The 57,671-nt window shown below is 55.4% G+C and carries 53 protein-coding genes and 1 pseudogene (2 of these 54 only partly in view); 36 read left to right on the top strand and 18 right to left on the bottom strand.

The genetic code is table 11. The annotated features are described in order from the left end of the window. The 5 genes from rbsA to budA form a co-directional block, all read right to left on the bottom strand. Positions 1–453: the 5' portion of a ribose ABC transporter ATP-binding protein RbsA gene (gene rbsA / locus MKZ79_RS16775; protein ID WP_336143718.1), read on the bottom strand. 1,059 nt of this gene lie to the left of the window's left edge; the window shows 453 of its 1,512 coding nt (coding positions 1–453); the start codon lies at positions 451–453; its stop codon lies beyond the left edge, outside the window. A 7-nt stretch (positions 454–460) separates the two neighbouring features. Then, positions 461–880 carry a D-ribose pyranase gene (rbsD, locus tag MKZ79_RS16770; RefSeq protein WP_336143716.1) on the bottom strand — a complete coding sequence of 140 codons (420 nt, stop codon included), beginning with the start codon at positions 878–880 and terminating at the stop codon, positions 461–463. A 184-nt stretch (positions 881–1,064) separates the two neighbouring features. Further along, entirely contained in the window at positions 1,065–1,838 is a 774-nt protein-coding gene (locus MKZ79_RS16765) for a (S)-acetoin forming diacetyl reductase (protein WP_336143714.1), read from the bottom strand. 18 nt (positions 1,839–1,856) lie between these two features. Further along, entirely contained in the window at positions 1,857–3,536 is a 1,680-nt protein-coding gene (alsS, locus tag MKZ79_RS16760; RefSeq protein WP_336143712.1) for an acetolactate synthase AlsS, read from the bottom strand. Positions 3,537–3,551: 15 nt separating this feature from the next. Further along, entirely contained in the window at positions 3,552–4,334 is a 783-nt protein-coding gene (gene budA, locus MKZ79_RS16755; protein WP_336143711.1) for an acetolactate decarboxylase, read from the bottom strand. A 105-nt stretch (positions 4,335–4,439) separates the two neighbouring features. Between budA and MKZ79_RS16750 the strand changes: the two genes are divergently transcribed. The 3 genes from MKZ79_RS16750 (at position 4,440) to MKZ79_RS16740 (ending at position 8,317) form a co-directional block, all read left to right on the top strand. Beyond that, positions 4,440–5,315, top strand: a complete 876-nt coding sequence (locus MKZ79_RS16750) for a LysR family transcriptional regulator (RefSeq protein ID WP_336143710.1) — start codon at positions 4,440–4,442, stop codon at positions 5,313–5,315. A 188-nt stretch (positions 5,316–5,503) separates the two neighbouring features. Next, positions 5,504–6,883, top strand: a complete 1,380-nt coding sequence (locus tag MKZ79_RS16745) for a nucleobase:cation symporter-2 family protein (protein ID WP_336143709.1) — start codon at positions 5,504–5,506, stop codon at positions 6,881–6,883. 81 nt (positions 6,884–6,964) lie between these two features. Continuing rightward, complete coding sequence (locus MKZ79_RS16740; RefSeq protein WP_336143708.1) at positions 6,965–8,317, top strand: 8-oxoguanine deaminase; 1,353 nt, start codon at positions 6,965–6,967, stop codon at positions 8,315–8,317. Between the two features lie 34 nt (positions 8,318–8,351). On the opposite strand, the gene MKZ79_RS16735 is transcribed toward MKZ79_RS16740, so the two are convergent. Continuing rightward, positions 8,352–8,747: a YgiW/YdeI family stress tolerance OB fold protein gene (locus MKZ79_RS16735; protein WP_336143707.1), complete on the bottom strand. Its 396-nt coding sequence runs from the start codon at positions 8,745–8,747 to the stop codon at positions 8,352–8,354. A gap of 217 nt (positions 8,748–8,964) precedes the next feature. On the opposite strand from MKZ79_RS16735, the gene qseB reads away from it, so the two are divergent. Together qseB and qseC are read left to right on the top strand one after the other, a co-directional pair. Then, positions 8,965–9,624, top strand: a complete 660-nt coding sequence (gene qseB, locus MKZ79_RS16730; protein WP_336143706.1) for a quorum sensing response regulator transcription factor QseB — start codon at positions 8,965–8,967, stop codon at positions 9,622–9,624. Beyond that, the gene (qseC, locus tag MKZ79_RS16725; RefSeq protein ID WP_336143705.1) at positions 9,624–10,967 is read left to right on the top strand and encodes a quorum sensing histidine kinase QseC; all 1,344 of its coding nucleotides are present in this window, start codon (positions 9,624–9,626) and stop codon (positions 10,965–10,967) included. The genes qseB and qseC overlap by 1 nt, the downstream gene beginning before the upstream one ends. A gap of 207 nt (positions 10,968–11,174) precedes the next feature. Here the strand turns inward: qseC and MKZ79_RS16720 are convergent, their stop codons facing one another. From MKZ79_RS16720 to kup, 3 genes are all read right to left on the bottom strand, one after another. Further along, the gene (locus tag MKZ79_RS16720) at positions 11,175–12,728 is read right to left on the bottom strand and encodes a UbiD family decarboxylase (RefSeq protein WP_336143704.1); all 1,554 of its coding nucleotides are present in this window, start codon (positions 12,726–12,728) and stop codon (positions 11,175–11,177) included. Further along, positions 12,725–13,132, bottom strand: a complete 408-nt coding sequence (locus tag MKZ79_RS16715; protein ID WP_336143703.1) for an SRPBCC family protein — start codon at positions 13,130–13,132, stop codon at positions 12,725–12,727. Before MKZ79_RS16715 ends, MKZ79_RS16720 begins: the two co-directional genes overlap by 4 nt. A gap of 170 nt (positions 13,133–13,302) precedes the next feature. Continuing rightward, positions 13,303–15,171: a low affinity potassium transporter Kup gene (gene kup / locus MKZ79_RS16710; RefSeq protein WP_336143702.1), complete on the bottom strand. Its 1,869-nt coding sequence runs from the start codon at positions 15,169–15,171 to the stop codon at positions 13,303–13,305. A gap of 252 nt (positions 15,172–15,423) precedes the next feature. Here kup and ravA point away from each other — a divergent pair, with 252 nt between their 5' ends. From ravA to MKZ79_RS16630, 16 genes are all read left to right on the top strand, one after another. Continuing rightward, a complete protein-coding gene (gene ravA / locus MKZ79_RS16705) occupies positions 15,424–16,920 on the top strand; it encodes an ATPase RavA (RefSeq protein WP_336143734.1) in 1,497 nt (498 codons plus the stop codon). Beyond that, complete coding sequence (gene viaA / locus MKZ79_RS16700) at positions 16,917–18,380, top strand: ATPase RavA stimulator ViaA (protein WP_336143701.1); 1,464 nt, start codon at positions 16,917–16,919, stop codon at positions 18,378–18,380. Before ravA ends, viaA begins: the two co-directional genes overlap by 4 nt. Positions 18,381–18,462: 82 nt before the next feature. Further along, positions 18,463–20,595, top strand: coding sequence for a 5-histidylcysteine sulfoxide synthase (ovoA, locus tag MKZ79_RS16695; protein WP_336143700.1), 2,133 nt, complete (start codon positions 18,463–18,465; stop codon positions 20,593–20,595). Between the two features lie 137 nt (positions 20,596–20,732). Then, positions 20,733–21,194 carry a transcriptional regulator AsnC gene (asnC, locus tag MKZ79_RS16690; RefSeq protein WP_336143698.1) on the top strand — a complete coding sequence of 154 codons (462 nt, stop codon included), beginning with the start codon at positions 20,733–20,735 and terminating at the stop codon, positions 21,192–21,194. 256 nt (positions 21,195–21,450) lie between these two features. Next, positions 21,451–21,894 carry an FMN-binding protein MioC gene (gene mioC, locus MKZ79_RS16685; protein WP_336143697.1) on the top strand — a complete coding sequence of 148 codons (444 nt, stop codon included), beginning with the start codon at positions 21,451–21,453 and terminating at the stop codon, positions 21,892–21,894. Positions 21,895–22,354: 460 nt separating this feature from the next. Continuing rightward, positions 22,355–24,244, top strand: a complete 1,890-nt coding sequence (gene mnmG / locus MKZ79_RS16680; protein ID WP_336143696.1) for a tRNA uridine-5-carboxymethylaminomethyl(34) synthesis enzyme MnmG — start codon at positions 22,355–22,357, stop codon at positions 24,242–24,244. A gap of 50 nt (positions 24,245–24,294) precedes the next feature. Next, entirely contained in the window at positions 24,295–24,912 is a 618-nt protein-coding gene (rsmG, locus tag MKZ79_RS16675) for a 16S rRNA (guanine(527)-N(7))-methyltransferase RsmG (RefSeq protein WP_336143695.1), read from the top strand. Between the two features lie 833 nt (positions 24,913–25,745). After that, a complete protein-coding gene (atpI, locus tag MKZ79_RS16670) occupies positions 25,746–26,126 on the top strand; it encodes a F0F1 ATP synthase subunit I (protein WP_336143694.1) in 381 nt (126 codons plus the stop codon). 8 nt (positions 26,127–26,134) lie between these two features. Then, positions 26,135–26,950 (top strand): F0F1 ATP synthase subunit A, encoded by an 816-nt coding sequence (gene atpB, locus MKZ79_RS16665; protein WP_336143692.1) that lies wholly within the window; start codon positions 26,135–26,137, stop codon positions 26,948–26,950. Between the two features lie 50 nt (positions 26,951–27,000). Continuing rightward, positions 27,001–27,240 carry a F0F1 ATP synthase subunit C gene (atpE, locus tag MKZ79_RS16660; RefSeq protein ID WP_003849523.1) on the top strand — a complete coding sequence of 80 codons (240 nt, stop codon included), beginning with the start codon at positions 27,001–27,003 and terminating at the stop codon, positions 27,238–27,240. A 94-nt stretch (positions 27,241–27,334) separates the two neighbouring features. Next, positions 27,335–27,805, top strand: coding sequence for a F0F1 ATP synthase subunit B (gene atpF / locus MKZ79_RS16655; RefSeq protein ID WP_336143691.1), 471 nt, complete (start codon positions 27,335–27,337; stop codon positions 27,803–27,805). Positions 27,806–27,819: 14 nt separating this feature from the next. Beyond that, positions 27,820–28,353, top strand: coding sequence for a F0F1 ATP synthase subunit delta (gene atpH, locus MKZ79_RS16650; protein WP_336143690.1), 534 nt, complete (start codon positions 27,820–27,822; stop codon positions 28,351–28,353). 14 nt (positions 28,354–28,367) lie between these two features. Then, positions 28,368–29,909 carry a F0F1 ATP synthase subunit alpha gene (gene atpA, locus MKZ79_RS16645; RefSeq protein WP_336143689.1) on the top strand — a complete coding sequence of 514 codons (1,542 nt, stop codon included), beginning with the start codon at positions 28,368–28,370 and terminating at the stop codon, positions 29,907–29,909. A 54-nt stretch (positions 29,910–29,963) separates the two neighbouring features. After that, positions 29,964–30,833 (top strand): F0F1 ATP synthase subunit gamma, encoded by an 870-nt coding sequence (gene atpG, locus MKZ79_RS16640; RefSeq protein ID WP_336143688.1) that lies wholly within the window; start codon positions 29,964–29,966, stop codon positions 30,831–30,833. Positions 30,834–30,988: 155 nt separating this feature from the next. Beyond that, on the top strand, positions 30,989–32,371 hold the full coding sequence (gene atpD, locus MKZ79_RS16635) for a F0F1 ATP synthase subunit beta (protein ID WP_125289176.1): 1,383 nt from the start codon (positions 30,989–30,991) through the stop codon (positions 32,369–32,371). A 21-nt stretch (positions 32,372–32,392) separates the two neighbouring features. Continuing rightward, positions 32,393–32,812: a F0F1 ATP synthase subunit epsilon gene (locus MKZ79_RS16630; protein WP_336143687.1), complete on the top strand. Its 420-nt coding sequence runs from the start codon at positions 32,393–32,395 to the stop codon at positions 32,810–32,812. A 142-nt stretch (positions 32,813–32,954) separates the two neighbouring features. Here MKZ79_RS16630 and MKZ79_RS16625 read toward each other — a convergent pair whose 3' ends face one another. Beyond that, positions 32,955–33,398, bottom strand: coding sequence for a winged helix-turn-helix domain-containing protein (locus tag MKZ79_RS16625; protein ID WP_336143686.1), 444 nt, complete (start codon positions 33,396–33,398; stop codon positions 32,955–32,957). Positions 33,399–33,961: 563 nt separating this feature from the next. Here MKZ79_RS16625 and MKZ79_RS16620 point away from each other — a divergent pair. The 5 genes from MKZ79_RS16620 to glmS all read left to right on the top strand — a co-directional run bounded on the left by MKZ79_RS16620 (position 33,962) and on the right by glmS (position 40,501). Further along, a complete protein-coding gene (locus MKZ79_RS16620) occupies positions 33,962–36,043 on the top strand; it encodes a glycosyl hydrolase family 18 protein (protein ID WP_336143685.1) in 2,082 nt (693 codons plus the stop codon). Between the two features lie 57 nt (positions 36,044–36,100). Next, on the top strand, positions 36,101–36,619 hold the full coding sequence (locus tag MKZ79_RS16615) for a lysozyme (RefSeq protein WP_336143684.1): 519 nt from the start codon (positions 36,101–36,103) through the stop codon (positions 36,617–36,619). Then, a complete protein-coding gene (locus MKZ79_RS16610) occupies positions 36,616–36,948 on the top strand; it encodes a phage holin family protein (RefSeq protein WP_336143683.1) in 333 nt (110 codons plus the stop codon). The genes MKZ79_RS16615 and MKZ79_RS16610 overlap by 4 nt, the downstream gene beginning before the upstream one ends. A 189-nt stretch (positions 36,949–37,137) precedes the next feature. Then, positions 37,138–38,508, top strand: coding sequence for a bifunctional UDP-N-acetylglucosamine diphosphorylase/glucosamine-1-phosphate N-acetyltransferase GlmU (glmU, locus tag MKZ79_RS16605; protein ID WP_336143682.1), 1,371 nt, complete (start codon positions 37,138–37,140; stop codon positions 38,506–38,508). 160 nt (positions 38,509–38,668) lie between these two features. After that, positions 38,669–40,501, top strand: a complete 1,833-nt coding sequence (gene glmS, locus MKZ79_RS16600) for a glutamine--fructose-6-phosphate transaminase (isomerizing) (RefSeq protein ID WP_336143680.1) — start codon at positions 38,669–38,671, stop codon at positions 40,499–40,501. A 96-nt stretch (positions 40,502–40,597) separates the two neighbouring features. Here glmS and MKZ79_RS16595 read toward each other — a convergent pair whose 3' ends face one another. From MKZ79_RS16595 to MKZ79_RS16585, 3 genes and pseudogenes are all read right to left on the bottom strand, one after another. Then, positions 40,598–41,059, bottom strand: a complete 462-nt coding sequence (locus MKZ79_RS16595; RefSeq protein WP_336143679.1) for a DUF943 family protein — start codon at positions 41,057–41,059, stop codon at positions 40,598–40,600. After that, positions 41,056–41,888: pseudogene (locus MKZ79_RS16590) on the bottom strand (YPO3983 family protein). The gene MKZ79_RS16595 and the pseudogene MKZ79_RS16590 overlap by 4 nt, the downstream one beginning before the upstream one ends. 335 nt (positions 41,889–42,223) lie before the next feature. Further along, complete coding sequence (locus MKZ79_RS16585) at positions 42,224–42,640, bottom strand: hypothetical protein (protein WP_336143678.1); 417 nt, start codon at positions 42,638–42,640, stop codon at positions 42,224–42,226. Between the two features lie 597 nt (positions 42,641–43,237). On the opposite strand from MKZ79_RS16585, the gene pstS reads away from it, so the two are divergent. From pstS to phoU, 5 genes are all read left to right on the top strand, one after another. Next, on the top strand, positions 43,238–44,278 hold the full coding sequence (gene pstS / locus MKZ79_RS16580) for a phosphate ABC transporter substrate-binding protein PstS (protein ID WP_336143677.1): 1,041 nt from the start codon (positions 43,238–43,240) through the stop codon (positions 44,276–44,278). Between the two features lie 68 nt (positions 44,279–44,346). Continuing rightward, positions 44,347–45,309, top strand: a complete 963-nt coding sequence (gene pstC / locus MKZ79_RS16575) for a phosphate ABC transporter permease PstC (protein WP_336143675.1) — start codon at positions 44,347–44,349, stop codon at positions 45,307–45,309. Then, positions 45,306–46,193, top strand: a complete 888-nt coding sequence (gene pstA / locus MKZ79_RS16570; RefSeq protein ID WP_336143674.1) for a phosphate ABC transporter permease PstA — start codon at positions 45,306–45,308, stop codon at positions 46,191–46,193. Before pstC ends, pstA begins: the two co-directional genes overlap by 4 nt. Positions 46,194–46,235: 42 nt before the next feature. Next, the gene (gene pstB / locus MKZ79_RS16565; RefSeq protein ID WP_336143673.1) at positions 46,236–47,006 is read left to right on the top strand and encodes a phosphate ABC transporter ATP-binding protein PstB; all 771 of its coding nucleotides are present in this window, start codon (positions 46,236–46,238) and stop codon (positions 47,004–47,006) included. Between the two features lie 16 nt (positions 47,007–47,022). Next, positions 47,023–47,754, top strand: a complete 732-nt coding sequence (gene phoU / locus MKZ79_RS16560) for a phosphate signaling complex protein PhoU (protein WP_253456809.1) — start codon at positions 47,023–47,025, stop codon at positions 47,752–47,754. 62 nt (positions 47,755–47,816) lie between these two features. Here the strand turns inward: phoU and MKZ79_RS16555 are convergent, their stop codons facing one another. From MKZ79_RS16555 to tssD, 3 genes are read right to left on the bottom strand one after another with little or no spacing between them, the layout of a single operon-like run. Then, on the bottom strand, positions 47,817–48,254 hold the full coding sequence (locus MKZ79_RS16555; protein ID WP_336143672.1) for a hypothetical protein: 438 nt from the start codon (positions 48,252–48,254) through the stop codon (positions 47,817–47,819). After that, positions 48,251–48,613 (bottom strand): tlde1 domain-containing protein, encoded by a 363-nt coding sequence (locus MKZ79_RS16550; RefSeq protein ID WP_336143671.1) that lies wholly within the window; start codon positions 48,611–48,613, stop codon positions 48,251–48,253. Before MKZ79_RS16550 ends, MKZ79_RS16555 begins: the two co-directional genes overlap by 4 nt. 12 nt (positions 48,614–48,625) lie before the next feature. Next, complete coding sequence (gene tssD / locus MKZ79_RS16545) at positions 48,626–49,117, bottom strand: type VI secretion system tube protein TssD (RefSeq protein WP_336143670.1); 492 nt, start codon at positions 49,115–49,117, stop codon at positions 48,626–48,628. 270 nt (positions 49,118–49,387) lie between these two features. On the opposite strand from tssD, the gene MKZ79_RS16540 reads away from it, so the two are divergent. Next, the gene (locus MKZ79_RS16540; protein WP_336143668.1) at positions 49,388–49,927 is read left to right on the top strand and encodes an AAA family ATPase; all 540 of its coding nucleotides are present in this window, start codon (positions 49,388–49,390) and stop codon (positions 49,925–49,927) included. Between the two features lie 112 nt (positions 49,928–50,039). Then, complete coding sequence (locus MKZ79_RS16535) at positions 50,040–51,230, top strand: MFS transporter (RefSeq protein ID WP_336143733.1); 1,191 nt, start codon at positions 50,040–50,042, stop codon at positions 51,228–51,230. 39 nt (positions 51,231–51,269) lie between these two features. Here the strand turns inward: MKZ79_RS16535 and yieH are convergent, their stop codons facing one another. Further along, entirely contained in the window at positions 51,270–51,932 is a 663-nt protein-coding gene (gene yieH, locus MKZ79_RS16530) for a 6-phosphogluconate phosphatase (RefSeq protein WP_336143666.1), read from the bottom strand. Positions 51,933–52,137: 205 nt separating this feature from the next. On the opposite strand from yieH, the gene MKZ79_RS16525 reads away from it, so the two are divergent. After that, a complete protein-coding gene (locus MKZ79_RS16525) occupies positions 52,138–53,451 on the top strand; it encodes an NCS2 family permease (RefSeq protein WP_336143665.1) in 1,314 nt (437 codons plus the stop codon). A 27-nt stretch (positions 53,452–53,478) separates the two neighbouring features. On the opposite strand, the gene MKZ79_RS16520 is transcribed toward MKZ79_RS16525, so the two are convergent. Then, entirely contained in the window at positions 53,479–54,210 is a 732-nt protein-coding gene (locus MKZ79_RS16520) for a 4'-phosphopantetheinyl transferase family protein (protein ID WP_336143664.1), read from the bottom strand. 397 nt (positions 54,211–54,607) lie between these two features. On the opposite strand from MKZ79_RS16520, the gene MKZ79_RS16515 reads away from it, so the two are divergent. Then, positions 54,608–55,894: an HlyD family secretion protein gene (locus tag MKZ79_RS16515; protein ID WP_336143663.1), complete on the top strand. Its 1,287-nt coding sequence runs from the start codon at positions 54,608–54,610 to the stop codon at positions 55,892–55,894. Further along, positions 55,887–57,671, top strand: the 5' portion of a protein-coding gene (locus tag MKZ79_RS16510) for a peptidase domain-containing ABC transporter (RefSeq protein WP_336143662.1). It continues 312 nt past the right edge of the window; only the first 1,785 of its 2,097 coding nucleotides appear in the window; it begins with the start codon at positions 55,887–55,889; its stop codon lies beyond the right edge, outside the window. Before MKZ79_RS16515 ends, MKZ79_RS16510 begins: the two co-directional genes overlap by 8 nt.

The raw sequence follows: 57,671 nt of genomic DNA, 5'->3' as shown, positions 1-57,671 counted from the left end.
CTCAACCATCTGCTGGTCGCCGATCGACAGATCGCCCACCAGCCTGTGGCTGCTGAAGCGCAGGTTCAGACGTTGCAAAAGCTTGTCCGCTTCCTCGTAGAGCTTCTTCCAGCGGATACCGCCGAAGGCGTTGATAAATTCACGTCCCAGAAAGATATTTTCCGCCACGCTAAGCTGCGGGATCAGATTCAGCTCCTGGTGAATAATCCCGATGCCCGCTTCCTGCGACGCTTTCGGGCCGCTGAAATTGACCTCTTCGCCCAGCCATTTAATGGTGCCACCGTCGCGGGCATAGATGCCGGTCATCACCTTCATCATGGTGGATTTTCCGGCGCCGTTCTCCCCTACCAGCGCCATCACGCGGCCGGGATAAACCGCCAGCGAGGCGCCGGAAAGCGCCTTCACGCCGGGAAAGGATTTTTCAATGCCTTGAAGTTGCAGTAAAGGTTGCATGGCGGCCTCAGAAGGTCACGCCGGCGCCGAGGATAATGTTCGCGTAGGGCGAACACTCCCCGCTGCGGATCACCGCATGGCTGCGCTGCGTTAGCTGTTTAAACTGTTGGTGTGGCACATACTGAACGGCAATGGTGTTTCCCTGGCGTTGTTGCAGTAAGTCGAGCAGGGCGAAAAGGTCGTCGTGAAGCTGTGGATTATGAGACTTAATCTCTTCCGCGATGATGGCGCTCTCAACCTGCATCTCTTGTGTGACAGTGTCGACCACCTGCATAAAGCCGGGAATGCCCTGAGTTAACGCCAGATCGATACGCTCTGGCCCTGAAGGAATGGGCAGCCCCGCATCGCCGATGGTCAGGGTGTCGGTATGGCCCAGGCGGGAAACCAGGGAAGAAATTGCAGAATTCAGTAAGGCGCCTTTTTTCATCTTTCACTCCATAGCGAAACGTTTCGCTGATCGGGAGTGTAAAAAAACGGCGGCGGAAAACAATGGATATAATACGGAACTGTGATCGCCATCGAAACGTTTCGTTAACCGTATCTAACAAAACAGCAACGGCAATCGGTCATCAAAATCAGCCGCCCGCGGGCGCGAACGGCTGGCGGCTAAATCAGTTAAAGACCATCCCGCCGTCAATCAGCAGCGACTGCCCGGTCATATAGTCCGAGTCCGGCCCGGCCAGGAAAGAGACGCAGGCGGAAACGTCTTCCGGTTCGGAAAGGCGACCAAGCGTGATGCGTTTGGCGAACTCCGCCGTACCGTAACCCAGCGGCTTGCCTGCCGCTTCCGATACCTGACGGTCGATCTCATCCCACATTGGCGTTTTAACAATGCCGGGACAGTAGGCGTTGACGGTAATGCCCAGCGGCGCCAGATCGCGGGCGGCGGTCTGCGTCAGGCCGCGCACGGCGAACTTGCTGGAGCTGTAGATCGCCAGTTCAGGATTGCCGACGTGGCCCGCCTGCGAACAGGCGTTAATAATTTTGCCACCGTGGCCTTCGGCTTTAAACGCCTGAATCGCCGCCTGCATTCCCCAAATCACGCCTTTTACGTTGATATCGTAAACTTTGTCGACCATTTCCGCGGTGATCTCTTCAATCGGCGTGGTCGGCGCGATGCCCGCGTTATTGACGATAACGTCAAATCCGCCCAGCTCTTTGCGCGCCTGCTCTACCGCTGCGATAACCTGGTCGCGCTTTGAGACGTCGACAGTTACCGCTATGGCTTTGCCGCCCGCGCTGGCGATCTCGTCAGCTACCTGTCGCGCCGTCTGCGCGTTAAAGTCGGCCACCGCTACGGCGAAACCGTCTTTCGCCAGACGCAGCGCGATCGCTTTGCCGATCCCCTGTCCGCTACCCGTGACTAAAGCTACTTTCGTTTTCATCTTATCTCCTTGAACGCTTTACAGTATCTGGCTGAGATGCAGCTGGCCCATCAGCATCGGATTGTCGGCGTAATCCACCGGCACGGCGACCACGGCAGGCCCGTTAACATCCATCGCCTTACGCAGCGTCGGCTCCAGATCGGCCGCGCTTTCCACGGCGAAACCGGCGGCGCCGAAGGCCTGCGCATAGGCTTTAAAATCGACCGGCCCAAACTTCACGCCGGAAACGCGCTGGTATTTCTTCTCTTCCTGCATCGCCACCATGTTGTAGGCCTCGTCGACCCAGATGATATGCAGGATATTGGCTTTCAGCCTGACGGCGGTTTCCAGTTCCATACTGGATTGCAAAAAGCCGCCGTCGCCGGAAACCGACACCACCTTACGGCTCGGATCCACCAGCCATGCGCCGATAGCCCAAGGCAGCGCCACGCCCATCGTTTGCTGGCCGTTGGAGATCATGATCTGACGGGCGCGGAAGCTGTAGAGATAGCGCGCAATCCAGATATGGAAACTGCCCATATCCACGGTCAGCGTCACGTCGCTGTTGATGATGTCCTGCATGGCGCGCACGATACGCAGCGGATGTAGGGCGAACTGATTGAGGTTTTGTCCCTGCGAGGAGAGTAACCGACGCTGCTGCTGGCGATCGTCCAGGATAGCCGCCGCTTCCGCGCTGAGCTGTAAGGGCGTGTCGATACGCGCGGTCAGCTTATCGAGCGTGGCGGCGATATCGCCCACCAGTTCCGCGTCGGGCAGGTAGAAGTTATCCATATCGGAAGGCAGCACGTCGATATGCACCAGCGTAGCGGCGCCGCTGTTCCACATTGCCGGTTCATACTCAACCGGGCTATAGCCGATAGTGATAATCAGATCCGCTTCACGCAGCAGGCGATCGCCCGCCTGGTTATTGAATAATCCGACGCGCCCCGCAAAGCGCGAGAAGTGTTCCTGCCTGACCGCGCCAGCCGCCTGATAGGTGCTGGTAACCGGAATGCGGCTGCGCTCCAGCAACCGATGGATAGCATCGCTGTTTTCCGGCTGGCTGGCCATCAGGCCCAGCAGCAGCACCGGGTTTTTCGCTTTGGCAATTTGCGTAGCCACTGCGGCAATAGCGGCGTCCGGCGCCGCGCCGAGCAGCAGCTGACCTTTGCTGGTCAATAGCTGGCCGCGAGCGGGCTGATCGACGATATCCTGCGGCAGGCTGACGAAGGCGCCGCCGCCACGACCATGCTCGGCGTGGCGAAAGGCGTTGGAAACCACTTCCGCCAGCGCGTTGGAATCGGTGACCTCCACGGCATATTTGGTGACCGGACGGAACATCGACACGGTGTCCATGCTCTGGTGAACCTGTTTAGCGCTGTCGGCTCTTTTCACCTGTCCGCCCAGCGCCACAACAGGATCGCCTTCGCTGGTGGCGGTCGCCATACCGGTAATAAGGTTCGAGCAGCCTGGCCCGGAAGTCACCAGCGCGACGCCCGCGTTGCCGGTAAGCCGACCTACCGCCGCAGCCATAAAGGCCGCATTGGCTTCGTGGCGCACCGGAATGGTCTGGATGGTGGAATCCACCAGCGAATCAAACATTTTGTCGATCTTCGCGCCGGGAATGCCGAAGACCTGTTTCACGCCCTGCGCTTCCAGCTGTGCCACGACCAAATCGGCGCCGTGCTGCCAGAGTGCGGTTTCGGTTGGGTTTTTCATCTCAATTCCTCAGGATTAGCTTTCAACGGAGCGAATGGCGGAATCCAGATTTTCCGGATTCAGATTGGCCTGCAGAAAATCGCTGTCGCCTGGCAGATCGATCACCAGCCGGCTGATTTCGCCGAAGGTCAGCTCGCCTTCTTCCAGCTGGTAATCCAGCAGATGGCCGCCGCCCTGGCGATCGTCGGTAATAAAATGTTCGTGATAGCCCGCCACGTTGATGCCCTGCATATATTGCGGCGTGCGGAAACCAATCAGCACGCCGTTACGCTGGCTGAATTGAAAGGTCGGCTGCTGGCCGAGCACCTCTGGCATCGAGCGGTAAGGCCGATGCTGACAGGGCACGGTGCGGGTAGAGGCAGCGGTAAAATGACCGTTTATACGCAGCGCGCAAAACTGGTTATCTGAGGTGACCTGGCTGTCGATCAGGTCGTGAATAGCCTGACGACTGGCTGGCGCGGAAAAACGATGCCGATACTGCGGCTGAAAGAAAGTCATGACCGCAAAAGGCGTTTTCTGCTGCGGATCGGCTTCCCGCGCGCTGCCGTCGGAGCGCAGCTGATAGACTTCGCTGTCGAAAGCGATCAGTTCGCCATCAAGCTGGTTAAAGGTGCCCAGGCCAAAATCGCCTTTCTTCAGCAGGTCGGCTACGGTTACGTCGCCTTCATAGACGCCACTCAGCAGCGCGCTCATCAAAGAGGTCTGATAGATAACGCTTTCTGGTCTGTGCTGACGGAGCGCGCTGACGGTGGAAACCAGCTGTTGCTCACATAAACAGTCGGTTACAGAATGTTTCATGAGATGCCTCTATGCTTAAACAGTTCAGGATTACTAATTGAATGTTGACTCGATTCAGTCCTGGATTCCAATATAGAAAGCCCATCACTTTGAGACGTATTTGATATGGAACTCCGCCATCTGCGTTATTTTGTCGCGGTCGCGCAAACGCATCACTTTACGCGCGCCGCAGAAATGCTGGGGATCTCACAGCCACCGCTCAGCCAGCAGATCCTGCGTCTGGAGCGCGAGATAGGTACGCCGTTGCTGAAAAGGCTGACGCGCGGCGTGGAGCTGACGGAAGCGGGCGAAGCCTTTTATCAGGATGCCTGTCAGATTCTGGAGCTGACCGGCCATGCGCTGGAGAAAGCCAAAGGCATCGCTCGCGGAGTAACAGGCAAGCTTTCGCTGGGCGTCGCCAGCTCGGTCGCCTTTCATCCGGCCACTTTTGCCTTAATGAAAGATTTTCAGGCGCGCTATCCGGCCATGAAGCTGCTAACGCGCGAGCAGAATATGGCATCGCTGATGCACGATTTGCAGGAAGGATTACTGGACGCGGCTTTTGTGCGTCTGCCTTGTGAAAGCAGCAGAGCCTTCAATCTGAAGGTGATAGCCAGCGAAAAGATGCTGGTGGCGCTGCCCGCCAGCCACGCGCTGGCCGCGCAGCCGCAGGTTTCGCTGTCGCAGCTGGCTCAGGATACGCTGATTATGTTCCCGCGCGAGGTGGCGCCAAGCCTGTATGAACTGGTGATCAGCGCCTGCCTGCGCGCCGGTTTCCAGCCGCATACCGGCCAGCAGTCGCCGCAGATCTCCTCATCTATCGGCATGGTCGCCGCCGGTTTCGGTTTCGCTATCGTGCCCGCGTCGCTGTGCTGTATAGCTCATGCTGGCGTGGTGTTCCGTCCCATTGACGAGGCAACGTTGAATACCGATATCGCGCTGGCCTGGCGTCGTTTTGACCGTTCGCCCGCCGTTATGCACCTGTCGACAATGACCAGCTAATCAAAAGCAGTGCATCACCCGGCCTGAATGCACCAAATTTGTACAAGTTGTTTGCGATGAAACTTTCGTAACAGTGCGCTTAATAAATAAAGGTAGTTTTTTCATTGGGTAAAAGTAAACGCGCGAAATCTATCCAGCCTGGCTTGTTTCATGCATAACCTGAGTTCCACGATCCCCGGAGCTATGTTATGTCTGCAAACGAACCTTCCGATCTGATTTACGGGCTGGAGGAGAAACCAGCCGCCGCAGTGGCTTTCTTTACCGCGCTGCAACACGTGCTGGCAAGCCTGGTCGGCATCATTACGCCGCCTCTGATTGTCGGTACGGCGCTGGGCCTGAACGCCTGGCTGCCCTGGCTGATTAGCATGTCGCTGTTCGTTTCCGGGCTGGGCACCTTTCTGCAGGCGCGGCGCATCATGCAGGTCGGTGCCGGCATGATCTGCCTGCAGGGCACCAGCTTCGCTTTTCTTAGCGTGATTCTGGCGGCAGGCTTCCATGTGAAACAACAGGGCGGCACGTCGGAAGAGGTGATGGCGACCATTTTCGGCCTGACTACGGTAGCAGCCTTTATTCCTGTGGTGGTCAGCCGTTTTATCAGTCAGCTCAGGCGCGCGATCACGCCGCTGATCAGCGGCACGGTTATCTGTCTGATTGGCATCAGCCTGATTAAGGTCAGCATCACAGACTGGGGCGGCGGACACGGCGCGACGGATTTCGGCGCCACTTCTAATTTGCTGTTGGGCCTGCTGACGCTGGGCACGATAGTCTTGCTCAGCCATACCCGCAGCCGCTGGCTTCGGCTTTCTGCGGTCATCGTCGGTATCGTGGCGGGCTGCATTGCCGCCGCGCTGGCCGGCAAGCTAAGCTGGCACCCCTACTCCACTGAATGGATCGCTGTTCCACAGCCGTGGCGCTTTGGCTTTCGCTTCGATTTCTCTCTTTTCCTGCCCGTCGCGCTGATTTCGCTAATCAGCATTCTGGAAGCCGTCGGCGATATCACCGCCAACTGTCTGCTGTCGCGTCAGCCTGTACAGGGGGAAAGCTATCTGCAGCGTCTGCGCGGCGGCATCCTGGCCGACGGCGTAAGCTGTTTCCTGGCGGGCCTGTTTTCCGCGCTGCCGAATACGACTTTCGCCCAAAACAACGGCGTGATCCAAATGACCGGCGTCGCCAGCCGCTACGTGGGCATGTGGATCGGCGGGCTGCTGCTGCTTATTGGTCTGTTTCCCGCTTTTGGCGGCGTGATCCAACAGATCCCGGCGCCGGTGCTCGGCGGCGCCACGCTGGTGATGTTTGGCAGCGTGCTGGCTGCCGGGATCCGCATCATGACTCAGTCGCCGCTTTCGCGCCGCGATATGATGATTATCGCCGTCTCCTTCGGCATCGGCCTGGGCGTTGAAGCGCAGCCTGAGTTTTTACGCCATTTACCGCCAATCTTCAGCAGCCTGTTCGGCTCCGCTATCACCGCTGGCGGCCTGGTGGCTATCGCGTTAAACCTGCTGCTGCCGGCCGATCCTGCGCGGAAAAGTCAGGCGGAAGCGGAAAGCGTGCTGCTCGCGGAAAAATAACCGACGCGCGAGCGTCCCCTGGATCAGCAGACAGGGCATAACTGAGCTGGCTTAACTTTATCTTTAAAGGAGAAGCTGGCTATGGCCGCTCAACGTATCTGGATTAAAAATCCGCTGGCTGTTTTTACCCCGGAAGGGATCGATGGACAAGGCGGGCTGGTTATCGAAAACCAGCAGATAGTGGAAGTGCTGGCCGCCGGTCAGTCGCCCTCAGCGCCCTGCGATGAAACCAAAGACGCCGCTCAGCATGTGGTGCTGCCGGGATTGATCAACACCCATCATCATTTCTATCAGACGCTGACCCGCGCCTGGGCGCCGGTCGTCAACCAGCCGCTGTTTCCGTGGCTGAAAAGGCTCTATCCGGTCTGGGCCAGGCTGCGTCCGGAAGCGCTGGCGCTGGCCAGCCAGGTAGCGATGGCGGAGCTGCTGCTTTCCGGCTGCACAACCGCCAGCGATCACCACTACCTCTTTCCCGATGGTATGGAAGAGGCCATTGATATTCAGGTCGAAGTGGTAAAGCAGCTGGGTATGCGGGCGCTGTTAACACGCGGCTCAATGAGCCTGGGCGAAGAACAGGGCGGACTGCCGCCGCAGCAAACCGTACAGAGTGGCGAAGCGATTCTGGAAGACAGTTTGCGCCTGATCCGCCGCTATCACCAACGAGGCGCGGGCGCGCAGATCCAGATCGCGCTGGCGCCCTGCTCGCCGTTTTCCGTAACGGAAGAGATAATGACAGAGAGCGCGCGGCTGGCGGCGCAGGAAGATGTTCGCCTGCATACGCATCTGGCGGAAACGCTGAATGAAGAGCAGTTTTGCCTGGACCGTTTCGGCCTGCGAACCGTGGACTATCTGGAAAAGGTTGGCTGGCTTGGCCCGAGAACCTGGCTGGCGCACGGTATTCATTTCAACGCGGATGAAATCCATCGTCTTGGCGCGGCAGGCACGGGTATTTGCCACTGTCCCGTTTCTAATATGCGTCTGGCTTCCGGTATCTGTCCGACGCTGGATCTGGAAGCGGCTGGCGCGCCGGTAGGCCTGGGCGTGGACGGCTCCGCTTCCAATGACGCTTCTAACCTGATGTATGAAACCCGCCAGGCGCTTTACCTGCAGCGGCTGCGCTATGGCGCCGAACGCATTACGCCGCAGAAGGTATTGGGTTGGGCGACGCGGGGTTCGGCCCAGCTGCTGGGACGCAGCGATATTGGCGAACTGCGTCCGGGGATGCAGGCCGACCTGGCGATGTTCCGGCTGGATGAGCTACGCTTCAGCGGCAGCCACGATCCCATTGCTGCGCTGATCCTGTGCGGCGCGGAGCGCGCGGATTACGTGATGATTGCCGGCAAATGGCGGGTTGTCGCGGGCGCTATCCCGGATATGGATCTCGACTCGTTAATTGCCCGACATCGCGCGGCGGCCAGCGCCCTGATCGGCTGATGCTTTACTGCGGGCGCTCGCCCGCAGATAGCGCTTAGTTGCCGAGCTTACGGACTTTTTTCACATCCAGCTCGACCGAGTTAAAATCCTTATCCAGTTCGCCCTGAAGCTCGACTTTATCTTTTGGCGTGATGTTCTGGCCTTCCCAGCGCTTATGGTCGATATCCACTTTCATGGTGCCGGTCTCATCGCGGAAAATGTAGTCGTCATCGCTGATGCGTTTTTCAATGGTGCCGCGCATCGTTACCCAGGCGTCATCCGGCATATCCTGCGCCTGTTTTACCGTGACAACGGCTTCCTGCCCGCTGAAACCGCCCTGCTGGGTTTTAGCTGCCGGCGCGGCCGGGTCGTTGAAACCGCCCGTCTGAGCAGCGAAAACAGGGCCAGAAACCAGTGCAGCGATAGCTAATAAAGCAGCCGTTTTTTTCATCATAGTCACCTTTATTCCGTGGAGTAGTGCAGCCTTTGCTGCGCGATTACTGTTCTTCGGCTGTAAGTTAAGCAAAAATTTCTTAACAGGATCTTAAGAAACATCATGAAATGGCCACTTTGCGAGCCGTGCCGAAAAACGGCTATCTTCGCCAATTTTTACCTGTACAGCATTCATCTTCTTTCGTATAAAGCCGTGAATTACAGAGGATGCCGTAATGAAAATTCTGGTCATTGAGGACGATCGCCTGATTGGCGATGGCATTAAAGCAGGACTGAGCAAGCTGGGCTTCAGCGTCGACTGGTTTACCGAAGGCAAAGAGGGACAGGCCGCGCTTTACGCCGTTGCCTATGATGCGGTGGTCCTGGATTTGAGCCTGCCCGGTATCGACGGCCTGGCGATCCTGCGCGACTGGCGCCAGCAGGGGCGGGACGAGCCGGTGCTGATCCTGACCGCGCGGGATGCGCTGGAGCAGCGAGTGGCCGGACTACAGCAGGGCGCTGACGACTATCTTTGCAAGCCCTTTGCGCTGGCCGAGGTCGCTGCCAGGCTACAGGCGCTGATCCGTCGTCGCCACGGCCATCTGCAACCCGTCCTGACCCATGGCGCGGTAGCGATGGAGCCTGGCTCGCATACGGCGACGCTGAACGGCGAACCGCTGGCGCTGAAGTCGCGCGAGCTGGCGCTGCTGGAGCTGTTTCTGCTCAACGCCGGCCGGGTACTGACCCGCTCGCAGCTGGAGGAGAAGCTCTACGGCTGGGATGACGATGTCTCCAGCAACGCGGTCGAGGTCCATATCCATCATCTGCGCAAAAAGCTGGGCAGCCAGTTTATTCGCACCGTTCACGGCGTCGGTTACACGCTGGGAGATCCCTGATGCGCCGTTTAAGCCTGCGCCTGCGCCTGATGCTGGGCTTTCTGCTGCTGACGCTAATCTGTTGGGGCGCAGCCAGCCTCGGTTCATGGTGGCAGACACGCCATAATATCAATCAGCTGTTCGATACCCAGCAGATGCTGTTCGCCAAAAGACTGGCGACCATGAACCCTGAACAGTTAAGCCATGAACCGCTGACGCTGCCGAAGACTAAAAAGCTGCTGAAGCATCATCGCGGCGAACAGGAGGACGACGCGCTGGCCTTCGCCGTGTTCACTGCGGATGGGCGCATGGTGATTAACGATGGCGACAACGGCAAGGATTTCCTTTTCAGCTACAAACGTGATGGTTTTACCAACGGCAGGCTGAAAGATGACGATGATTTGTGGCGCATGGTCTGGCTGCCCACGCCGGATAAAAAATATGTGGTGGTGGTAGGTCAGGAATGGGAATACCGCGAGGATATGACCCGCGATATCGTCCAGACCAATCTGATCCCGTGGCTGATCGCGCTGCCGATCATGCTGCTGCTGCTGCTGTGGCTGGTGACGCACGAGCTGGCGCCGCTAAAAAGAATCGCCAGCCAGCTGCGTCATCGCGCGCCGGACGACGGAACGCCGCTGGTGGAAAAACGCGTACCGAACGAAGTGAAACCGTTGCTGACGGAGCTGAATTCGCTGTTTGCGCGAATCGGCGAGATGCTGCTGCGTGAACGGCGGTTCACTTCCGACGCCGCCCATGAGTTGAGAAGCCCGCTGGCGGCGCTCAAGGTGCAGGCAGAGGTCGCGCAGCTGGCCCACGACGATGAAACGGCGCGGCGCCACGCGTTAGGGAATCTGGATCTCGGCATCGATCGCGCTACCCGTCTGGTGGATCAGCTGCTTACGCTTTCAAAACTCGACAGCGAAGAGGATCTGGCGACCGAACAGCTGGATTTACGCCAGCTGCTGCAGCAGGTGGTGGCCGAACACTTTCCGCAGGCGCAGGCGGCCGGAATGGAGATCGAGCTGGAGGCGCCTTCTCCTGTGATCCGCAGCGGCAATGCTTTGCTGCTGTCGCTGCTGGTGCGTAACCTGCTGGAGAACGCCCTGCGCTATGGTCGCGCCGGCGGCAAAGTCGTGCTGAGCCTTCACGATAAGGCGCTTACCGTGCTGGACGACGGGCCTGGCGTCGATGAAGAGGCGCTGCAAAGGCTGGGACAGCGTTTTTACCGTCCGCCAGGCCAGGAGAAATCGGGCAGCGGCCTGGGGCTTTCCATCGTTAACCGTATCGCGCGGCTGCATGGTATGCAGATGCATTACGGCAACCGGAACCACGGCGGCTTCGAGGTAAAACTGGCGTGGTGACCGGAATCGATAGCCGGGCAGGATAATGCGCGACGGCGGCCAGTGACAAAGGAGAAAGCAGATGGCCGGTAGCAAAAAGGGATCATGCAGCGGACGCCAGCAAGTACGAAGCCTGGCGAACAGGCCAGGCTCGTTGCTGCGCCAGCTTATGCGAAGCGGCGGCCTGGCAAAAGCGGTCAGAAGCGCGCCGCACTGAAAAGCGTCAGGTCATTCTGCCGGGCGTCCGAAGAGCGACGGCGCCCAAAGGCTGGGATCGACCTCTTTAAACTGCGCGCGGACAAAATGCTCTTTCAGATGCCAGGGCACCGTGCAGTCAAAAATGGTTTTACAAGTTGTGCCTTTTGCTGCCAGCTTCGGGTTGTACTCCGGCGTCTGTGACGGATCCAGCACGTGTCCCGTTACGCCTGGTACAAAAACCGTATCGGTATCGCCCTGATAGCGGGTCTGCATCGCCCATAGCACATCGTCGCTGTCGAACAGGTCGACATCCTCATCCACCAGGATGACGTTTTTCAACTCGCGATAGACCGCCAGCGCAATCAGCGCAGCCTGCCGGGCATTGCCATCATCGGCGGCGCTGCGTTTCGCCAGCTGCAGGATTGCCAGAAATTTGCCGCCGCCCGCGCTGTGCGCATAGACGTTTTTCAGCAGACCCGGAAGCGCATCCTGCATCGCGTTATAGATACTGGCTTCGGTAGGGATGCCGGCCAGGCTGACATGCTCTTCGCCCGGGCCGACCAGCGTTTGCAGGATAGGGTTTTTACGGGTGGTGATAGCGGTTACTTTAATCACCGGCAAAGAGGGATTCGCATCGCCCGTATAGCCTGGGAATTCCGGCATTGCCTTGCCTGTCCCGCTGTTTTGATCTTCCGCCACGCGCACGTCGGGCAGGATAACGCCTTCAATAACGATCTCCGCTTTGGCGATCGCTTTTTGCGGCACGGTCTGGCATTCCACCAGCTCAACCGGCTTGCCGCGCAGGCCGCCAGCCACACAAAGCTCGTTAAACCCAAAAGGCGTAGTAGGCGCTTCGAACTCTGCGCCAATATAGATAGCCGGATCCAGTCCCATATTAATGGAAATAGCCAGCGGTTCGCCGCGCGCTTCAGCTTTGCGACGGAAAGCGTCGATATGGCGTCCCGGTGCGAAGAAAATCGACAGCTCATCCTTGCTCTGCACGCACAGGCGATGAATAGTCACATCCACGTTTTCCCGGTCGTCAGGATCGCTGCTTAACGCCAGTCCCATACAGAAATAGGGGCCGGCATCATCCGGCGTATTGGTCGGCGCGGGCAGCAGCTTGCGCAAATCGAAGCCCTCATCTTCTGCGCGGTAAACCACTTCCTGACAGGGCGCTGGCTTATCGCCAATCTCTACCGGCGGGATTACCGCAACGCGGGCTTTTCCCATCTGTATGCTCAGCTCGCGCTTCGGCGCGCCCAGCAGATAACTGACGCGATCGCGGCTGGCCAGCAGGCCCACCAGCACTCTTGAGTCAGGAAATCCCTTGATATTATTGAAGGTCATCGCCGGGCCGATGCGCGTTGGGCGCATTACCGTGCCGCCAGCGCCGATATGGCGATAAACGCCTGCCAGCTCAGCATTGGGATCGACTTCGCGATCGGTTTCCAGATAGTGACCGGGGATCGTTTTCAGCAGTTCGATAGCGGAGCGCAGATCGTCTACCGGCGGCACTTTCCAGCCTAAAGGATGAGGATCGCCGGGGTTTATGACTTCATAATGGGGATGATTTTTTTTCATCGTTCAACCTCCCTGTTCTCCACCACGGTTTTCAGGTTATGCAGCACGCCAGCCCAGTGCGTGTTGCAAAGCGGCAGATGGGGAGCGTCCTGCTGCCATTCACCGTCGCTCAGCGTAACCAGCGTGCCGCCATTTTTATCCTTAAGGGAAATTTGTAACGTTTTTCCTGCTGAATTGCCCGGCCCGTTGATGCAGGTCTGACTCAATTCGCGATTAGCTTCGAGCGTGTCGGTTCGCCAGCCGAAATCCAGTCCGTTTTCCGTTTGCAGATGCAACTCGGCGCCAGGCGCGATCGCGCCGCGCACGCTGCCCTTGTGCCAGACGGCCATTTGCCCAATGTCAGTCAGGGCCAGATAAACTTTTTCGCGGGGCGCGTTTACTTCAATCGCATGATGTAACCTCATTGTAACTTCTCCCTTTTGTTCGGTTTCCTGCAGCCGAAAGCTGCATGCCTTGTACAGCTTTTAAGCAATAGCACAAGAACGCGTCTCATTTCTCAGAGGGAATCAGGAGAATGTAAGCTGATATGTTCGGCGGGAAAGAGAAAGGCCGACGGATGTCGGCCTTTAAGAGGTTAAATCTCGACCTGAGTGCCTAATTCGATAACCCGGTTTGGCGGGATCTCAAACTGGTCTGGCGCGCGCAGGGCGTTGCGTTGCAGGGTCATAAAAAGCTTGCCGCGCAGCCGCAGATACCATGGACGTTTGCCGATAATCAGGGACTCGTGCGACATAAAGAACGAGGTTTCCATCATCCGGCAGTTCAGTCCTTCCAGGCCACAGCGATGAAAGATTTCTTCCATATTCGGCGTTTCACGCCAGCCATAGCTCGCCACCACGCGCCAGAAAGTTGGCGACAGCTGTTCAATAGAGACGCGGCGCACGTTGTGTACGTAAGGCGCATCCTCCGTCCGCAGGGTCAGCAGCACCACTCTTTCATGCAGTACTTTGTTATGTTTAAGATTATGCAGCATAGCGAACGGAATGACGTTCAGCGCGCGCGACATATAGACGGCGGTACCAGGCACGCGTACCGGCGGCGATTTCTCCAGCGAGGCGATCATCGCCTCCAGCGAGTTGCCGTGCTCGTGCATACGGCGCAGCAGGCGGAATCGTTCGCTTTTCCAGGTGGTCATAATCACCAGCATTACCAGCGCCAGGCTCAGCGGCAGCCAGCCGCCGGAGAAAACCTTCACCAGGTTGGCCGAAAAGAGCGAGAGGTCGATACAGAGCATGCAAAGCAGAATAAACAGCACCAGATAGCGATTCCAGTGCCAGTTCTTGATTGCCACCGTGGTGCAAAGAATAGCGGTCAGCACCATAGTGCCGGTGACGGCAATGCCGTAGGCGGCGGCCAGGTTGCTGGAATGCTTAAAGCCGACGATCACAATCACCACGGAGAAAAACAGTATCCAGTTGATCACCGGAATATAGATCTGCCCCGATTCCTCTTCTGAAGTATGGACGATGCGCATCGGCGGCAGATAGCCGAGACGAACCGCCTGGCGAGTCAGCGAGAAGACGCCGGAAATAACCGCCTGGGAAGCGATAACCGTCGCCAGCGTCGCCAGGATCAGCATCGGAATAAGCGCCCAGTCCGGCGCCAGCAGGAAGAACGGGTTTTTAATCGCTTCAGGATGTTTCAACAGCAGCGCGCCCTGACCAAAGTAGTTCAGTACCAGCGACGGCAGCACCGCAATAAACCAGGCCAGCCGGATAGGCAGCTTGCCGAAGTGTCCCATATCCGCATAGAGCGCTTCCACGCCGGTGATCGCCAGCACCACCGCGCCCAGCGCAAAGAAAGATACGGTTTTGTATTCAAAAAAGAAGTGCATCGCCCACCAGGGGTTCAGCGCGTGCAGCACATCAGGGTTGGACATAATGCCGCGAGCGCCCAGTACGGCCAGAATGATAAACCACAGCAGCATTACCGGCGCGAAGAGCTTGCCGACAATCCCGGTACCGTGCTTTTGAATCACAAACAGCAGCGTCAGTACGGCAATCGCCAGCGGCACTATATAGGCGTCGAGATTGGGCGCGGCGATCTCCAGCCCTTCGATAGCGGAAAGTACCGAAACGGCAGGCGTAATCACCACCTCGCCGTAGAAGAAGCTGCCGCCGATCAATCCCATAATCACCAGTATCGCCGTGGCTCTGGCGCCGGTATTGCGCCCCGCCAGCGACATCAGCGTCAGGATACCGCCTTCGCCAGCGTTATCCGCCCGCATCACGTAGCTGATATATTTTAGCGATACGACCAGCACCAGCAGCCAGAAAATCAGAGAAAGAAAGCCGAATACGGCATCGCGCTCAACGCCAAAACCAAACTGGCCGGAGAGGCACTCTCTGAGGGTATAGAGAGGACTGGTGCCGATATCACCATACACGACGCCGATTGCCGCAAGAGTTACGGCGCCCAGGGACTGTTTTTTGTCAGAACTCATAGAAGGATCTTTTGTTGGAGCTGATTGCTGGACTGCGTCCGGCTCAAGCCATCAAAAAACGCACAGTATGCACGAATCATTCTGAATGCCTATCCTTAATTAAAGTGTGGAAAGCGACTTCAATGGCCTGTGTCACCCTTTGACAAGAAAAAAGCTGACGCGTATCAACTCTTTCAAGCATCATAACCAGTAGTGTTTGCGCTCGCCAGTTCCCATAATGGCCAGAACGTAGAAAAGGATGAATGTTTGATGATGTCCCAACCTCACCGCCTGGCGGAAAGAATCGCACGCCTCAGCAACGCCCTGGAAAAGGGACTTTATGAAAGACATCATGCTATTCGCCTTTGTTTGCTGGCGGCGTTGAGCGGCGAAAGCGTCTTCCTGCTTGGGCCGCCGGGCATCGCCAAAAGCCTGATCGCCCGCCGCCTGAAATACGCCTTCCAACACGCCCGCGCTTTTGAATATTTGATGACCCGCTTCTCCACGCCGGAAGAAGTTTTCGGCCCGCTTTCCATTCAGGCGCTGAAAGATGAAGGACGCTACCAGCGACTGACTAAAGGCTATCTGCCCGATGCCGAAATCGTGTTCCTGGATGAAATCTGGAAAGCCGGCCCGGCCATTCTGAACACGCTGCTGACCGCCATCAACGAGCGCCGCTTCCGCAACGGCGACTGCGAAGAGCAGATTCCGATGCGGCTGCTGATCACCGCCTCCAACGAACTGCCCGAAGCCGACAGCGGGCTGGAAGCGCTCTATGACCGTATGCTGATCCGCCTGTGGCTGGACAACGTGCATGAGAAGCAGAACTTCAAGAGCATGTTGACGCACCAGCAGGATGAAAACAGCAATCCCGTGACGGAATCGCTCTGCATCACCGATGAAGAGTATAGCGAATGGCAGAAAGGTATCACGCAGGTCGCGCTGCCGGATGAGGTGTTTGAGCTGATTTTTCTGCTGCGCCAGCAGCTGGAGAGCCTGCCGGAAGCGCCCTATATATCCGATCGACGCTGGAAAAAAGCGATCCACCTGCTGCAGGCCTGCGCCTTTTACAGCGGGCGCAAAGCGATCGCGCCGGTGGATCTGATCCTGCTGAAAGATTGCCTCTGGCATGACGTGGCGTCCATGAAGCTGCTGGACAGAGAAATCGACAACCTGATCACCCAGCAGGCCTGGCAACAGCAGCCGATGCTGATCAAGCTGCAGCAGATCGCCACGCGCCGGCTGAGCCTGCAGCAGGAAAAAAGCGTGGAGCAGGCGATAAAGCTGGAAAAGCATGGCGGCATGTTCGTACGCAAGCCGCACTATGAGCTGCCCGCCGCGCTCTCTGCAGAGACGCTGACGCTGCTGCTGCAAAAGCCGCTGGTGCTGCACGATATGCAGGTCAACCATATCGTTATAGGTCGCGAAACGCTGCAGCACTGGCTGCAGAAAGGCGGCGAGGCGCGCGGCAAGCTTAACGGCATCGGTTTTGCCCAGGCACTGGATCTGCATGTCGACGGCAATGATTGCCTGACGCTGCGCGACGTCAGCCTACAGCCCTCGCGGCTGATGCTGCCGGGCCAGCCGCTGAACAACGAGCTGCCGCAGGAAATTATCGACGCCCTCGACGAGGTGGAAGCGCAGCTGCACGCCCAGCGCACGCTATTCAGCCAGCATCATCGCTGCCTGTTTATCAGCGACGACTGGCTCGCCAGGATCGAAGAGAGTCTGCAGCAGGTCGCCGACCAGCTGAAACAGGTGCGCCGTTGATATCGTTAGACACGCTCAGCGCGTTTCTGGCGGTCAGCGAAGGCGAGCTGATCGAAGAGCTGGTGGTAGCGCTGCTGGCCAGCCCGCAGCTCGCTCTTTTTTTCGAAAAGTTTCCCGGCATGAAGAAGGCGCTGCTGCACGATCTGCCGCGCTGGAAGAGTGAAATTCTGGCGCAGCTGAAGCAAACGGCAGTGCCGGAGGATCTGGCCGGAGAGTTTAACCTCTTCCGCCAGTGCCAGCTGCTCGGTCACGGGGATTTTTGCCTCAAGCTGCCGGAAATCCTGCTTTATCTGGATAGCCATCGTTCGCCTTTTGCGGAAAAAGCCCGCGAGCTGGTGGCGCATATCGACATCGGCCAGAGCATGAGCGAGCCGCAGCAGACGCTGTTTTTACAGCGCTGGCGCCTGAGCCTGACGCTGCAAACCCTGTCGCTGAACCAGCAGCTGCTCGACAGCGAGCGCGAAAAGCTGCTGGCGGAGCTGCAGCAAAGGCTGGCGATGAGCGGCCAGCTGGCGCCGGTGCTGTCGGACGACAGTGAAGCCGCTGCCAGCCGCCTGTGGGATTTGAGCAAAAGCCCGCTGCAGCGCGGCGACTATCAGCTGATCGTCGACTATGGCGATTTCCTGACGCAGCAGCCGATGCTGCAAAAACTGGCGGAGCAGCTGGGCCGCAGCCGCGAGGCGAAAGCGGTGCTGAGCGAAGAAGCGCCGCTGGAAGCGTTTCACCAGTTAGTGAGAGAGCCGGAAAGCGTGCCGGAAGAAGTCAGTGGCATTCACCAGAGCGACGACGTGCTGCGCCTGCTGCCGCCGGAGCTGGCGGCGCTGGGCATCAGCGAGCTGGAGCTGGAATTTTATCGCCGGCTGGTGGAGAAACGGCTGCTGACCTATCGGCTGCAGGGCGAAGCCTGGCACGACAAGGTTTCGCTGCGGCCGGTTAGCCACCAGCAGCATGACGAACAGCCGCGCGGGCCTTTTATTGTCTGCGTGGATACCTCTGGTTCAATGGGCGGCTTCAACGAACGCTGCGCCAAAGCCTTTTGCCTGGCGCTGCTGAAGGTGGCGCTGGCGGATAACCGCCGCTGCTACGTTATGCTGTTCGCCCATGAAGTCGTGGGCTATGAGCTGACCGCAGACGACGGCATCGCCCAGGCGATCCGCTTTCTCAGCCAGCGCTTTCGCGGCGGCACCGATCTGGCGGCCTGCCTGCAGGCGGTGCTGAAACGGCTGGCGATGCCGCAGTGGAACGATGCCGATGCGGTGATTCTTTCCGATTTTATCGCTCAGCGGCTGCCGGAAGAGCTGGTAAAGATCATTAAAAAACACCAAATCACTCAGCAACAGCGTTTTCACGCTGTTGCGCTGTCCGATCATGGAAAACCGGGCATTATGCGCATCTTCGACCATATCTGGCGCTTTGACACTGGTCTGAAAAGCCGCCTGCTACGTCGCTGGCGTCGCTAAATTTCGCTCTGTCGCTATCTGGTAACACTCTGCTGCTATAGTCATAGGTACGCTTTTTGCCTACGGTTCTCAGGAGTATTACGTGGCACAACATCACCAGGCTTCAACTTTACCTGCACCAACGCGCACGCTGCTGCTTAACGGCAGCGATGCAGAACAAAAAAGGCAGGAACTGCTCAGTTATTTCCAACAAACGTGGACGCTTTATGAAAGTCTGTTCGACTCTCTTGCCGACGAACAGGCTTACTACGCCAAAGCAAACCCGCTGCGCCATCCGCTGGTGTTCTATTTCGGCCATACCGCGACTTTTTATATCAATAAGCTGATGGCAGCTGGCCTGATCGAAAACCGTATCGACGATCATATCGAAGCGATGATGGCGATCGGCGTGGACGAGATGAGCTGGGACGATCTGGACGCCACGCACTATCAGTGGCCGACGCTGGCGGAGCTGCGCGACTATCGCGGCAGAGTGCGTTCAGTTGTCGAAAACTTTATAAAGAGTATGCCGCTAACGCTGCCTATCGGCTGGGAAAGCCCGGCCTGGGCGATCCTGATGGGTATTGAGCACGAGCGTATCCATCTGGAAACCTCCAGCGTATTGATCCGCCAGCTGCCGATTGAGTGGGTTCAGCCGCAGCCTGGCTGGCCAGCCTGTCCGGACGCGCGCCACGATCGTCAGGACGTGCCGCAGAACAAACTCATCGCCGTTGAAGGCGCGCGGGTCACGCAGGGCAAAACCGACGATACCTACGGCTGGGATAACGAATACGGCACGCTGACGACAGAGGTGAAGCCTTTTAAAGCCAGCCAGATGCTGGCCAGCAACGCGGAGTTTTTTGAATTCGTTGCGGCGGGCGGCTATCAGGACGATCGCTGGTGGGATGAAGAAGGCTTAGGCTGGCGTAATTTCGCGCAGGCCACGATGCCGACTTTCTGGCTCGGTTCGCCGCAAGATCCGGCTAATTTGCGCCTGCGTCTGATGACCGAAGAGGTCGCCATGCCCTGGGACTGGCCGGTCGAGGTTAACCAGCTGGAAGCGGCGGCGTTCTGCCGCTGGAAAGCCGATGAAACCGGTCAGTCGATTCAGCTGCCCAGCGAAGCTGAATGGCTGCTGCTGCGTGAGCGGGTCGAAGGCGATCGCTGGCTGAAAGCGCCAGGCAACCTTAATCTCGCCTGGTGGGCTTCTTCCTGCCCGGTAGATCGCTTTGCTCAGGACGACTTTTTCGATCTGGTCGGCAACGTCTGGCAGTGGACCACCACGCCAATCAACGGGCTGGAAGGCTTTAAAGTGCATCCGCTCTACGATGATTTCTCTACGCCGACGTTCGACGGTAAACACGCGCTGATCAAAGGCGGTAGCTGGATCTCCACCGGCAACGAGGCGATCAAATCTTCCCGCTACGCTTTCCGCCGCCACTTTTTCCAGCACGCGGGCTTCCGCTACGTGGTTTCCACGCATCAGGAAAAGATGTCGCTGAATCCTTATGAAACCGACAGCATGGTGTCGCAGTATCTCGATTTTCAGTATGGCCCGAGCTACTTCGGTACCGAAAACTACGCCAAAGCGCTGGTGGATATCGCCTGCACAATGACGGAAAAACGCGGTCGCGCGCTGGATATCGGCTGCGCAACGGGCCGCGCCAGTTTTGAGCTTGCCCGCTATTTCGATGAAGTGGTCGGCATGGATTACTCCGCGCGCTTTATCGATGTGGCGCTGCAGCTGACCAGCGGGCAGGATTTCCGCTACGTCACTCAGGAAGAGGGCGAGCTGGTGGAGTATCGCCAGGTGCGGCTGAAGGATTTCGGGCTGGATGTTGAACAGGCTAAGCGCATCCAGTTTGTGCAGGGCGACGCCTGTAACCTCAAGCCGCAGCAAGCGGGTTACGATCTGGTGCTGGCCTCTAACCTGATTGACCGACTGCGTCAGCCAAAGCGTTTTCTGCAGGATATCGCCAAAATGATCAACTCCGGCGGCGTGCTGCTGCTCTCTTCGCCTTACACCTGGCTGGAAGAGTACACGCCAAAAGAGAACTGGCTGGGCGGCATCCGCGAGAACGGCGAGGCGCTGACCACCTATCAGGCGCTCCAGCGTCTGCTGGCCGCCGATTTCGAAGAGATTGCCGCGCCGCAGGATGTGCCTTTTGTGATCCGCGAGACGGCGCGCAAATATCAGCATACGCTGGCGCAGCTGACGATATGGCGTAAGCGTTAAAGCGTAGCGGTTCAACGCGACCCGATTCTTTATACCTGGCGGATAGCGCAAGCTATCCGCTATTTTGTTGCCTGCATTTTAGATTTCCTGCACATTATCCCGTTATAAATTGAACAATACTCAATTCAGGAGCCTGTATGGCCGATAATATGCAACCGGACGATCTCGATCGCGGTATCCTCAACGCGCTGTTAGCCAACGCGCGCACCGCCTATGCCGAACTGGCCAAGCAGTTTAACGTTAGTCCCGGCACCATCCATGTTCGCGTAGAGAAGATGAAGCAGGCAGGCATTATCAAAGGCACGCGCGTAGAGATAGATCCTCGCCAGCTTGGCTACGACGTCTGCTGTTTTATCGGCATCATCCTGAAGAGCGCCAGAGACTATCCTTCCGCGCTGGCGAAGCTGGATGCGCTGGATGAAGTGGTCGAAGCCTGGTACACCACCGGGCATTACAGCATCTTTATTAAGGTGATGTGCCGCTCGATTGATGCCCTACAACAGGTGTTGATCAACAAGATCCAGACCATTGACGAGATCCAGTCCACCGAAACCTTAATTTCCCTGCAAAACCCGATCATGCGTACGATCAAACCCTGATCTGTGCACAAAAATATCCACAGCTAATTTTTTCCTTTTTTTCTTCGTCATATGCGTCGTCGGCGGCGCAGTCAGTTTCGGTTCGGCCAGCGCACAGCGCCCGCAGCGTACTTAAGTACGTGAGGACCGCGAGCACTGCCCGAAGCGAAAATGGCAAATAAGCCAGGCGCCCCAAATAAAAACCCTATTTTTCCACAGGTAGATCCCTGCTTGATCACAACGTACAATACCCGCCTTTAGCAAACAGGGATCTCACATGGCGGACGTAACTTTAATCAGCGGCAGCACCTTAGGCAGCGCGGAATACGTAGCTGAGCATCTGGCTGAAAAACTGGAGGATGCCGGTTTCTCCACCGAGCTGTTGCACGGCCCGGAGCTGAAAGAGCTTTCTTTAACGGGGATCTGGCTGGTGGTGACCTCCACCCACGGCGCAGGCGACCTGCCGGACAATCTGCAGCCGCTGTTTGACGAAATAGAAGAACAGCAGCCCGATTTGAGCCAGCTTCGCTACGGTGCCGTTGGCATCGGCAATCGCGAGTACGATCTTTTCTGCGGCGCGATCGACAAAATGGACAAGCTGTTAACAGCTCGAGGCGCTACAAGGATTGGCGATCGTTTAGATATCGACATGCTGGAACATGAAATTCCGGAGGATCCCGCAGAGGTCTGGGTTGAGCACTGGAAAACGCTGATCGGCTGACGATCCCGTCGTCGGATCGCCCGATTGGCTCTTCCGACGGCTTAAAAACGACCCTGGTTTTGTAAATTTTTCCCGGATCTGCTGATTTATTTAGCGATCAACTGTGGATAACTACACAGATCCAGCGGTAATAACCGGTGGTTATCCAAATAACAACCTGACTACTTGCCTGTGCCTGTGCATAACATGCCTTTTTGATCCCAGCTTATACGGCGCAGGATCACCGATCTTTCACAGCAAACGATCCCTAGTAAGCTGATGATCCTGGTAAGGAAAAAAGGCTTATCCACAGAGATCGACGATCCTAATAGAAGATCCAATAAGGAGATCTTTAAATAAAAAAGATCTTCTTTTTAATACGCTTCTGACCCTGCGCTTTCACCTTCGGCCAAAGTTGAGTAGAATTCACGCCCCGGGCAACCCCCACTTTCTTAATCGCACAACCGCGAGGTTCAGTACCATGTTTTATCCAGATCCTTTTGACGTCATCGTGATCGGTGGTGGTCATGCGGGCACGGAAGCCGCTATGGCGGCAGCCCGAATGGGTCAGCAAACCCTGCTTTTAACGCATAACATTGATACGCTTGGACAAATGTCCTGCAATCCAGCGATCGGTGGCATCGGAAAAGGACATCTGGTTAAAGAAGTGGATGCGCTGGGCGGCCTGATGGCACACGCTATCGACCAGGCCGGCATTCAGTTCAGGATACTAAACGCGAGCAAAGGCCCGGCGGTTCGCGCCACCCGTGCTCAGGCGGATCGCGTGCTCTATCGGCAGGCCGTACGTACCGCGCTGGAGAATCAGCCGAACCTGATGATCTTCCAGCAGGCGGTCGACGATCTGATTGTGGAGAACGATCGCGTCGTAGGCGCCGTGACCCAGATGGGGCTGAAATTCCGCGCCAAAGCGGTTGTGCTGACCGTTGGCACCTTCCTGGACGGCAAGATCCATATCGGGCTCGACAACTACAGCGGTGGCCGTGCTGGCGATCCGCCTTCGATCCCGCTGGCGCGTCGACTGCGCGAGCTGCCTTTGCGCGTCAGCCGACTGAAAACCGGTACGCCGCCGCGCATTGACGCGCGCACCATCGATTTCAGCGTCCTGGCGCCGCAGCATGGCGATACGCCACTGCCGGTCTTCTCGTTTATGGGCAATGTGGCGCAGCATCCGCAGCAGGTGCCTTGCTATATCACCTATACCAACGAGAAAACGCACGACGTTATTCGCAGCAATCTGGATCGCAGCCCAATGTACGCTGGCGTGATTGAAGGCGTCGGCCCGCGCTACTGTCCTTCTATCGAAGACAAGGTAATGCGCTTCGCCGATCGCAACGCGCACCAGATTTTCCTGGAGCCGGAAGGGCTGACCAGTAACGAAATCTACCCGAACGGCATCTCCACCAGCCTGCCGTTTGATGTGCAGATGAAAATTGTTCACTCGATGCAGGGAATGGAGAACGCGAAGATCGTTCGTCCGGGCTATGCCATTGAGTATGACTTCTTCGATCCGCGCGATCTGAAGCCTACGCTGGAAAGTAAATTTATCGAAGGTCTGTTCTTTGCCGGACAGATCAACGGCACCACCGGCTACGAAGAAGCGGCGGCGCAAGGTCTGCTGGCTGGTCTTAACGCCGGGCGCCTCTCTGCTGACAAAGAGACCTGGGCGCCACGCCGCGATCAGGCCTATCTGGGGGTGCTGGTTGACGATCTCTGCACGCTGGGCACCAAAGAGCCCTACCGCATGTTTACCTCAAGGGCGGAATATCGCCTGATGCTGCGCGAAGACAACGCCGATCTGCGCCTGACCGCCGAAGGGCGCGAGCTGGGTCTGGTGGATGATGCTCGCTGGGCGCGCTTCAACGAGAAGCTGGAGAGCATTGAGCAGGAACGCCAGCGTCTGCGCGATATCTGGGTGCATCCAAAATCCGAAGCGGTGGATGAGGTTAACGGCGTGCTTAGCGCTGCGCTGACCAAAGAGGCCAACGGCGAAGATCTGCTGCGCCGGCCAGAGATGACCTATGAGCAGCTGATGACGCTGAGCACCTTCGCGCCAGCGCTGAGCGACGCTCAGGCCGCCGAGCAGGTTGAGATTCAGGTGAAATACGAAGGCTATATCGCTCGTCAGCAGGAAGAGATCGATCGCCAGCTGCGTAACGAAAATACGCTGCTGCCTACGGATATGGATTATCAAAAAGTCAGCGGTCTCTCCAATGAGGCCATCGCCAAGCTGAACGATCATCGGCCGGGATCTATCGGCCAGGCTTCCCGTATTTCAGGGATCACGCCTGCCGCTATCTCCATTCTGCTGATCTGGCTGAAAAAGCAGGGACTGCTGCGTAAAAGCGCCTGATGCTTCGCAGGGCGGCTCAGGTCGCCCTTTTAACTGAACTGGATGTTATCGTGATTAATAAACTCTCCGCGCTGCTTAAAGCTGCCAATATTTCCCTGACCGATCGACAAAAAGAGCAGCTTATCGGCTATGTTGAGCTGCTGCATAAGTGGAACAAGGCTTATAACCTGACTTCGGTGCGCGACCCGGAGCAGATGCTGGTACGCCATATCATGGACAGCATCGTGGTGGAGCCGTATCTGCAGGGAGAGCGTTTTATCGATGTCGGCACCGGCCCAGGGCTGCCCGGCGTGCCGCTGGCTATCGTACGTCCTCAGGCCCATTTCACGCTGCTGGACAGCCTGGGCAAGCGCGTACGCTTTCTTAAGCAGGTGCAGCACGAACTGAAGCTGGAGAACATTGAGCCGGTGCAGAGCAGGGTGGAACTCTTTCCTGCGGAGCCGCCTTTCGACGGCGTAATCAGCCGGGCTTTCGCCTCGCTGAATGATATGCTGAGCTGGTGTCATCATCTGCCGGGCGAGCAGGGATGTTTTTACGCGCTGAAAGGCGTAGTGCCGCAGGATGAGATTGACGCGCTGCCGGCAGGCTTTACTCATCACCAAACGGTAAAGCTTTTCGTGCCTGAACTGGAAGGCGAGCGTCATCTGGTGGTGATTAATCCGGCGTAACAGGCTGGCTGAGACGCTGAGTAAGCCTTAAAAAGCGCGCTTAATCGCCGTTTTTTGTGCATATCATTGCCTGAATAAGCAGCAGCGGCATCAAAGGTAAGTCTCTTATTCCGCTGAATTTTAGTTAAGTCAGCACGGCAGGGCAGGGGAGCAGAAGGCGCGGGACGAACGCAGCGGACGAAAATTTAGCTTTTCGGGCGCATGGCGGCAATTTTTTTCCCGCCTTTGATGTTTCAGTAAGGTTAAAATAACGCAGAGAAATGGGTTGTCATATCTGGTTACATTTAACGTTAATTTCACAATGTGTTATCAATGATATTACCTGTCTGCGGCTGTATCCGCATTTTTTCAGGCCTGATGAAAAATGGCTGTGTGATATTTATTTCGTTTGCCAGGCGTAATGGCCGGAAAAAATGGCGGTAATCAATGTCAATTAACAGTTTTAATCAGTCTGCCGGCCTGTTTAACGCATTAAAAAAAGTAAGTGGTTGAAAGTAATTGATATAATTATATTTTTCTCGAGCGTAATTAAGATTATTCCTTAAAGCGCTGCGGATAAAATATTGCGAAATTGTGATCATCCGCACGCTTTATGAGCGATATTCCGGTCTTATTGCCTGCATTTTTCCTCTGTCTGGCGTTCAGGGCTGTTTTGAAAAAGCGGGCCTGAGAAAGAAATTTAAATAATTGTTCACCATTTCGCTACTTATCCATTGAAATCGCAGGCTCGCACCGTATAATTTGCTCGTTTTTTGCTGCTTGACTCAAAGCGGCAAAGGCAGTTTTATACGACACGCGACATACCCCTTATGGGGGAGGAGAGTTTCAGCGTCATGTCAGTGTCCCTTTACAGAGTGAAATTTGCCCGAACCGTGCTGCTGCTTCAGCTGGTGATTTTGGTCATAATCGGCGCGCTGTTTGCCCTGAAAGAGTTGACCTGGGGCTTGTCCGCGCTGGCGGGCGGACTGGCAGCCTGGCTGCCGAACGTATTGTTTATGATTTTTGCCTGGCGTCATCAGGCAGGAGACCCGGTTAAAGGACGTGTAGCCTGGAGCTTCGCTCTGGGCGAAGTGCTGAAGGTTCTGGCGACCATTCTTCTGCTTGTCGTGGCGCTGGCGTTGTTTGGGGCGGCATTTACGCCGCTCGGACTGACCTGGTTATCGGTGGTGATTGTGCAAATCGTCGCACCGGCTGTAATTAACAACAAAGGGTAAGAGGCATCATGGCTGCAGGAGAAATCTCTACGCCGCAGGAATACATAGGCCACCATCTGAATAACCTTCAGCTGGACCTGCGTACCTTCGAGCTGGTGAATCCGCACGACGCACCGTCGTTCTGGGTATTGAATATTGACTCCATGTTTTTCTCTGTGGTGCTGGGACTGGTATTCCTGGTGCTGTTTCGCAAAGTAGCGAAATCAGCGACCAGCGGCGTTCCGGGAAAACTGCAGGCGGCGATTGAACTGGTTGTCGGTTTCGTCGACAACAACGTCCGCGACATGTACCACGGTAAAAGCAAAGTAATCGCACCGCTGGCTCTGACGATTTTCGTCTGGGTCTTCCTGATGAACTTCATGGACCTGCTGCCTATCGATCTGCTGCCGACTATCGGTGAGCGATTCCTGGGTCTGCCAGCGTTGCGTGTTGTGCCTTCAGCCGACGTGAACATCACGCTGTCGATGGCGCTGGGCGTATTTATTTTGATTCTGTTCTACAGCATCAAGATGAAAGGCATTGGGGGCTTTACTAAAGAGCTGACATTGCAACCCTTCAATCACCCAATCTTCATTCCGATCAACCTGATCCTTGAAGGCGTGAGCCTGCTGTCCAAACCGGTTTCTCTCGGTCTGCGACTGTTCGGCAACATGTATGCGGGTGAATTGATTTTTATCCTGATTGCCGGCCTGTTGCCGTGGTGGTCACAGTGGGTTCTGAGTGTGCCATGGGCCATTTTCCACATCCTGATCATTTCGCTGCAGGCTTTCATTTTCATGGTACTGACGATTGTCTATCTGTCGATGGCATCTGAAGAACACTGATTTTTTTATCAACACTACTGCGTTTTAACTGAAACAAACTGGAGACTGTCATGGAAAACCTGAATATGGATCTGCTGTACATGGCTGCCGCTGTGATGATGGGCTTAGCGGCAATCGGTGCTGCGATCGGTATCGGCATCCTCGGAGGTAAATTCCTGGAAGGCGCCGCGCGTCAACCGGATCTGATCCCTCTGCTGCGTACGCAGTTCTTTGTTGTAATGGGTCTGGTGGATGCAATCCCGATGATCGCTGTTGGTCTGGGCCTGTACGTGATGTTCGCCGTCGCGTAACCCCGATGTTCATCGTTGGACATCTGTTCGACGATGAACGGCTTCCGGTCGTCAGACCGGAGAAAAAAGTTAACCTAACAAGAGGCATTGTGCAGTGAACTTAAACGCAACAATCCTCGGCCAGGCCATCGCGTTCATCCTGTTTGTATGGTTCTGCATGAAGTACGTATGGCCGCCGCTGATGGCAGCTATCGAAAAGCGCCAGAAAGAAGTTGCCGACGGCCTTGCTTCCGCAGAACGTGCCAAGAAAGATTTGGATCTCGCACAGGCTAATGCGACCGACCAGCTGAAAAAAGCGAAAGAAGAAGCTCAGGTTATCATCGAACAGGCTAACAAGCGTCGTTCGCAGATCCTGGACGAGGCGAAAGCCGAAGCTGAGCAGGAACGTAACAAGATCGTCACCCAGGCGCAGGCTGAAATCGACGCCGAACGCAAACGTGCACGTGAAGAGTTGCGTAAGCAGGTCGCGATGCTGGCTGTCGCCGGCGCCGAGAAAATCATTGAACGTTCCGTGGATGAAGCTGCTAACAGCGACATCGTTGATAAACTGGTCGCTGAACTGTAAGGAGGAAGGGGCTGATGTCTGAATTTACTACTGTAGCTCGCCCCTACGCCAAAGCAGCTTTTGACTTTGCTGTTGAGCATCAGAATGTCGATCGCTGGCAGCAGATGCTGGCGTTCGCTACCGAAGTAGCCAGCAATGAACAAGTGGCAGAACTCCTTTCCGGCGCATTAGCGCCGGAAGCGTTGTCTGCGCGGTTCATCGCTATTTGTGGTGATCAACTCGATGAAGCCGGCCAGAACCTGATTAAGGTGATGGCTGAGAACAAACGTTTACCAGCGCTTCCCGATGTACTGGCTCAGTTTATCCAGCTACGCGCCGCACACGATGCGACCGCGGACGTTGAGGTAATCTCTGCCACTACACTGAGTGACGAACAGCTGACGAAAATCAGCGCCGCTATGGAAAAACGTCTGTCACGCAAAGTTAAGCTGAATTGCAAAATTGATAAGTCTGTAATGGCGGGCGTAATCATCCGTGCGGGTGATATGGTCATTGATGGCAGCGTACGCGGCCGTCTTGAGCGCCTTGCAGACGACTTGCAGTCTTAAGGGGACTGGAGCATATGCAACTGAATTCCACCGAAATCAGCGAACTGATCAAGCAGCGCATTGCTCAGTTCAATGTCGTGAGTGAAGCTCACAACGAAGGTACTATCGTTTCCGTCAGCGACGGCATCATCCGCGTAAACGGCCTGGCCGATGTTATGCAGGGTGAGATGATCGCGCTGCCGGGCAACCGCTACGCTATCGCACTGAACCTGGAGCGCGACTCCGTTGGTGCCGTAGTGATGGGCCCATACGCTGACCTCGCCGAAGGCATGAAGGTTAAGTGTACTGGCCGTATCCTGGAAGTACCGGTAGGCCGTGGCCTGCTGGGCCGCGTGGTTAACACGCTGGGTGCGCCAATCGACGGCAAAGGCGCCATCGATAACGACGGCTTCTCGCCAATCGAAGTGATCGCGCCAGGCGTTATCGACCGTCAGTCGGTCGACCAGCCTGTACAGACCGGCTATAAGTCTGTGGATGCGATGATTCCAATCGGCCGTGGCCAGCGTGAGCTGATCATCGGCGACCGTCAGACCGGTAAAACCGCGATGGCGATCGATGCGATCATCAACCAGCGCGATTCCGGCATCAAATGCGTGTACGTGGCTATCGGCCAGAAAGCTTCCACCATCGCTAACGTGGTGCGCAAGCTGGAAGAACACAACGCGCTGGCTAACACCATCGTAGTTGTTGCTACCGCTTCCGAGTCTGCTGCTTTGCAGTACCTGGCTCCGTATGCTGGCTGCGCCATGGGCGAATACTTCCGCGACCGCGGCGAAGACGCGCTGATCGTATACGATGACCTGTCCAAGCAGGCCGTTGCTTACCGTCAGGTTTCCCTGCTGCTGCGCCGTCCGCCAGGCCGTGAAGCGTTCCCGGGCGACGTGTTTTACCTCCACTCCCGTCTGCTGGAGCGCGCTTCCCGCGTGAGCGCCGACTACGTCGAGCGTTTCACCAACGGTGAAGTGAAAGGTAAAACCGGTTCCCTGACCGCGCTGCCGATCATCGAAACTCAGGCTGGCGACGTTTCCGCGTTCGTTCCGACCAACGTAATCTCGATTACCGATGGTCAGATCTTCCTGGAAACCAACCTGTTTAACTCCGGTATTCGTCCAGCGGTTAACCCAGGGATCTCCGTATCCCGTGTGGGTGGTGCTGCTCAGACCAAGATCATCAAGAAACTGTCCGGTGGTATCCGTACCGCGCTGGCACAGTATCGTGAACTGGCGGCGTTCTCGCAGTTCGCTTCCGATCTGGACGAAGCAACCCGTAAACAGCTGAGCCACGGTCAGAAAGTGACCGAGCTGCTGAAGCAGAAACAGTATGCGCCGATGTCCGTAGCGCAGCAGGGTCTGGTGCTGTTTGCAGCCGAGCGCGGCTTCCTGAACGACGTCGAGCTGGCGAAAATCGGCAGCTTCGAAGCAGCGCTGCTGGCCTATGCAGATCGCGAGCACAACGAGCTGATGGCGGAAATCAACCAGTCTGGCAACTACAACAACGATATCGAAGCGAAGCTGAAAGCTCTGCTCGAGACGTTCAAGAAAACCCAGTCCTGGTAATGTCTGGCGGCTTGTCCCTCACGGGGCAGGCCGCAAGGCTTTGAGGAGAAGCTTATGGCCGGCGCAAAAGAGATACGTAGTAAGATCGGAAGCGTTCAGAATACGCAAAAGATCACCAAAGCGATGGAAATGGTCGCCGCCTCCAAAATGCGTAAATCGCAGGAACGCATGGCGGCCAGCCGTCCTTATGCAGAGACCATGCGCAAAGTGATTGGTCACATTGCGTTAGGCAATCTGGAATACAAGCACCCTTACCTGGAGGAGCGCGACGTTAAGCGCGTCGGCTACCTGATCGTGTCTACCGACCGCGGGCTTTGTGGTGGTTTGAACATTAACCTGTTCAAAAAAGTGCTGGCTGATATGAAAGGCTGGGCAGATAAAGGCGTCGAGAGCGATCTGGCGATTATCGGCTCCAAAGGGCTTTCATTCTTCGGCGCTGTCGGCGGCAACGTGGTGGCTCAGGTTACGGGTATGGGCGACAAGCCTTCCCTGTCCGACCTGATCGGCCCGGTGAAAGTCATGCTGCAGGCTTACGACGAAGGTCGTATCGACAAGCTCTATGTCGTCAGCAACAAATTTATCAACACCATGTCTCAGTCACCGCAAATCGTCCAGCTGCTGCCGTTACCGCCAGCAGATCCGGAAGAGGGCGTGGTGAAGAAGAGCACCTGGGATTACCTGTATGAACCGGATCCGAAAGCGCTGCTGGACACGTTACTGCGCCGCTACGTCGAGTCTCAGGTCTACCAGGGTGTTGTAGAAAACCTGGCCAGCGAGCAGGCCGCGCGTATGGTGGCGATGAAGGCTGCGACCGATAACGGCGGAAACCTGATCAAAGAGCTGCAGTTGGTATACAACAAGGCTCGTCAGGCCAGCATCACCCAGGAACTTACCGAGATCGTCTCGGGGGCCTCCGCGGTTTAACCAGGTATACCCAAGTCATTGGAACGACAGCAAGTCAGCAAGCGAATGAGTCCCGTGGAGCTTATTTAACCAGGTGAGACGGGTAAGTTTACGCAGCTAACGCAGATGTCGTTTCAAGTGAGCCGGGTAGAAACGAATTAGGTAGAGGATTCAAGATGGCTACTGGAAAAATTGTCCAGGTAATCGGCGCCGTTGTTGACGTCGAATTTCCTCAGGACGCAGTACCACAAGTGTACAGCGCGCTTGAGACTAAAAATGGTGATGCCCGTCTGGTGCTGGAAGTGCAGCAGCAGCTGGGTGGTGGCGTGGTTCGCGCCATCGCAATGGGTTCCTCCGACGGCCTGAAGCGCGGTCTGGAAGTCGCTGACCTTGCACACCCAATCGAAGTACCGGTAGGTACCGCGACGCTTGGCCGTATCATGAACGTGCTGGGCGAGCCAATCGACATGAAAGGCGACATCGGCGAAGAAGAGCGTTGGGCTATCCACCGTTCCGCACCTTCATACGAAGACCAGTCCAACTCTCAGGAGCTGCTGGAAACCGGTATCAAGGTAATCGACCTGATGTGTCCGTTTGCGAAGGGCGGTAAAGTTGGTCTGTTCGGCGGCGCGGGTGTAGGTAAAACCGTAAACATGATGGAGCTGATCCGTAACATCGCGGCTGAGCACTCAGGTTTCTCCGTATTTGCCGGTGTGGGCGAGCGTACCCGTGAAGGTAACGACTTCTACCACGAAATGACCGACTCCAACGTTATCGACAAAGTATCTCTGGTCTACGGCCAGATGAACGAGCCGCCAGGAAACCGTCTGCGCGTGGCGCTGACCGGCCTGACAATGGCTGAGAAGTTCCGTGACGAAGGCCGTGACGTTCTGCTGTTCATCGATAACATCTACCGTTACACCCTGGCCGGTACCGAAGTGTCCGCGCTGCTGGGTCGTATGCCATCTGCGGTAGGCTACCAGCCAACGCTGGCGGAAGAGATGGGCGTTCTGCAGGAACGTATCACCTCGACCAAAACCGGTTCTATCACCTCCGTACAGGCCGTTTACGTTCCTGCGGATGACCTGACTGACCCGTCTCCAGCAACTACCTTTGCGCACTTAGACGCAACCGTGGTACTGAGCCGTCAGATCGCGTCTCTGGGTATCTACCCGGCGGTTGATCCACTGGATTCCACCAGCCGTCAGCTGGATCCGCTGGTTGTAGGTCAGGAGCACTACGATGTGGCTCGCGGCGTGCAGTCTCTGCTGCAGCGTTACCAGGAGCTGAAAGACATCATCGCCATCCTGGGTATGGACGAGCTGTCAGAAGACGACAAGCTGGTAGTTGCTCGCTCTCGTAAGATGCAGCGCTTCCTGTCTCAGCCGTTCTTCGTGGCAGAAGTCTTTACCGGTTCTCCGGGCAAGTATGTGTCGCTGAAAGATACCATCCGTGGCTTTAAAGGCATCATGGACGGCGAATTCGACCATCTGCCAGAGCAGGCTTTCTACATGGTGGGTTCCATCGAAGAAGCCGTGGAAAAAGCGAAGAAACTGTAACGGTTTCCCGGGAGGTTAATTATGGCTATGACTTTTCACCTGGACGTGGTCAGCGCGGAGCAGCAGATGTTCTCCGGCACTGTGCAGCGTATTCAGGTGTCAGGTAGCGAAGGCGAGCTGGGCATTCATCCCGGCCACGCACCGCTGCTGACCGCCATTAAACCTGGTATGGTTCGCATCGTGAAAGAGCAGGGCGACGAAGAGTATATCTATCTCTCCGGCGGCATGCTCGAAGTGCAGCCAGGCGCGGCTACCGTGCTGGCTGACACCGCGATCCGCGGCGCTGACCTCGACGAGGCCCGCGCAATGGAAGCGAAACGCAAAGCCGAAGAGCACATGAGCGGCTCGCACGGCGATGTGGACTTTGCTGCCGCGTCGGCTGAACTGGCCAAAGCGATCGCCAAACTGCGCGTGATCGAGTTGACCAAAAAAGCGATGTAGTTCAGGTTTAAGCAAGAATGCCAGTCAGGAAACTGCCTGGCATTTTTTATTGCTGCTATCAAAGGGTATGCAGAGATAAAGTAGAAACCGTCGTGGTTATCCACTTCTATTTAATGTTGTAATTAAACAGGGGGTAAGCGGCTTAGCTGCGCCAGAATAAAAACAGCAGCGTACAGAAAGTCATCGCCACGGCCACCGCGGTCAACACCGAACAAACGAGATACTCCTTTTTATTGCTGATGGCCGATACGGCTGGTTTCTGCTCCGCCTGCGGCTGTTCAGGGATGTAGATATAGCCTTTGCCGGGTATGGTTTTGATGCAGTTTCTGAGGTTAACCGCTGCCAGGTCGCGGCGTATTTTATATACCAATTGCGTGAGGTTAGCGTCATCGATAGTCGCAGCGCGGTTTTCCCAGATAGCGGCGATCAGATTGCTTTTTGTCAGCTCGGTTTCGGGATGACGAAGAAAATAGCTGAGCAAACGCTTCTCTTTTTCGCTTATAGTTAATGTGATATTGCCGTTAACCAGATGGTTTCTCTCTTCTGACAAATAGATATTATTACCGAGATAGATTTCTTCGCTCATGACTATAACCTGTTAGATTGATAACCTGTAATGGAGTAGAAAGGTACTGTCGCGAATATCGTTTCGCTACAGCCTTAGCAAATCCTTATTAATGTAATATCTGTATCGTATTTTTATTTTTTTAGCAGCTGTCGGCTGCTTTACGGTTTCGCTCTGTTAGTGGCAGCAATATACCAGCACAAAAGCGCAGACCGGATTGTAATTATTGAAAGACGTATCGTAAAAAGTGCGGCTGAAAAGGCGCGAAGCCGCAGCGCGACGCGGTTTGTCGGGCTTTACGCCCGCGTGATGTTATGTGAGGTTCTAATTATTGTTTATCCGTTATTGATAAACGAGAATTCGGTCTTATTTTCCGTATCGCCCTTATTGAGCTGCCGTTGAATAATATCGCCTGTCTGACGGCGCGCATGGCGTTATTAATATTCTCGCAAAGGGCATGATTGCCGCCTGATAATTATTCTTTATTTGTAACTGGTAAGCCCGTCCGCGTCGGGTAAAAGTTTGTCGGCCACGTTCAGGCGTTGGCACCGAGTTCATTAACTTTTACCAGAGAAGGATTTACCATGAGTAAGTTAATTCAGAAGGATATCTATACTGAACAGTCGTATGCCGCTGACGGATTCGACCCGGCAACAAACACCTCCGAGTATAGCTATACTTCAGGTCGCGTTGCGAAGCGCGCTTATAACAAATATAACACCGCCAACAAGCCAAAACTCTTTGGCTACTATACCGACTGGGCGCACTACGATCAGCGTCAGGTCGATGGTAACGGCAACATCCTGAAAGCGAACCGCGGTCGCGGTATCGATATTACTAAGCTTGACCCAACCGCCTACGACAAAATCATCTTCGGTTTTACCGGCATCGTCGGCGACCAGGGCGACAACAAGCTGAAAATCGAAGCCGCCGCTAAGCAGACGCTGAAAAAAACCAACGAGATGACCATCCTGGATCCGTGGGGCGACTGCCAGTCCTACATCAACTGCGGCTTCAGCGGCTGGAAAGCTTTCGGCTTTGGCCCTGGCAGCATCGGTTCCGATACGGAAGAAGATTGCTTTTATCAGGATCATCCAAACCTGCAGGGCGTGCTGGGCGCAATGCGTGATTTGCAGAAGAAAGCCAATGCCCAGAATCACGATCTGGCGCTCTCTTTCAGCCTCGGCGGCTGGACCATGAGCGACGCCTTCCATGAACTGGCGAAAAGCCAGAGCGCGATTGATACGCTGGTGGCCAGCATCATCGATTTCTTTAAACGTTTCCCAATGTTTTCTGAAATTGACATCGACTGGGAATACCCAAATGCGCCAGGCGCCGGCAACCCTCACGGCCCGGAAGATGGCGAAAACTATGCGGTGCTGATCGCTACGCTGAACAAAGCGCTGAAAGCCAACGGCATGAGTCATGTGAAGATCAGTATCGCTTCTTCCGCGAACGTCGATGTGCTGAAGCATTCCAATATCAAAGGTCTGCTGGAAGTGGGTCTGTACGGCATCAACCTGATGACCTATGACTTCTTCGGTACGCCGTGGGCTGACGGCCTGGATCATCACGCTAACCTGTATAAAACCGCCAATACCACCTATAGCCTGGAAGAAGCGGTGGAATACCTGCTCGACCTGGGCGTGGATCCTGAAGCTATCAACATCGGCTATGCAGGCTATTCACGCAGCGCCAAAGGCGGCGAAATCTCCTCTTTCTCTCCGCTGAAAGGCACCTATGACGGCAACGGCACTACGGCAGGCACTTTCGAATCAGGCTGTGTTGAATGGTACGACATCATCAACAACTACCTGGATCTGGAAAATCAGTGCGGTCGTAACGGCTATAACGTTTATACCGATGATGAAGCCTGCGCGGATTACCTGTACAGCCCAACCTCTAAGGTCTTCCACTCTATCGATACGCCGCGTACCGTTCGTGAGAAAGCTCGCTACGTTATCGAAAAAGGCCTGGGCGGTCTGTTCACCTGGACTATCGACAACGACAACGGCCTGCTGGTCAACGCCGGTCGTGAAGGTATGGGCTGCCCGATTGTGCAGCAGAACATCGATATGTCGCCTTTCTACTTTAAGGGCATCAATATCGACGGCGAAAACCCGGTTGATCCAGTAGACCCTATTGACCCTGTAGATCCGGTTGAGCCAGTCGACCCTGTAGATCCGGCCGATGACGTTACGCCGACAGCCGTTATCACCATGAAAGCCGTTGGCGGCAGCACGCTGGTGTTCTCTGCGGATAAATCCACTAAAGCGGCCAGCTACAAATGGTCAAGCAGCGGCAACGTGCAGATCGTTTCTCCACAGGCGCGCGAAACCAATGTGGTTCTGCCAGCCGTTACCGCGGAAAGCGTGGTGGAAGTGCTGCTGACCGTGACCGCCGCAAACGGCAAAAGCGATATGGCTTCTTATAAAGTCGTTATCGCGCCTGCCGCTTCCGTTACTCCGGATGAACCTGTGGTGCCGGACGAGCCTGTCGTTCCTTCTGACTATCCGCAGTGGAGCGCAACCGCTGTCTATGTGGAAGGCGATAAGGTAAGCCATAAAGGCGTTAACTATATCGGTAAATTCTGGTCACAGGGATCTGAACCTGGTCTGGAAGAAACCACCGGTCAATATGGTAAACCCTGGGATTATCTTCGTTAATTAAAACAATAATGCTCCTTCGGGAGCATTATTATGCCTTGCCGTCAGAGTAGAAAAATGAATATTTCAGAAAAGGGCCTCGAATTTATTAAGGCTCAGGAAAAACTTCGTTTAAAAGCGGAAAAAAATTACGCGGGCGTCTGGACTACAGGCTATGGCCATACGGAAAACGTCAGCGAAGGCGATAGCGTTACGCCTGAACAGGCCGAAGCGCAGCTCAGAAGCGATCTTGCGCGGTGCGCTGCGGTTCTGAATAAGGCGCTTGCCGTTCCGGTTACGCAGAATCAGTTTGACGCGCTCTGTTCCATCCTGTTCAGCGTCGGTAAAGGCGAGCGCGGCGTCAGGGCCGGTTTGATTGAGCTGAAAAGCGGCCTGCCGTCGACGCTGCTGATGTTTTTAAACCAGGGCTGTTACGCCGCTGCCGCCGAGCAGTTCGGATCGTGGATTTACGCCGGTAACGGCGTGGTTAAGGAGCTTATTTACCGCCGGGAACGGGAAAAAGATCTTTTTCTCCGCAAAAACCAGGCTGAGTCTGCGACGATGCGGCCTTTATCTGCCAGAAGGTCAATAGCATGATAAATAATACTGAAACTATGGTGCTGATAAAATTTTTAACGCAGCATCATCTGCTGGATGCCATGATAGTAGCCAGCGCCGGAGGCGTTGTTAATTATTTTATTCACGGCGAGCTGATAAAAGAAAATAAAGGAAAGCTGGCTTATTTTTTAAAACATATTTTTATTTCTATGTTCACTGGTTTTGTTATCGGCCTGCTCTGCGTCGATTTCAGCGCCTCCACCACGCAAACGCTGCTCTTTTCTGCGATTGCCGGTACCAGCGGCAGCGAGGTCGTGGTTGTGCTGCAGCAGAAAGTATCAGAGTGGTTGAAAGCCAGAGCCGTCTGATCGCCGACAGCGGCTGAACTTTGATGATATCATGCTGACGCTGAGGGACGCTCGCCTGCCTTGCAGGCCTGACGCCCTTTCTCGATCGGCGAAGAGTATTTTTGAGCGGTAAAAGAAGTAGTATTTCCGCCACAAAACCGATTTACTTTTCGCCAGGATAGCGACTTTCAGAAATCAAGCAGGATGTCTATGTCAAACAGCGCGCTGAGCGTGGTAATCCTTGCCGCAGGCAAGGGAACCCGTATGTACTCCGATCTTCCCAAGGTTCTTCATCTTCTGGCCGGCAAGCCGATGGTGCAACACGTCATTGACGCCGCTAACGGCGTGGGCGCTGACAAAGTTCATCTGGTCTATGGGCACGGTGGCGAACTGCTGCGGTCGACGCTGACCGATCCCTCTCTGAACTGGGTGCTGCAGGCTGAACAGCTGGGCACCGGTCACGCCATGCAGCAGGCTGCACCTTACTTTGCGGATAGCGAAGATATTCTGATGCTGTACGGCGATGTCCCGCTGATTACCGTCGAAACGCTGCAGCAGCTGCGCCAGGCTAAACCTGCGGGCGGCATCGCGCTGTTGACGGTTGTGCTGGATAACCCAACCGGCTATGGCCGTATCCTGCGTGAACAGGGTGAGGTGACCGGCATCGTGGAGCAGAAAGACGCCACGCCGGAGCAGCTGGCTATCCGCGAAATCAACACCGGCATTCTGCTGGCCAACGGCGGCGATCTGAAGCGCTGGCTGAGCAAGCTGACCAACGACAACGCTCAGGGCGAATACTACATCACGGATATTATCGCGCTGGCGCATCAGGAAGGACGCGTCACGCAAACCGTTCATCCCGCGCGCAGCACGGAAACCGACGGCGTCAACAACCGGCTGCAGCTGGCGACGCTGGAGCGCGTTTATCAGGCGCAGCAGGCGGAAAAACTGCTGCTGGCGGGCGTAATGCTGAAAGATCCCGCGCGTTTCGATCTCAGAGGCGAGCTTAAGCATGGTCGCGATGTGGAGATCGATACCAACGTGATTATCGAAGGCCGCGTGCAGCTTGGCGATCGGGTGAAAATCGGCAGCGGTTGCGTACTGAAAAACTGCGTGATTGGCGACGATTGCGAAATCAGCCCTTATAGCGTGCTGGAAGAGGCCACGCTGGCCGCCGCCTGCACCGTCGGCCCGTTCGCCCGCCTTCGTCCGGGCAGCTCGCTGGCCGAGCACGCGCACGTTGGCAACTTTGTCGAAATGAAAAAAGCGACGCTGGGCAAAGGCTCGAAAGCGGGCCATCTGAGCTATCTGGGCGACGCTTCGATCGGCGCCAACGTCAATATCGGCGCCGGCACCATCACCTGCAACTATGATGGCGCCAATAAATCGCTGACGGTTATCGGCGATGACGTTTTCGTCGGCTCGGACACCCAGCTGGTGGCGCCGGTTTCGGTTGCGGCAGGTTCAACCATCGCTGCCGGTACTACGGTAATGAAAGATATTCCCGCGGCAGGCCTGACCTACAATCGCAAAGAGCAAAATCTGAAAGCAGACTGGCAGCGGCCAGTGAAGAAAAAATAATTTTACGGGCGGCGAAGATCGCCCGAAAGCAGTAAAGGATGCTCGTCATCCCCATAAAAATAATCCCCACTCTCTACAAGGCTCGGGGAACCGGAACATACCGGAACAAACAGGCAGAAGACAAGTTAATGGCATACGCCATAACGTCAGGAAAACAACTATGTGTGGAATTGTAGGTGCAGTAGCGCAGCGTGATATCGCAGAAATCCTGTTGGAGGGATTACGTCGCCTGGAGTATCGGGGCTATGACTCCGCCGGCCTGGCCGTGGTGACCGCCGAAGGGCAGATCACTCGTCTTCGCCGCGTAGGCAAAGTGCAAAAGCTGGCGGAAGCGGCGGAAACCACGTCGCTGACCGGCGGCACCGGTATCGCGCACACTCGCTGGGCAACGCACGGCGAGCCGTCGGAAGCCAATGCGCATCCTCATATCTCAGAACATATCGTTATCGTGCATAACGGCATTATTGAAAACCACGAGCCGCTGCGCGAGCGGCTGAAGTCGCTGGGCTACCGCTTTGCTTCCGAAACGGACACGGAAGTGGTCGCGCACCTGGTGCACTGGGAGCAGAAGCAGAGCGGCGGTTCGCTGCGCGAAGTCGTACAGCGCGTTATTCCGCAGCTGCGCGGCGCTTACGGCATGGTGATCATGGACAGCCGCGATCCGTCCGTGCTGGTGGCGGCCCGTTCCGGCAGTCCGCTGGTGATTGGCCGCGGCGTGGGCGAGAACTTTATCGCCTCTGACCAGCTGGCGCTGCTGCCGGTCACGCGTCGCTTTATCTATCTGGAAGAGGGCGATATCGCGGAGATTAGCCGTCGCGACGTCGTTATTTTCGATGCGCTGGGCGAACGCGTGCAGCGTGGCGAAATCGAATCCAGCGTGCAGTACGACGCAGGCGATAAAGGCGTTTACCGCCACTATATGCAGAAAGAGATTTATGAACAGCCGCAGGCGATCAAAAACACCCTGAGCGGGCGTTTCAGCCACGGCGAAGTCGATCTCTCCGAGCTTGGCCCGCACGCCAATGAGCTGCTGGCACAGGTCGAACATATTCAGATTGTCGCCTGCGGTACCTCTTACAACTCCGGCATGGTATCGCGCTACTGGTTTGAAGCGCTGGCCAACGTGCCGTGCGACGTGGAGATCGCTTCCGAGTTCCGCTACCGCAAATCGGCGGTGCGCAAAAACAGCCTGATGATCACGCTGTCGCAGTCTGGCGAAACGGCGGATACGCTGGCGGCGCTGCGCCTGTCGAAAGAGCTGGGCTATCTTGGTTCGCTGGCGATCTGCAACGTGGCCGGCTCTTCGCTGGTACGCGAATCCAGCCTGGCGCTGATGACCAAAGCCGGCACGGAAATCGGCGTGGCTTCCACGAAAGCTTTCACCACGCAGCTGACCGTGCTGCTGATGCTGGTGGCTAAAATTGGCCGCCTGAAAGGGATGGATGCGCAGATCGAGCACGATATCGTCCACGGTCTACAGGCGCTGCCAAGCCGCATCGAGCAAATGCTGTCGCAGGACAAGCAGATTGAAGCGCTGGCGGAAGAGTTCTCCGACAAGCATCATGCGCTGTTCCTGGGCCGAGGCGATCAGTATCCGATTGCGATGGAGGGCGCGCTGAAGCTGAAGGAGATCTCCTATATCCACGCCGAAGCCTACGCGGCGGGCGAGCTGAAGCACGGCCCGCTGGCGCTGATCGATGCCGATATGCCGGTTATCGTGGTTGCGCCCAACAACGAGCTGCTGGAGAAGCTGAAGTCGAACATTGAAGAGGTTCGCGCTCGCGGCGGGCTGCTCTATGTGTTCGCCGATCGGGACGCCGGCTTTGTGGACAGCGAAGGGATGCGCATTATCCCGCTGCCGCACGTGGAAGAGATTATCGCGCCGATCTTCTATACCGTGCCGCTGCAGCTGCTCTCCTATCACGTCGCGCTGATTAAAGGCACCGACGTCGATCAGCCGCGCAACCTGGCGAAATCGGTTACGGTAGAGTAATTGACCAACGCGCTAACCAGTATGGTTAGCGCGTTATCTTTTGCTGTAATTTGTGGCGGCCAGTGGCAAGGTTGTTTCTTCACGCAAAGTACAATCCTAATCGAACCGGACTTTTATAATATCGCCATCCTGGCCCAAGCGATAATTATCGCCATCGTACGCGTTGAAAGTGATACCAAAATTTCTGCTTTTATCTACGGAAAAAACAGCCTCCTTTTCGATACAGTTGACTTTAGTTTTCATATCGTCAAAACAGAGCCGGTCATACTTTCCCTCTTCTTTATAACCCTCACCGAAATCCCAAAAGATAATGGTAAAGTAACCAGACGATGAGGGTTTAGGGATATCATATTTTTCTTTCAGCCTGTCTTTGTTTTTCAGCCACCAGTTTATTTTCCCCTTATCTGTTAGTGGAAAATTTCTGACTAAAACATTGCTGTGATTATCATTATCATGAACGGCAATAATTTCTACCGGACGCAGCGATAACCAAAGCCAGTAACCAGACAATACGCAGCCAGCCAGAAAGAGCAGAAAGATGGCTTTCCTGTTTTTCATTTTCGTTTTCCTGTCATTTCTACGGTGGCTTCCATATTGGTCAGGGCCTGAAGCCAAACTGATTGTATCGCTGTAGCACAAACCAGATGCGGAAAAAGCGGAACTGATTGAACCTGAATTTTGAAATATCGTCAACGTCAAGGCCAAAGTGATCCTGAACTTTGTAATGTACTACCGCCCGATAATGGTCATTGTCAACCTGCAGCGATTTTAGCGTAATGTGCGTAGCCCAGGTATCGTGGACTGTTATACCCATGCCGTTAAAATTGTCCTGGAAGCGGTCAAATTTAGGGAGCTTTCCTTCAAGGATAGTTTTTCGTAACTCATCTTTATCCTTTGCCGGGTAATGCTTACCTTCCCAGTCAATATATTTTCCAATAGTCTCACTTAACCGTAAACGAGTGCTGTTTGGCGTGTTATCGGACAAAATATGATCCTTCAGCGCCCTGTCCAGGCTCATACTGCTGAAGGGTGAACCGTTGCCATGCTGCATGTGGGTAATCATCTCTTCGATCAGATGACGATAAGGCCCGTATACCGAGAACAGGGAGGAGAGCTGGCGGAATTCATCAAACAGAATCGCAGCGCACTGCTGGCGGGTAATCTTCCTGCCTTCACCACGGGAGCCGTAAAACATAGACTGTGGCTGATTAAACGGCGTGATTTTCGTCAGGGTATAAGGATTAGCTCTGGTGGAAACATCCACCAGACCATAATGGGATTTTAGCTGTGCTTCGGTCAGGTCTCCGCAACGCATATCACTGGCGCTGTCGTCGTCCATTCTCTTTTGGGTTTTAAACAGGGTGCAGGGAAATTGTAGTTTGGCCATTGCAACACTCTCCTTGTGTTATCGTCCGATGCAATCCTTACAAAGGATACGTGATAAAAGGTCGGAGAGAAAACGCTGCGCGGCTCCTCTGCCTGAATTCGGATTTCCGGCCGCTTCAGCGAGAAAGAGTAGCGTATGCCCTGGCCTGTAGCTGACGACAACATGCTCCAGTCGATTACCTTATTCGACAGCTGGTTCACCCGCCAGCAATCTGCCGCGGCGCTATGTTGTATTTAATCGTTTTCCTGGCGTATAGCAGCCGCGCAACCTGGCGAAATCGGTCACGGTAGAGTAATTGACCAACGCGCTAACCAGTATGGTTAGCGCGTTATCTGTTAGCGCGTCTGGCTTTTCACTTCGTCCAGCGATTTTTTTAGTCCGGCGATTTCTTCTTTAAGGCTCGCGGTCGTTTTCTGCAACAGGTAAATCGCCAACTCTTTTTCTCCTTCGCTTCTCTTCATTTCCTGCACTTCCTGCATTTTTCGATCAAACATGCTTTTTTGTTCATCTATTATTTCCTGCTGCGTAGCTATCTTTTTTTCCAATTCAGAGATTTTTTTAGGTATCTTTTCTAATTCACTAACTTTGAACGCTGGATAAAATTCTGGATTCGTAGCTCGGTTAATAGCTATTAAATAATCATCGTAAAGATAAGGGTTTCCTTTATACCGTGGGTTTTCATCTGCTGCTATAGCCGACCCGCCAAAGGTTAATAACAGTACACCGGCTATCGTCTTTGCTCTGTTGTTCATAAAAAATTCCCTTAATTAATATATCCTGATTTGTAGTAGATTGGCTGAATCAACCGTCATCGACGGTCATGCCGTGTTTGATAATAAGCGGCTTATAGCGGCTGAAAATTGAGTAAAAGATGATTTTTCTTCAATGAAAAATGGAGAAAGGTAAAGCTGCGTCTGCGTCCTTCTCCTGGTCGTAAAATCGTCCTTATCTTACCCATCAAACAAAGTGGGTATGTTGAACTTGTCAACGCCTGAAGAACTCTGCGAAAGGGGTCATCTCATAGCGTTCCTTTACAATGAAGCAGATGCTTTTTGACGGCTGCCGTGTGCGGGTAAAGCTGGCCGCTGGTTTGCTTCATTATTTCACACGGGAGAGCGGCGCGGTGCAATGCGATGTCGCTTATGTCGTTGAAAAGAGGCACGTGCTAACGCAACGGGGACGGGCTTCAGGCCAGTTTTTTCTGGAGCCATTGCTTAAAAGATCTCCGTCACAAAACTGTCATATTGCGTACATTTTACTGTCATCAAACTGTCCTATTTTGCCTCCAGCAGCAATCATTATTCATACTAAAACAGTATAAAGACTGACTTTAATCCCCTGGAGGGAATATGACACTGATGCAAAAGACCCTGGCTCGCTGTGTGGCTGTCACCCTGTCGCTGAGCGCGGTTTCCGCTTTCGCTGCCGACAACCTGACCGGCGCAGGCGGGACTTTCCCGGCGCCGGTTTATAACAAATGGGCGGCCGAGTACAACAAAGCAACAGGCGCGCAGATTAACTATCAGGGCATCGGTTCCTCCGGCGGCGTAAAACAGATTATCGCTAAAACTGTCGATTTCGGTGCTTCCGACGCGCCGATGAAAGATGAAGATCTGCAGAAAAATGGCCTGTTCCAGTTTCCAACCGTGATTGGCGGCGTGGTGCTGGCGGTCAATATTCCCGGCGTGAAATCCGGCGAGCTGACGCTGGACGGCAAAACCGTTGGCGACATCTACCTGGGCAACGTGAAAAAGTGGAACGATCCGGCCATCACTAAACTGAACCCTGGCATCAAACTGCCTGATTCCAATATCAACGTGGTGCGCCGCGCTGACGGTTCCGGCACCTCTTTTGTCTTCACCAGCTATCTGGCGAAAGTGAACAGCGACTGGAACAGCAAAATCGGCAAGGGCAATACCGTTAACTGGCCAACCGGTTTGGGCGGCAAGGGTAACGACGGCGTAGCCGCTTTCGTCCAGCGTCTGCCTGGCTCTATCGGCTATGTGGAATACGCCTACGCGAAACAGAACAACCTGGCCTACACCAAACTGCTGGATGCCGACGGCAAAGCCGTAGCGCCGAGCGAGCAGAGCTTTAGCGACGCGGCGAAAGGCGCGGACTGGAGCAAATCCTTCGCCCAGGATCTGACTTACCAGAAAGGCGACAACGCCTGGCCAATCACCTCCACGACTTTCATCCTGATGCATAAAGAGCAGGCTAACGCGGAGAAAGGCGCGGCGGTACTGAAGTTCTTCGACTGGGCCTATAAAAACGGCGACGCCACCACCACCAGCCTGGATTACGCGGCGCTGCCGGATTCCGTGGTGGAGCAGATCCGCGCCGCCTGGAAAACCAACGTGAAAGACAGCTCAGGCAAAGCGCTGTACTAAGCTGAGCAATCGGCTGTGAGTCCCGGGCGGCCATTGTGCCGCCCAACACTTTTACTATCGGGAATTTTATGGCTACAACCAGGCCGACATTCAACGCACCCGGCAAGCAAGGCGACATCATCTTTGGCGCGCTGGTCAAACTGGCGGCGCTGATTGTGCTGTTGCTGCTTGGCGGCATTATTGTCTCGCTTATCTTCTCCTCCTGGCCCAGCATTCAGAAATTCGGTTTCTCTTTTCTGTGGACTAAAACCTGGGATGCGCCCAACGAGCAGTTTGGCGCGCTGGTGCCGATTTACGGCACGCTTGTGACCTCCGTTATCGCCCTGATTATCGCCGTACCGGTAAGCTTCGGCATCGCGCTGTTTCTGACCGAGCTGGCGCCAGGCTGGCTGCGCCGTCCTTTAGGGGTAGCGATCGAACTGCTGGCCGCTATCCCCAGCATCGTTTACGGCATGTGGGGACTCTTTATTTTCGCGCCGCTGTTTGCCACTTACTTCCAGACGCCGCTGGGCGACCTGATGGCGAATATTCCCATCGTCGGCACGCTTTTCTCCGGCCCGGCTTTCGGCATCGGCATTCTGGCCGCCGGGATTATCCTGGCGATTATGATTATTCCCTATATCGCTTCGGTAATGCGCGACGTGTTCGAGCAGACGCCGGTAATGATGAAAGAGTCCGCCTACGGCATCGGCTGTACCACCTGGGAAGTGATCTGGCGCATCGTGCTGCCGTTCACTAAAAACGGCGTGATTGGCGGCATTATGCTGGGACTGGGCCGCGCGCTGGGTGAAACCATGGCGGTGACCTTTATTATCGGCAATACCTACCAGCTGGACAGCGCCTCGCTGTTTATGCCGGGCAACAGCATCACCTCCGCGCTGGCGAACGAGTTCGCCGAGGCCGAGTCGGGCGTGCATACCGCCGCGCTGATGGAGCTGGGTCTGATCCTGTTCGTTATCACCTTTATCGTGCTGGCCTGTTCGAAGCTGATGATCCTGCGCCTGGCGAAAAGTGAAGGAGCGCGCTCATGACCATGATGGCGATGCAGTCTCGCGCGGAGCTGGAAGCTTCCCGCCGCAAAATGCAGGCGTGGCGGCGGATGAAAAACCGCATCGCGCTGGCGCTTTCCCTGATGACGATGGCTTTTGGCCTGTTCTGGCTAATCTGGATCCTGTGGGCGACGATCACCCGCGGCGTCGACGGCATGACGCTGGCGCTGTTTACGGAAAATACGCCGCCGCCGAATACGGCCGGCGGTGGCCTGGCCAACGCCATTATGGGCAGCGGCCTGCTGATTTTCTGGTCGACGATTGTGGGTACGCCGTTGGGCATTCTGGCCGGAATCTATCTGGCGGAATATGGCCGTAAGGGCTGGCTGGCGGAAACTATCCGTTTTATCAACGATATCCTGCTTTCCGCGCCTTCTATCGTGGTCGGCCTGTTCGTCTACACGCTGGTGGTGGCGCAGATGCAGCACTTCTCCGGCCTGGCGGGCGCGGTGGCGCTGGCGCTGCTGCAGATCCCTATCGTGATCCGCACTACCGAGAACATGCTGAAGCTGGTACCGGACAGCCTGCGCGAAGCGGCCTACGCGCTGGGTACGCCGAAGTGGAAGATGATTTCCGCTATAACGCTCAAAGCGTCGGTGTCGGGCATTCTGACCGGCGTGCTGCTGGCGATAGCGCGTATCGCTGGGGAAACGGCGCCGCTGCTGTTTACCTCGCTCTCCAACCAGTTCTGGAGCACCGATATGCTGCAGCCGCTGGCAAACCTGCCGGTGACGATCTTTAAATTCGCCATGAGCCCGTTTGCCGAATGGCAAAGCCTGGCCTGGGCGGGCGTGCTGCTGATTACCCTTTGCGTGCTGATTTTAAATATCCTGGCGCGCGTGATTTTCGCCAAAGGCAAACACTGATCCGACGCGCGGCTACGGCGGCGCGCATAAGCGAGAAAAAGAATGGCTGACAACACTTCCGGCAACATGATTCAGGTTCGCGATTTGAACTTCTACTACGGGAAGTTTCATGCGCTGAAGAACATCAATCTCTCTATTGCCAAAAACCAGGTAACCGCTTTTATCGGCCCGTCGGGCTGCGGCAAATCGACGCTATTGCGCACCTTTAACAAGATGTTTTCGCTCTATCCGGAGCAGCGTGCCGAAGGCGAGATTCTGCTGGATGGCGAAAACATTCTGACCGCCAGCCAGGATATCGCCCTGCTGCGCGCGCGCGTGGGCATGGTGTTCCAGAAGCCGACGCCGTTCCCGATGTCGATTTACGACAACATCGCCTTCGGCGTGCGCTTATTTGAAAAACTTTCCCGTGCCGAGATGGACGAGCGCGTACAATGGGCGCTGACCAAAGCGGCGCTGTGGACGGAAACCAAAGATAAGCTGCATCAGAGCGGTTACAGCCTTTCCGGCGGCCAGCAGCAGCGCCTTTGTATCGCGCGCGGTATTGCGATTCGGCCAGAGGTGCTGCTGTTGGATGAGCCGTGTTCCGCGCTGGACCCGATCTCTACCGGACGCATCGAAGAGCTGATCACCGAGCTGAAGCAGGATTACACCGTGGTGATCGTCACGCATAACATGCAGCAGGCCGCGCGCTGTTCCGACCATACGGCCTTTATGTATCTGGGCGAGCTGATCGAGTTCAGCGATACCGATACGCTGTTTACCAAACCGCACCAAAAACAAACTGAAGACTACATTACCGGCCGCTATGGTTGATTGACTGGAGAAGCGCATGGACAACCTGAATCTGAACAAACATATCTCCGGGCAGTTCAACGCCGAGCTGGAGCACATTCGCACCCAGGTGATGACGATGGGCGGCATGGTGGAGAAGCAGCTGACGGACGCCATCGTCGCGATGCATAACCAGGATGCCGAGCTGGCGCAGCGGGTGATCGACGGCGACCAGAAGGTCAATATGATGGAGGTGTCGATTGACGAGGCGTGCGTGCGCATTATCGCCAAACGTCAGCCGACCGCCAGCGACCTGCGGCTGGTGATGGCGATCATCAAAACCATCTCTGAGCTGGAGCGCATCGGTGACGTGGCGGAAAAAATCAGCCGCACGGCGCTGGAAAAATTCGGCCAGCAGCATCAGTCTTTGCTGGTGAACCTGGAGTCGCTGGGCTATCACACTATCCAGATGCTGCACGACGTGCTGGACGCCTTCGCGCGGATGGATCTGAACGCCGCCATTGAGATCTATCGGGAAGATAAAAAGGTCGATCAGGAGTATGAAGGCATCGTGCGTCAGTTGATGACCTATATGATGGAAGATCCGCGCACCATTCCCAGCGTGCTGACCGCGCTGTTCTGCGCGCGCGCCATCGAACGCATCGGCGACCGCTGCCAGAATATCTGCGAAATCATCTTTTACTTCGTTAAGGGCCAGGATTTCCGTCACGTCGGCGGCGATAAGCTGGACGAGCTGCTGACCGGCGAAAGCGACGACAAGCCGGTTTGACCGGCGCTATTAGTGCGCGCAACAGTACTCTGCGCGCACTGAAACAGCCGGATCAGGCGCCGCTATGGGTGTGGATATTGCTGCATTTCGTCATGAACCTCCTGCATTATCTCAAGACATTCCGCCGCCGCCGGGCCTGCTTTTTTAAGCGCCAGTTCCGCTTTCGCGTAATCATCCTCATTTTGCGCGCCGGGCAGGCAGCATATAAACGATGCAGCGAAACGCTGTTTCAAAGGCTCTGTGACTATGTCCAGCGATTGGGTTGCATTAATAACAGCTACAGGGTTTTTAATCAGCGCCGTGCTAAGGGCGGTGGTCAATTCCTCCGTATGCTCGTAGTCGAGCGTATTGCCAATACTATTGATTTTTTCCGAAAACGCCTGAAGCGTTTTGGGGTCGGCCTGTTCTATCAGGCGGAGATAAGCGCTCCATTCGTCAGACGAAGCCAGGCATGCCGTTGATAAAACAGAGGCGAACAGAACAATGGTGCGAGCGATCATCTGACCACCTCCAGCGTTTTATCGGATGACTTTATTATTTTTTCGCGGATACTCGAGTCCATTATTATGCAGCCCTGAGAACCAAAGCCGGGTAGGGCTGGCGCCCTCTTTTCGCCGTGAATACGAAAAGCAGAACGGCCAAAACTTTCGCCGGAAGTTTGTTCCAGAATAATGGTCATTGGCCCCTTTGAGCGCGTATAACCGCCAATATGATAAGTTCCGCGCGGCAACGGCCCCATGCTTTTAACATGCTGGCGGTCAGGGTTGTTTTTGTTCGTCAGGCTACCCGAGTAACCTTTACCGATTAACTTGCCGTTATGCCATAGCTCACCGGTACTTTGATAGTATATCCATGCCATCTGTCATACTCCTTATGCTGCGCTGCGCTCTTTCCATGAGTCAGCGTGGATAATGTTGCCGTCCAGATATCTCCAGGTGATTTTTTCATACATCAGTTCGAAGATTTCAAGGTGACCGCAATGCTCGTAATCAGGATCTTTCACATCTTCCATCACGGGGGCAATACAGGTAATTTTGGCGCCTTCAAGGAAGACGTTGAAATACTCTTCTTCCTGGCCGGCGTAATTGATTCGATAGAATTTAAGCTCGGCCGACTTCAGGCGTCTTCCGGTGGTGACAAATTGATAAAGGTACGGGCTGGAAGCGTCTACTTCTTTGGTAAGAATAAAAGGTACATGTTCGCGTGTTGCCGTTATCTTGCCGGTCAAATCGTCCGTGGGAAGGAATACGTGGTGAGCCAGCGAGACGATCTCAATGCTTCCCTCACGCTGGACTGCGTCGACAGAGCCTTTAACCAAATTTCCGGCATCGTCTTTTAACCATAAATAAACGGGTATAGTCATTTAACAATCCTTTGTCTGTTAAGAAAAAGGAAGTATTTCCCTTGCATGCCCTGAGTGTACATTTATATTTTACTATTTAATGACATGTATCAATTAATTTTAATAAAGGATTTCTGAGGAGATTTTTATTCACGAAAATCTTCACAAAACTGCTCACCGGCGAAAGGCCTGTTTGACGGCTATTCCGTGCGCAGCGAAAAATTTAGCTCTCCGCGCACCGCAAGAAAAGTTAATATTTGAAGCCCTATACCACAAGGACGCGACAGCCTGATGCACAATCTTATTCCTCTTGCCGCTTTAGGCCCGCGTATCTGCATTATGGGGCCGTCCAATAGCGGCAAATCCACCTTTGCCAAAGCTATCGCCGATACGACTCAATTCCCCGTGGTGCATCTCGACAGGCTTTTTCATCTGCCGGACACGCGCTGGCAGGCACGCTCGCAGGAAGCGTTTTTCGCGCTGCATGATGAGGCGATCAAAGGCGACTGCTGGATAATGGAAGGCAACTATCATCGCTGCCAGAAAACCCGCATGGCGCGGGCAACCGGGCTGATAGTATTAGATGTTTCTTTGCCTCGTATGCTCTCTCGCTACTTTTACCGCACGCTTTTCCAGCGCGATCGGGTCGGCGGCGTTCTGCCCGAAAATCAGCGGGATCGTATTACCGGCGAAATGCTGAAATATCTGCTTTTCGCCACGCCACAGAAAAGAACGCAGCTGCAAAAAGTTTTCGCTAAATGCGACCTGCCAAAACTCTGGCTTGCTTCGCCGCAGCAGGTTCATGCCTGTTACCGCGCCTGGTCGCTCTGACTGCCGGGCTTTGGTTGGCCCATCGGCGGCCATAATTTATACTTGCCGCACTTAATAACGGCAAGGAACTCCCGTGACACAACCTAAAAAAGGCGTAACGCCCGGCAAAGCGATGCTGGCGGCGATCAGCGGCTACGCAATGGACGGCTTCGATCTGCTGATTCTGGGCTTTATGCTGCCCGCTATCAGTCTTTCGCTGTCGCTGAATCCCTCTCAGGCCGGATCGCTGATGACCTGGACGCTGATCGGCGCAGTTATCGGCGGCGTGCTGTTTGGTCATCTCAGCGACAGGCTTGGCCGTATCCGCGTGCTGACCTTCACTATCCTGATGTTTTCTGTTTTTACCGGCCTTTGCGCTTTTGCTCAGGGCTACTGGGATCTGCTGGCGTACCGCACGCTGGCGGGCGTCGGGCTGGGCGGCGAGTTCGGCATCGGCATGGCGCTGATTGCCGAAGCCTGGCCTGCCAACAAGCGCAACCGCGCTTCCGCCTGGGTCGGCATCGGCTGGCAGCTTGGGGTGCTGCTGGCCGCGTTTATCACGCCACTGTTGTTAACCTACATTGGCTGGCGCGGCATGTTCCTTGTCGGGCTGCTGCCGGCGGCGGCATCCTTTCTTATTCGTCGCGGTCTGGGCGAGCCGGAAGGCTTTACGCGTCACGTAGATGTGCATCAGGGACTGTCGTTTGCCGCCAGGCTGAAGCTGCTGTGTAAGGATGCCGCGACCACCAAAGCCAGCCTCGGTATCTTTATCCTCTGTTCGGTGCAGAATTTCGGCTATTACGGGTTGATGATCTGGATGCCAGGCTATCTGGCCAGCCGCTTTGGTTTTTCGCTGACTAAATCAGGGCTGTGGACAGCAGTAACGGTAGTTGGCATGACTTTCGGTATCTGGCTGTTCGGCGTGCTGGCGGATCGCTTCGCGCGCTGGAAGATTTTCCTGCTTTATCAGGCTGGCGCGGTGGTGATGGTGATTGTCTACGCGCAGCTACGCGATCCGATGATGATGCTGTTTGCGGGCGCGATAATGGGCCTGTTCGTTAACGGCATGATTGGCGGCTACGGCGCGCTGATCTCCGATACCTATCCCGTGCAGGTCAGGGCGACAGCGCAAAACGTCCTGTTTAATCTGGGCCGTGGCGTTGGCGGTTTTGGGCCGCTGGTTATTGGCTTGCTGGCCATGCAGTTCTCGTTTGTGGCGGCGATTACGCTGCTGGCGCTGATCTATCTGCTGGATATCTTCGCCACGCTGTTTCTGCTGCCGAAAACTCAGGGGAAAGAGGATACGCTGGGCGCTATTGGGTAAAGGATGCGTCCCGCATCGGATCGGCGCGGGACGTTAAGCTTAGCGTGTAAGCTGCCAGCCTTTTTGCCGCCAGAGTTCCGGCAACTGAGCCATATCGTCAAAAGGCGTGACCAGCGGATGATCCAGCGGCTTGTTGTGCGCATCCGCGCAGTAGTAAAACACCGGGATACCGGCGGCGATGCCCGCTTTCGCGCCCGCTTCTGAATCATCCACCAGAATGCACTGCTCGATCGGTACCGCCATCTGCTCTGCGGCATAATGCATCAGCGCCGGATCGGGCTTCCAGCTTGAAATCGTATAGCCGCTGTACAACCGGTCATCAAAATAGCCGAGCATACCGGTCAGCCCCAGCGAATGCTGCATCTTGGGCACCGTGCCGTTCGACACCACGCACATTGGCGCCGTTATCTGTTCCAGCAGCGCTTTGGCGCCAGCAACTGGCTGGAGCTGTTCGTCAAACAGGCGCGCTACTTCCTGACGGTAGGCCGGCTCCAGCTCTTCGGCGCTGGCGCTCAGGGAATGTTCTGCGGTAACGTCGGCAATAATGTCGTAGAGCTTCACGCCTTTATATTTTTCAAACATTTCCTGTAGCGAAAGCGTCGCGCCATAGCGTGCAAAGGTGTTCACATAGGCCTGAGTGCAAAGCAGCTCGCTGTCCACCAGCGTGCCGTCGCAGTCAAAAAAGATACAGCTTACAGACATCGATTCATCCTTAATAAGTGAGCCTGAGATTACTTTAACCGCCGTCCGTTAAAAGGCGACCAAAATTTTAATTATCAGTTAACGGCGGTGAACGTTCGGTAAAAGAGGCGCAATCGGTTGCGAAAAAACTCCCGCGCCGTCTGGCAAATTAAAATTTATCGGTTAGGATAGCCGACGATAACTTTTCTCCGTTTTGGAATCTTATATGAACAACTCAGGTCTACTGCAGCGGATCTTCAAACTACAGGAACATGGCACGACGGTGCGAACGGAAGTGATTGCCGGCTTCACCACCTTCCTGACCATGGTCTATATCGTTTTCGTGAATCCGCAGATCCTGGGCGTGGCGGGGATGAACACCCAGGCCGTGTTCGTGACCACCTGCCTGATTGCCGCCGGAGGCAGTATTCTGATGGGGCTGCTGGCTAATCTGCCGGTAGCGCTCGCGCCCGCGATGGGCCTGAACGCCTTTTTCGCCTTTGTGGTGGTTGGCGCAATGGGCGTCTCCTGGCAAACGGGAATGGGCGCAATCTTCTGGGGCGCGGTAGGCCTGCTGCTGCTGACGCTTTTCCGCGTGCGCTACTGGATGATTTCCAATATTCCGGTCAGCCTGCGCGTGGGGATTACCGCCGGCATCGGCCTGTTTATCGCGATGATCGGCCTGAAAAACGCCGGTATCGTGGTGCCTAATAAAGAGACGCTGGTAGCGGTCGGCGATCTGACTTCCCACAGCGTGCTGCTGGGCGCGCTGGGCTTCTTTATTATCGCTATCCTGGCTTCGCGCAATATTCATATCGCCGTGCTGGTATCGATTGTGGTCACCACGCTGATCGGGCTTGCGCTGGGCGATGTGAAGTATGGCGGCCTGTTTTCCATGCCCACAGGCGTTACCTCAATCCTGGGCGAAGTAGATTTAAAAGGCTCGCTGAACGTCGGCATGGCCGGGATTATCTTCTCCTTTATGCTGGTCAACCTGTTCGACTCTTCCGGCACGCTGATCGGCGTAACGGATAAAGCCGGGCTGACCGACGAAAAAGGGACTTTCCCGCGCATGAAGCAGGCGCTTTACGTGGACAGCATCAGCTCCGTGGCGGGCGCTTATATCGGTACTTCTTCCGTCACCGCCTATATCGAAAGCTCTGCTGGCGTCTCTATCGGCGGCCGCACCGGTCTGGTGGCGGTGGTCACGGGCATTCTGTTCCTGCTGGTGATGTTCCTTTCGCCGCTGGCGGGCATGGTGCCTGCCTACGCTGCCGCGGGCGCGCTGATCTATGTGGGCGTGCTGATGACTTCCAGCCTGGCGCGCATTAAGTGGGAAGATCTGACCGAAGCCGTTCCGGCCTTCGTCACCACCGTAATGATGCCGTTCAGCTTCTCTATCACCGAAGGCATCGCGCTGGGCTTTATCTCTTACTGCGTGATGAAGCTGGGCACCGGCCGCTGGCGCGAAATCTCGCCGTGCGTCGTTGTTGTGGCGCTGCTGTTCGTGCTGAAAATCGTCTTTATCGACGCGCACTAATCTGAACGGGCCGATGGCCCGTTTTTTTCAGCAGAAGCCCGCCTTTTCCGCGGGCAAGCTAATCAGGCGTAGCGCGCGCGGCCCCATATTTTGTCCACGAACAGGCGCAGCCTGTAGGCTTTCCCAGCCGGTATTATTCACTTCCCATAACGTTAGCTTTTCGCCGCCGGGCGAATGGGCGCAGGACCAGATAATCAGTGGTTCGACATCGGAAATGGCCTCTATCTGCGGCAGCACCTGCGAGCGCAGCCGGGCAGACGCGGGATGCAGCTGTAGCGCACTTTTCTCTTTATTGTCGGTAAGCTTGACGATGCTTTGCCGCAGCGCCCAGAGCTGCGTCGCGGCTTCAATGGGATCGGCCTGCGCCCGTACCCAGGCTTTTTCCGCCTGCGTGACTTCTTTGGCGTACTGTTCCAGCGTCTGACGACTATGGGCGCGCACTATCTCCATATCCAGCCCCACTTTGCCGCCTTCTTCGGCCAGCAGCACGCCAACGATATTGCCCGCGTAGGCGATGCTGAAATCGGGTAAGCCGGCATTGATAAAAAAGGGACGTCCGTTGGGGGAAAGCGCGATCTCCGGCAGTTGGGAGATACCGTAGAGGCGCAGCAGCATCTCCGCCAGCAGCATACGCGCCGCGAGAAAGCGCATTCGCCTTCTTTCCGGCAGTTTACTGGCGGCTTCTGTGACCTGTTGAGAAAGGCGCTGTACCGGGACGCCGGCATCCGTCAGGGCCCAACGAGCAAAATGACTGGCCATCTGTCGCTCCGTGAAAAATGGATAATAAACCCGCCGTTATTGTAAGAATTTTCTTAGTAGGGTGCACATAAGTTTCCTCTTTCGCGCTCAATTTAGGATTAATGGTCATTCTGAGCGGTCTGAACGCGTTTCCCTGTTCTGCTGGCGCGTTTAAGGCCGACGCTTATTTTTGGTAATATCTGGTATTATTTATATAAATAGCATCCTGTTTATAATTTAATTTAATTAAGAAAAACGCACTTAATCCGAAGTGACGCGGCGAAAAATAAATTGAAGTTGATAATGGCAGCGGAAATAGTGTAATTTCCTCACCCAGGCAGGGAAAGCCGGGTTTTATTTTATTCATGGCGCAGCGTGATTTAAATAAATCCTCTTATAATCAAACGCGAAGAGCATTATGGAAAAAAAACCTTTATTTCGCATGGAAGCGGTGCAGCATTTGAAAACAAGATGGTTGGGCAAGGCGCTACTGACCTCGGGCTATCCGGCCTGGCTGGTCGCGGCGACTTCATTGCTGTTTTTTGTTCTGCTGGTCGCTTTTGTTGTCTTCGGCACCTTTACCCGTCGTATTAACGTTAACGGCGAAATTATCTCTTTGCCGCACGCGATTACCATATTTGCGCCCCAGCAGGGGTTTATTACTAAAAGCTGGGCCGCAACTGGCGATCGGGTTAAAAAAGGCGATCGGCTTTACCAGATCGACGTCAGCCGAATAACCTCGACCGGCAACGTCAGCGCTCGCTCGGTTGACGCCATCAATCAGCAGATCGCGCTATCGGAAACCATTATTGAGCGGCTGCAGAAAAACAAAGCCGCCACGCTGAGGAATTTGCAGCATCAGCTCGATCAGTACCGCGCGGCGCATCAAAAATCGCTGGAGCTGGTTTCCGAAGCGGGAAAAGGGCTGAACGGTATGCGTCAAAGCATGACCGATTACCGAGGCTACCTTCGTAAAGGCTTAATTAATCAGGAACAGTTCGCCAACCAGCGCTATCTCTTCTATCAGCAGCAGAACGCCTGGCAGAGCCTGAATACTCAGGTTATTCAGGAGTCTCTGCAGATCAGCAGCCTGGAGAGCGAGCTGCTGACGAAAGGCATCGAATATGACAACCAGATTTCGCAATATCAGGCTCAGCGCAGCGATTTAATGCGCCAGCTGGCGGAAGTGGATGCCAGCGGCACGCTGTTTATCAACGCGCCCAGCGACGGCAAAATTGAAAGTATGAGCGTGACGGAAGGACAGATGGTCAGCGTGGGCGACAGCCTGGCGCAGCTAACGCCATTCAGCAGCAACCGCTACTACCTGATGCTGTGGCTACCCGACACCAGCGTGCCCTACGTCCATCCGGGCGACGCCATCAATCTGCGCTATGAAGCTTTCCCCTTTGAAAAGTATGGGCAGTTTCCGGGTCACATCCTTTCTATTTCCAACGTGCCGGCCTCCTATCAGGAGATGGGGAAATACAACACGCTGCCCCGCACCGACGGCGTTATTGAGCCTTACTACAAAGTGATAGTGGCGCTTGAAGAAAGCCGCTTCAGCTACCAGGGCAAGCCGCTGGCGCTTTCCAGCGGCATGAAGGCCCAGGCCACGCTGTTCCTGGAAAAACGTCCTCTCTGGCAGTGGATGCTGTCGCCTTACTATGACCTCAAGAAAAGCATTAGCGGGCCTGTAAATGAATGAATCCCTGTTTAAAGATATCCTGCATCGCCTGAATTTCAGCTTCCGGCGCAAGGTTCCCGTCGTGCTGCAAACCGAAGCGGCGGAATGCGGTCTGGCCTGCCTGGTCATGGCCTGTCGCTACCACGGCATGGATATAGACCTGTTTAACCTGCGCAGCCGGTTCGGCGTCTCCTCGCACGGCGCGACGCTGGCCGTGCTGATTGATATCGGCAGGCAGCTGAAGCTGAAAACCCGGCCGCTGGCGCTGGATCTCGACGAACTCAAACAGCTGAAAACGCCCTGTTTGCTGCACTGGGACATGAGCCATTTCGTGGTGCTGGTCGCTGTTAAAGGCTCTCGCTTCATTCTGCACGATCCGGCCTTTGGCCGCCGTGTAGTGGGACTGGCGGAGATGTCGCAGCACTTCTCCGGCGTGGCGCTGGAGCTTTGGCCGGACAGCGAGTTCAGCCGCATCAAACAGCGCAGCAGCCTGAGTTTCCGCGCCATGATGAAAAACATCAGCGGGCTGCCGGGTTTTCTGACCAAGATTTTTTGCCTGTCGCTGGTGATTGAGGCGGTAAACCTGCTGATGCCGGTAGGAACGCAGCTGGTAATGGACCACGTGATCATTTCAGAAGATCACAATCTGCTGGCGCTTATCTGTATCGGGCTGCTCGGCTTTATCCTGTTTCGCGCCTTTGTCAGTATGCTGCGCGCGTGGACGTCGCTGGTGATGGGATCGCTGATCGACGTGCAGTGGAAAGCCGGCATGTTCGACCATCTGCTGAACCTGCCGCTCAACTACTTCGAAAAACGCAAGCTTGGCGATATTCAGTCCCGCTTCGGCTCGCTGGACACTATCCGCACCACGCTGACCAGCAGCATCGTGAACGGCATCATCGATTCGCTGATGTCGATAGGCGTCTTTGTCATGATGTTTCTCTATGGCGGCTGGCTGGTCTGGGTGGTGCTGGGCTTTACGCTGCTCTATATGCTGCTTCGCCTGGCGACCTATCAGCGCTACCGGCAGGCGCAGGAGGAACAAATCGTCAAAGGCGCGCGAGCCAGCTCGCATTTTATGGAAAGTCTCTACGGCATCGGCACGCTGAAAGCGTTGGGCATTACCGCCAAGCGCGCGCAGTTCTGGCTTAACCTGAACATCGACACCACTAACGCCAATATTCGCCTCACCAAGCTGGATTTACTCTTTGGCGGCGTAAACACCTTTATCAGCACCATCGACCAGGTGGTGATCCTGTGGCTTGGCGCTTCAATGGTTATCGACGGGCAGATGACGCTGGGGATGTTTGTCGCATTTAACGCCTATCGCGGCCAGTTCTCCGATCGCGCCGCCAGCCTGATCAACATGGTGCTGCAGCTGAAAATGCTGGCGCTGCACAGCGACAGGGTCGCTGATATCGTGTTTACCGATCCGGAAGAGAGCCAGCCTGGCCGCGCGCTGGCGGTGGCGGAAGAGCCCGCCAGCTTTGAAGTACGCGGCGTGGCCTATCAGTATGACAAGCTGTCGAAACCGATCTTCAGCGGACTTGATATCAGCGTCGCCGCCGGTGAGAGCGTAGCGATTGTCGGGCCGTCCGGCGTGGGGAAAACCACGCTGATGAAGGTGATGACGGGTTTACTGGCGCCTACGGAAGGCGAGATTCTGATCAACGGCCTGAATATCGCCAATATCGGCCTGAATAATTATCGGGAATGCATCGCCTGCGTACTGCAGGAAGATAAGCTTTTCGCCGGTTCTATTGCGGAAAATATCGCCAGCTTTGATGGCGAGAGAGAC

This window comes from Erwinia sp. CGal63 (genome assembly GCF_037026505.1).
Classification (GTDB): domain Bacteria; phylum Pseudomonadota; class Gammaproteobacteria; order Enterobacterales; family Enterobacteriaceae; genus Erwinia.
This window is presented reverse-complemented; position numbering and strand designations above follow the sequence as displayed.

Coding starts and splice junctions, on each gene's coding strand:
- asnC (WP_336143698.1), top strand. CDS start 20,733: ATGGCCGATAATATGCAACCGGACGATCTCGATCGCGGTATCCTCAAC.
- MKZ79_RS16610 (WP_336143683.1), top strand. CDS start 36,616: ATGATAAATAATACTGAAACTATGGTGCTGATAAAATTTTTAACGCAG.
- mnmG (WP_336143696.1), top strand. CDS start 22,355: ATGTTTTATCCAGATCCTTTTGACGTCATCGTGATCGGTGGTGGTCAT.
- ravA (WP_336143734.1), top strand. CDS start 15,424: ATGTCCCAACCTCACCGCCTGGCGGAAAGAATCGCACGCCTCAGCAAC.
- pstS (WP_336143677.1), top strand. CDS start 43,238: ATGACACTGATGCAAAAGACCCTGGCTCGCTGTGTGGCTGTCACCCTG.
- tssD (WP_336143670.1), bottom strand. CDS start 49,117: ATGACTATACCCGTTTATTTATGGTTAAAAGACGATGCCGGAAATTTG.
- phoU (WP_253456809.1), top strand. CDS start 47,023: ATGGACAACCTGAATCTGAACAAACATATCTCCGGGCAGTTCAACGCC.
- atpI (WP_336143694.1), top strand. CDS start 25,746: ATGTCAGTGTCCCTTTACAGAGTGAAATTTGCCCGAACCGTGCTGCTG.
- qseC (WP_336143705.1), top strand. CDS start 9,624: ATGCGCCGTTTAAGCCTGCGCCTGCGCCTGATGCTGGGCTTTCTGCTG.
- MKZ79_RS16745 (WP_336143709.1), top strand. CDS start 5,504: ATGTCTGCAAACGAACCTTCCGATCTGATTTACGGGCTGGAGGAGAAA.
- atpD (WP_125289176.1), top strand. CDS start 30,989: ATGGCTACTGGAAAAATTGTCCAGGTAATCGGCGCCGTTGTTGACGTC.
- qseB (WP_336143706.1), top strand. CDS start 8,965: ATGAAAATTCTGGTCATTGAGGACGATCGCCTGATTGGCGATGGCATT.
- glmS (WP_336143680.1), top strand. CDS start 38,669: ATGTGTGGAATTGTAGGTGCAGTAGCGCAGCGTGATATCGCAGAAATC.
- yieH (WP_336143666.1), bottom strand. CDS start 51,932: ATGTCTGTAAGCTGTATCTTTTTTGACTGCGACGGCACGCTGGTGGAC.
- kup (WP_336143702.1), bottom strand. CDS start 15,171: ATGAGTTCTGACAAAAAACAGTCCCTGGGCGCCGTAACTCTTGCGGCA.
- MKZ79_RS16615 (WP_336143684.1), top strand. CDS start 36,101: ATGAATATTTCAGAAAAGGGCCTCGAATTTATTAAGGCTCAGGAAAAA.
- MKZ79_RS16555 (WP_336143672.1), bottom strand. CDS start 48,254: ATGATCGCTCGCACCATTGTTCTGTTCGCCTCTGTTTTATCAACGGCA.
- MKZ79_RS16715 (WP_336143703.1), bottom strand. CDS start 13,132: ATGAGGTTACATCATGCGATTGAAGTAAACGCGCCCCGCGAAAAAGTT.
- MKZ79_RS16630 (WP_336143687.1), top strand. CDS start 32,393: ATGGCTATGACTTTTCACCTGGACGTGGTCAGCGCGGAGCAGCAGATG.
- rbsD (WP_336143716.1), bottom strand. CDS start 880: ATGAAAAAAGGCGCCTTACTGAATTCTGCAATTTCTTCCCTGGTTTCC.
- alsS (WP_336143712.1), bottom strand. CDS start 3,536: ATGAAAAACCCAACCGAAACCGCACTCTGGCAGCACGGCGCCGATTTG.
- budA (WP_336143711.1), bottom strand. CDS start 4,334: ATGAAACATTCTGTAACCGACTGTTTATGTGAGCAACAGCTGGTTTCC.
- MKZ79_RS16585 (WP_336143678.1), bottom strand. CDS start 42,640: ATGAACAACAGAGCAAAGACGATAGCCGGTGTACTGTTATTAACCTTT.
- pstA (WP_336143674.1), top strand. CDS start 45,306: ATGACCATGATGGCGATGCAGTCTCGCGCGGAGCTGGAAGCTTCCCGC.
- MKZ79_RS16620 (WP_336143685.1), top strand. CDS start 33,962: ATGAGTAAGTTAATTCAGAAGGATATCTATACTGAACAGTCGTATGCC.
- pstB (WP_336143673.1), top strand. CDS start 46,236: ATGGCTGACAACACTTCCGGCAACATGATTCAGGTTCGCGATTTGAAC.
- mioC (WP_336143697.1), top strand. CDS start 21,451: ATGGCGGACGTAACTTTAATCAGCGGCAGCACCTTAGGCAGCGCGGAA.
- MKZ79_RS16540 (WP_336143668.1), top strand. CDS start 49,388: ATGCACAATCTTATTCCTCTTGCCGCTTTAGGCCCGCGTATCTGCATT.
- MKZ79_RS16520 (WP_336143664.1), bottom strand. CDS start 54,210: ATGGCCAGTCATTTTGCTCGTTGGGCCCTGACGGATGCCGGCGTCCCG.
- MKZ79_RS16740 (WP_336143708.1), top strand. CDS start 6,965: ATGGCCGCTCAACGTATCTGGATTAAAAATCCGCTGGCTGTTTTTACC.
- atpB (WP_336143692.1), top strand. CDS start 26,135: ATGGCTGCAGGAGAAATCTCTACGCCGCAGGAATACATAGGCCACCAT.
- MKZ79_RS16550 (WP_336143671.1), bottom strand. CDS start 48,613: ATGGCATGGATATACTATCAAAGTACCGGTGAGCTATGGCATAACGGC.
- atpH (WP_336143690.1), top strand. CDS start 27,820: ATGTCTGAATTTACTACTGTAGCTCGCCCCTACGCCAAAGCAGCTTTT.
- MKZ79_RS16515 (WP_336143663.1), top strand. CDS start 54,608: ATGGAAAAAAAACCTTTATTTCGCATGGAAGCGGTGCAGCATTTGAAA.
- atpG (WP_336143688.1), top strand. CDS start 29,964: ATGGCCGGCGCAAAAGAGATACGTAGTAAGATCGGAAGCGTTCAGAAT.
- pstC (WP_336143675.1), top strand. CDS start 44,347: ATGGCTACAACCAGGCCGACATTCAACGCACCCGGCAAGCAAGGCGAC.
- atpA (WP_336143689.1), top strand. CDS start 28,368: ATGCAACTGAATTCCACCGAAATCAGCGAACTGATCAAGCAGCGCATT.
- MKZ79_RS16765 (WP_336143714.1), bottom strand. CDS start 1,838: ATGAAAACGAAAGTAGCTTTAGTCACGGGTAGCGGACAGGGGATCGGC.
- MKZ79_RS16595 (WP_336143679.1), bottom strand. CDS start 41,059: ATGAAAAACAGGAAAGCCATCTTTCTGCTCTTTCTGGCTGGCTGCGTA.
- MKZ79_RS16625 (WP_336143686.1), bottom strand. CDS start 33,398: ATGAGCGAAGAAATCTATCTCGGTAATAATATCTATTTGTCAGAAGAG.
- MKZ79_RS16535 (WP_336143733.1), top strand. CDS start 50,040: ATGCTGGCGGCGATCAGCGGCTACGCAATGGACGGCTTCGATCTGCTG.
- MKZ79_RS16525 (WP_336143665.1), top strand. CDS start 52,138: ATGAACAACTCAGGTCTACTGCAGCGGATCTTCAAACTACAGGAACAT.
- glmU (WP_336143682.1), top strand. CDS start 37,138: ATGTCAAACAGCGCGCTGAGCGTGGTAATCCTTGCCGCAGGCAAGGGA.
- atpE (WP_003849523.1), top strand. CDS start 27,001: ATGGAAAACCTGAATATGGATCTGCTGTACATGGCTGCCGCTGTGATG.
- MKZ79_RS16750 (WP_336143710.1), top strand. CDS start 4,440: ATGGAACTCCGCCATCTGCGTTATTTTGTCGCGGTCGCGCAAACGCAT.
- MKZ79_RS16720 (WP_336143704.1), bottom strand. CDS start 12,728: ATGAAAAAAAATCATCCCCATTATGAAGTCATAAACCCCGGCGATCCT.
- MKZ79_RS16735 (WP_336143707.1), bottom strand. CDS start 8,747: ATGAAAAAAACGGCTGCTTTATTAGCTATCGCTGCACTGGTTTCTGGC.